This window comes from Pseudomonas entomophila (genome assembly GCF_029478665.1).
GTDB classification, from domain to species: domain Bacteria; phylum Pseudomonadota; class Gammaproteobacteria; order Pseudomonadales; family Pseudomonadaceae; genus Aquipseudomonas; species Aquipseudomonas entomophila_F.
The window spans coordinates 171,762-229,432 of record NZ_JARPQB010000004.1; the positions used below are offsets into that span (position 1 = coordinate 171,762).

At 64.0% G+C, this 57,671-nt stretch carries 43 protein-coding genes (1 of these 43 only partly in view); 25 read left to right on the plus strand and 18 right to left on the minus strand.

Going from position 1 to position 57,671, the window contains the following annotated elements; all coding sequences use genetic code 11:
- Positions 1-164 precede the first annotated feature (164 nt).
- A complete protein-coding gene (gene acs / locus P5705_RS03455) occupies positions 165-2,126 on the minus strand; it encodes an acetate--CoA ligase (RefSeq protein WP_277459573.1) in 1,962 nt (653 codons plus the stop codon).
- Between the two features lie 406 nt (positions 2,127-2,532).
- Here acs and P5705_RS03460 point away from each other — a divergent pair, with 406 nt between their 5' ends.
- Complete coding sequence (locus P5705_RS03460) at positions 2,533-2,787, plus strand: DUF2790 domain-containing protein (RefSeq protein WP_277459574.1); 255 nt, start codon at positions 2,533-2,535, stop codon at positions 2,785-2,787.
- A 251-nt stretch (positions 2,788-3,038) separates the two neighbouring features.
- Here P5705_RS03460 and P5705_RS03465 read toward each other — a convergent pair whose 3' ends face one another.
- Complete coding sequence (locus tag P5705_RS03465) at positions 3,039-4,598, minus strand: sigma-54-dependent transcriptional regulator (protein WP_277459575.1); 1,560 nt, start codon at positions 4,596-4,598, stop codon at positions 3,039-3,041.
- Between the two features lie 256 nt (positions 4,599-4,854).
- On the opposite strand from P5705_RS03465, the gene phhA reads away from it, so the two are divergent.
- The 6 genes from phhA to P5705_RS03495 all read left to right on the plus strand — a co-directional run bounded on the left by phhA (position 4,855) and on the right by P5705_RS03495 (position 14,543).
- Positions 4,855-5,643, plus strand: a complete 789-nt coding sequence (gene phhA, locus P5705_RS03470) for a phenylalanine 4-monooxygenase (RefSeq protein WP_277459576.1) — start codon at positions 4,855-4,857, stop codon at positions 5,641-5,643.
- Between the two features lie 38 nt (positions 5,644-5,681).
- Positions 5,682-6,038, plus strand: coding sequence for a 4a-hydroxytetrahydrobiopterin dehydratase (locus tag P5705_RS03475; RefSeq protein WP_011534975.1), 357 nt, complete (start codon positions 5,682-5,684; stop codon positions 6,036-6,038).
- The gene (locus P5705_RS03480; protein ID WP_277459577.1) at positions 6,035-7,231 is read left to right on the plus strand and encodes an amino acid aminotransferase; all 1,197 of its coding nucleotides are present in this window, start codon (positions 6,035-6,037) and stop codon (positions 7,229-7,231) included. The genes P5705_RS03475 and P5705_RS03480 overlap by 4 nt, the downstream gene beginning before the upstream one ends.
- Before the next feature lie 270 nt (positions 7,232-7,501).
- A complete protein-coding gene (locus tag P5705_RS03485) occupies positions 7,502-7,630 on the plus strand; it encodes a hypothetical protein (RefSeq protein WP_256582346.1) in 129 nt (42 codons plus the stop codon).
- 158 nt (positions 7,631-7,788) lie between these two features.
- Positions 7,789-13,230: a deaminase domain-containing protein gene (locus P5705_RS03490; protein ID WP_277459578.1), complete on the plus strand. Its 5,442-nt coding sequence runs from the start codon at positions 7,789-7,791 to the stop codon at positions 13,228-13,230.
- A gap of 122 nt (positions 13,231-13,352) precedes the next feature.
- Complete coding sequence (locus tag P5705_RS03495; protein WP_277459579.1) at positions 13,353-14,543, plus strand: MFS transporter; 1,191 nt, start codon at positions 13,353-13,355, stop codon at positions 14,541-14,543.
- A gap of 116 nt (positions 14,544-14,659) precedes the next feature.
- Here the strand turns inward: P5705_RS03495 and ydiJ are convergent, their stop codons facing one another.
- Entirely contained in the window at positions 14,660-17,677 is a 3,018-nt protein-coding gene (ydiJ, locus tag P5705_RS03500; RefSeq protein WP_277459580.1) for a D-2-hydroxyglutarate dehydrogenase YdiJ, read from the minus strand.
- Between the two features lie 151 nt (positions 17,678-17,828).
- On the opposite strand from ydiJ, the gene P5705_RS03505 reads away from it, so the two are divergent.
- Positions 17,829-18,713, plus strand: coding sequence for a LysR substrate-binding domain-containing protein (locus P5705_RS03505; RefSeq protein WP_277459581.1), 885 nt, complete (start codon positions 17,829-17,831; stop codon positions 18,711-18,713).
- Positions 18,714-18,853: 140 nt separating this feature from the next.
- Here P5705_RS03505 and P5705_RS03510 read toward each other — a convergent pair whose 3' ends face one another.
- The 6 genes from P5705_RS03510 to P5705_RS03535 all read right to left on the minus strand — a co-directional run bounded on the left by P5705_RS03510 (position 18,854) and on the right by P5705_RS03535 (position 25,293).
- Positions 18,854-20,272, minus strand: coding sequence for an amino acid permease (locus tag P5705_RS03510; protein ID WP_277459582.1), 1,419 nt, complete (start codon positions 20,270-20,272; stop codon positions 18,854-18,856).
- A gap of 668 nt (positions 20,273-20,940) precedes the next feature.
- Entirely contained in the window at positions 20,941-22,002 is a 1,062-nt protein-coding gene (gene rluB, locus P5705_RS03515) for a 23S rRNA pseudouridine(2605) synthase RluB (protein WP_277459583.1), read from the minus strand.
- A 178-nt stretch (positions 22,003-22,180) separates the two neighbouring features.
- Positions 22,181-22,951, minus strand: coding sequence for an SMC-Scp complex subunit ScpB (gene scpB / locus P5705_RS03520; RefSeq protein ID WP_277459584.1), 771 nt, complete (start codon positions 22,949-22,951; stop codon positions 22,181-22,183).
- Between the two features lie 14 nt (positions 22,952-22,965).
- Entirely contained in the window at positions 22,966-23,664 is a 699-nt protein-coding gene (locus tag P5705_RS03525; RefSeq protein WP_277459638.1) for a segregation and condensation protein A, read from the minus strand.
- A gap of 125 nt (positions 23,665-23,789) precedes the next feature.
- Positions 23,790-24,419 (minus strand): L-threonylcarbamoyladenylate synthase, encoded by a 630-nt coding sequence (locus tag P5705_RS03530; RefSeq protein ID WP_277459585.1) that lies wholly within the window; start codon positions 24,417-24,419, stop codon positions 23,790-23,792.
- A gap of 13 nt (positions 24,420-24,432) precedes the next feature.
- On the minus strand, positions 24,433-25,293 hold the full coding sequence (locus tag P5705_RS03535; protein WP_240064351.1) for a PHP domain-containing protein: 861 nt from the start codon (positions 25,291-25,293) through the stop codon (positions 24,433-24,435).
- Between the two features lie 67 nt (positions 25,294-25,360).
- Between P5705_RS03535 and P5705_RS03540 the strand changes: the two genes are divergently transcribed.
- The 6 genes from P5705_RS03540 (at position 25,361) to P5705_RS03565 (ending at position 29,515) form a co-directional block, all read left to right on the plus strand.
- Positions 25,361-25,957, plus strand: coding sequence for a septation protein A (locus tag P5705_RS03540; protein ID WP_277459586.1), 597 nt, complete (start codon positions 25,361-25,363; stop codon positions 25,955-25,957).
- Between the two features lies 1 nt (position 25,958).
- Complete coding sequence (locus P5705_RS03545; protein WP_011534988.1) at positions 25,959-26,258, plus strand: YciI family protein; 300 nt, start codon at positions 25,959-25,961, stop codon at positions 26,256-26,258.
- Between the two features lie 175 nt (positions 26,259-26,433).
- Positions 26,434-26,826, plus strand: coding sequence for a translation initiation factor 2 (locus P5705_RS03550; RefSeq protein ID WP_277459587.1), 393 nt, complete (start codon positions 26,434-26,436; stop codon positions 26,824-26,826).
- Between the two features lie 7 nt (positions 26,827-26,833).
- Positions 26,834-27,511, plus strand: coding sequence for a response regulator transcription factor (locus P5705_RS03555; protein ID WP_011534990.1), 678 nt, complete (start codon positions 26,834-26,836; stop codon positions 27,509-27,511).
- Between the two features lie 186 nt (positions 27,512-27,697).
- Positions 27,698-28,114 (plus strand): Spy/CpxP family protein refolding chaperone, encoded by a 417-nt coding sequence (locus P5705_RS03560; protein ID WP_277459588.1) that lies wholly within the window; start codon positions 27,698-27,700, stop codon positions 28,112-28,114.
- A gap of 54 nt (positions 28,115-28,168) precedes the next feature.
- A complete protein-coding gene (locus P5705_RS03565; protein WP_277459589.1) occupies positions 28,169-29,515 on the plus strand; it encodes a sensor histidine kinase in 1,347 nt (448 codons plus the stop codon).
- A 92-nt stretch (positions 29,516-29,607) separates the two neighbouring features.
- Here the strand turns inward: P5705_RS03565 and P5705_RS03570 are convergent, their stop codons facing one another.
- Positions 29,608-30,165 carry a nitroreductase family protein gene (locus tag P5705_RS03570; RefSeq protein WP_277459590.1) on the minus strand — a complete coding sequence of 186 codons (558 nt, stop codon included), beginning with the start codon at positions 30,163-30,165 and terminating at the stop codon, positions 29,608-29,610.
- Positions 30,166-30,307: 142 nt separating this feature from the next.
- On the opposite strand from P5705_RS03570, the gene P5705_RS03575 reads away from it, so the two are divergent.
- A complete protein-coding gene (locus P5705_RS03575) occupies positions 30,308-31,762 on the plus strand; it encodes a TrkH family potassium uptake protein (RefSeq protein ID WP_277459591.1) in 1,455 nt (484 codons plus the stop codon).
- Here P5705_RS03575 and P5705_RS03580 read toward each other — a convergent pair.
- Positions 31,719-32,765, minus strand: coding sequence for an AraC family transcriptional regulator (locus P5705_RS03580; protein ID WP_277459592.1), 1,047 nt, complete (start codon positions 32,763-32,765; stop codon positions 31,719-31,721). The genes P5705_RS03575 and P5705_RS03580 overlap by 44 nt on opposite strands.
- Positions 32,766-32,918: 153 nt before the next feature.
- On the opposite strand from P5705_RS03580, the gene P5705_RS03585 reads away from it, so the two are divergent.
- Positions 32,919-33,230 (plus strand): DUF962 domain-containing protein, encoded by a 312-nt coding sequence (locus P5705_RS03585; protein WP_277459593.1) that lies wholly within the window; start codon positions 32,919-32,921, stop codon positions 33,228-33,230.
- Positions 33,231-33,329: 99 nt separating this feature from the next.
- Positions 33,330-33,902: an HD domain-containing protein gene (locus P5705_RS03590; protein ID WP_277459594.1), complete on the plus strand. Its 573-nt coding sequence runs from the start codon at positions 33,330-33,332 to the stop codon at positions 33,900-33,902.
- Positions 33,903-33,986: 84 nt separating this feature from the next.
- Here the strand turns inward: P5705_RS03590 and P5705_RS03595 are convergent, their stop codons facing one another.
- Entirely contained in the window at positions 33,987-34,787 is an 801-nt protein-coding gene (locus P5705_RS03595) for a UDP-2,3-diacylglucosamine diphosphatase (RefSeq protein ID WP_277459595.1), read from the minus strand.
- A 130-nt stretch (positions 34,788-34,917) separates the two neighbouring features.
- Between P5705_RS03595 and P5705_RS03600 the strand changes: the two genes are divergently transcribed.
- Positions 34,918-35,685 (plus strand): AraC family transcriptional regulator, encoded by a 768-nt coding sequence (locus tag P5705_RS03600; protein WP_277459639.1) that lies wholly within the window; start codon positions 34,918-34,920, stop codon positions 35,683-35,685.
- Between the two features lie 138 nt (positions 35,686-35,823).
- Positions 35,824-36,714, plus strand: a complete 891-nt coding sequence (locus tag P5705_RS03605; RefSeq protein WP_277459596.1) for a DMT family transporter — start codon at positions 35,824-35,826, stop codon at positions 36,712-36,714.
- On the opposite strand, the gene P5705_RS03610 is transcribed toward P5705_RS03605, so the two are convergent.
- On the minus strand, positions 36,715-36,996 hold the full coding sequence (locus P5705_RS03610; protein ID WP_011535001.1) for a SelT/SelW/SelH family protein: 282 nt from the start codon (positions 36,994-36,996) through the stop codon (positions 36,715-36,717).
- 66 nt (positions 36,997-37,062) lie between these two features.
- On the opposite strand from P5705_RS03610, the gene P5705_RS03615 reads away from it, so the two are divergent.
- On the plus strand, positions 37,063-39,249 hold the full coding sequence (locus P5705_RS03615; RefSeq protein WP_277459597.1) for a patatin-like phospholipase family protein: 2,187 nt from the start codon (positions 37,063-37,065) through the stop codon (positions 39,247-39,249).
- Between the two features lie 242 nt (positions 39,250-39,491).
- Here P5705_RS03615 and P5705_RS03620 read toward each other — a convergent pair whose 3' ends face one another.
- Both P5705_RS03620 and recQ read right to left on the minus strand, forming a co-directional pair.
- Positions 39,492-39,929, minus strand: a complete 438-nt coding sequence (locus P5705_RS03620) for a MarR family transcriptional regulator (protein ID WP_213657807.1) — start codon at positions 39,927-39,929, stop codon at positions 39,492-39,494.
- A 138-nt stretch (positions 39,930-40,067) separates the two neighbouring features.
- On the minus strand, positions 40,068-42,215 hold the full coding sequence (recQ, locus tag P5705_RS03625; protein WP_277459598.1) for a DNA helicase RecQ: 2,148 nt from the start codon (positions 42,213-42,215) through the stop codon (positions 40,068-40,070).
- Between the two features lie 244 nt (positions 42,216-42,459).
- Here recQ and P5705_RS03630 point away from each other — a divergent pair, with 244 nt between their 5' ends.
- On the plus strand, positions 42,460-43,047 hold the full coding sequence (locus P5705_RS03630; RefSeq protein WP_011535005.1) for a YecA family protein: 588 nt from the start codon (positions 42,460-42,462) through the stop codon (positions 43,045-43,047).
- Positions 43,048-43,055: 8 nt separating this feature from the next.
- Entirely contained in the window at positions 43,056-43,421 is a 366-nt protein-coding gene (locus tag P5705_RS03635) for a YbaN family protein (RefSeq protein ID WP_277459599.1), read from the plus strand.
- A gap of 71 nt (positions 43,422-43,492) precedes the next feature.
- Here the strand turns inward: P5705_RS03635 and P5705_RS03640 are convergent, their stop codons facing one another.
- A complete protein-coding gene (locus P5705_RS03640) occupies positions 43,493-50,545 on the minus strand; it encodes a retention module-containing protein (protein WP_277459600.1) in 7,053 nt (2,350 codons plus the stop codon).
- Between the two features lie 485 nt (positions 50,546-51,030).
- Here P5705_RS03640 and P5705_RS03645 point away from each other — a divergent pair, with 485 nt between their 5' ends.
- The 3 genes from P5705_RS03645 to P5705_RS03655 all read left to right on the plus strand — a co-directional run bounded on the left by P5705_RS03645 (position 51,031) and on the right by P5705_RS03655 (position 56,087).
- Positions 51,031-52,404: a TolC family outer membrane protein gene (locus P5705_RS03645; RefSeq protein WP_277459601.1), complete on the plus strand. Its 1,374-nt coding sequence runs from the start codon at positions 51,031-51,033 to the stop codon at positions 52,402-52,404.
- A gap of 63 nt (positions 52,405-52,467) precedes the next feature.
- Complete coding sequence (locus tag P5705_RS03650) at positions 52,468-54,603, plus strand: type I secretion system permease/ATPase (protein ID WP_277459640.1); 2,136 nt, start codon at positions 52,468-52,470, stop codon at positions 54,601-54,603.
- 128 nt (positions 54,604-54,731) lie between these two features.
- On the plus strand, positions 54,732-56,087 hold the full coding sequence (locus P5705_RS03655) for an HlyD family type I secretion periplasmic adaptor subunit (RefSeq protein ID WP_277459602.1): 1,356 nt from the start codon (positions 54,732-54,734) through the stop codon (positions 56,085-56,087).
- A 154-nt stretch (positions 56,088-56,241) separates the two neighbouring features.
- Here the strand turns inward: P5705_RS03655 and P5705_RS03660 are convergent, their stop codons facing one another.
- Together P5705_RS03660 and P5705_RS03665 are read right to left on the minus strand one after the other, a co-directional pair.
- Positions 56,242-56,841, minus strand: coding sequence for a tRNA-uridine aminocarboxypropyltransferase (locus P5705_RS03660; RefSeq protein ID WP_277459603.1), 600 nt, complete (start codon positions 56,839-56,841; stop codon positions 56,242-56,244).
- 126 nt (positions 56,842-56,967) lie between these two features.
- On the minus strand, positions 56,968-57,671 hold the 3' portion of the coding sequence (locus P5705_RS03665) for a methyl-accepting chemotaxis protein (protein ID WP_431196918.1). The gene runs 325 nt beyond the window's last position; only the last 704 of its 1,029 coding nucleotides appear in the window; its start codon lies beyond the right edge, outside the window; its stop codon occupies positions 56,968-56,970.

Below are 57,671 nucleotides of genomic sequence, written 5' to 3' on the forward strand. Positions count from 1 at the left end.
CATGAATGTTTCCGCAAGCCCCGCTTTCGTGCGCAGACGGTGACAACCATGGTTACCGATGAATGTCGGAGTAACAGCCTGTTCAGTAAAGCAAAAACCCCGCCGATTGCTCGGCGGGGCTTTATATCGAACTTGTAGGAGCCGGCCTTGCCGGCGAACCACCTTCAGGCCGACGCCAGGTTCATCGCCTTGTGGGTATCGATCAGGTGCTGCACCACACCCGGGTCGGCCAGCGTCGAGATATCACCCAGCGCGTCGTATTCGGCCGTGGCGATCTTGCGCAGGATGCGGCGCATGATCTTGCCCGAGCGGGTCTTCGGCAAACCGGGCGCCCACTGGATCACGTCCGGCGAGGCGATCGGACCGATCTCCTTGCGCACCCAGTTCTTCAGCTCCAGGCGCAGCTGCTCGCTCGGCTCCTCACCGGCATTGAGGGTGACGTAGACATAGATGCCCTGCCCCTTGATGTCGTGCGGCACGCCCACCACCGCCGCCTCGGCGACTTTCGCGTGCGCCACCATGGCGCTTTCGATCTCGGCGGTCCCCATGCGGTGCCCGGACACGTTGAGCACGTCGTCCACGCGGCCGGTGATCCAGTAGTAGCCGTCTTCGTCGCGACGGGCGCCATCACCGGTGAAGTACATGCCACGGAAGGTCTTGAAGTAGGTGTCGACGAAACGGTCGTGGTCGCCGTACAGCGAACGCGACTGGCCCGGCCAGGAGTCGAGGATCACCAGGTTGCCCTCGGCGGCACCCTCGATCAGGTTGCCCAGGTTGTCCACCAGCGCCGGCACCACACCGAAGAACGGACGGGTCGCCGAGCCCGGCTTCAGCGCAGTGGCCCCCGGCAGCGGGCTGATCAGCACACCACCGGTCTCGGTCTGCCACCAGGTATCGACGATCGGGCAGCGCGCCTTGCCAACGGTCTTGTAGTACCAGTTCCAGGCCTCGGGGTTGATCGGCTCGCCCACCGAACCCAGCAGGCGCAGGCTGGAGCCATCGGCACCGGCCACCGCCGCCTCGCCTTCGGCCATCATGGCGCGGATGGCGGTTGGGGCGGTATAGAGGATGTTGACCTTGTGCTTGTCGACGATCTTCGACACGCGGGTGATATCCGGATAGTTCGGCACACCTTCGAACAGCAGCGTGGTGGCGCCATTGGCCAGCGGGCCGTAGACGATATAGCTGTGCCCGGTGACCCAGCCCACGTCGGCGGTGCACCAGTAGACCTCGCCCGGGCGGTAGTCGAACACCCGCTCGTGGGTCAGCGCGGCATAGACCAGGTAGCCACCGGTGGTGTGCAGCACACCCTTCGGCTTGCCGGTCGAGCCGGAGGTATAAAGGATGAACAGCGCTTCCTCGGCGCCCATCTCTTTCGGCGCGCAGTGGCTGGAGGCGACCTTCATCAGGTCTTCGTACCAGATGTCGCGGTGCTGGTGCCAGGCGATGTCGCCACCGGTGCGCTTGCACACGATGATCTTCTGCACACTGCTGGTTTCAGGGTTGGTCAGGGCCAGGTCGACGTTGGCCTTGAGCGGGGTGCGACGACCACCACGCACGCCTTCGTCGGCAGTGATCACCACTTTCGACTTGCAGTCGATGATGCGCCCGGCAAGCGCTTCCGGCGAGAAGCCACCGAACACCACCGAATGGATCGCACCAATACGGGCACAAGCCAGCATGGCGACCACCGCCTCGGGGATCATCGGCATATAGATAGTCACCACATCGCCACGGTGCACGTCCTGGCCACGCAGGGCGTTGGCGAACTTGCAGACCTGTTCGTGGAGCTCGCGGTAGGTGATATTGCGGTGTTCGGAAGGGTCGTCGCCTTCCCAGATGATGGCGACCTGGTCACCGCGCTCGGCAAGGTGGCGGTCCAGGCAGTTGTAGGAAACGTTCAGAGTGCCGTCGGCGAACCACTTGATGTCGACATGGTGGTCGTCGAACGAGGTCTGCTTGACCTTGGTGAAGGGCTTGATCCAGTCCAGACGCTGGGCCTGCTCGCGCCAGAAGCCGTCCGGGTTGATCACCGATTGCTGGTACATGGCCTTGTAGGTGGCCTCGTCGGTCAGGGTACTGGCCGCAACCTCGGGACGAACGGGATACAGTGGAGCCGCACTCATCTGTGTTACCTCGGTGTAATAGTTGTTTTTGTATGGAATCGTTTGTAACTGTACCAGAGCGGCAAAGACCATTCGACGTTGGTAGTAACGTGACAGACGGAAAACCCACCCTCCTGGCGCGACCGCTCTAATCCGCGGTACTGCGTCATCCAGGCTGTGGCACCAGGCAGTTTTCCACGGGATTGTTACAGATTCTGTCAAAAGACTTTATCAAAACCCCCTCTGTTTCAGCCCAGGGCACGCTCCTAGAATTCACCTCGCCAGCAACGGCAACGCGATTAACTTGGTAACAGCCCCCACGAAGGCAACGTTAATCCGCACCTCATCCTGATAGTTGAAACTTGTTGTACTCGCGGCGCCACAAGCGCCGCGTGCCCCCTCACGACCTTAGACAGGTAAATAGAAAATGAAAGCTTTACTGGTATTGGCACTTGGCGGTTTTTGCGGCGCGGCGTTGGCCGGCGAAGCAAAAGATGCCGAGCAGATTCCGGTTGAACAGTACAGTTACTCGCAGCACCTGGACATCGCCCGTGTTCTTTCCATGAGCGAAGTGCCAAACGTCTGCGAAGTGGTGCCCGCCCGCATGACCTATGAAGATTCCAAGGGCCAGAAGCACATTCTCGAATACCGCGTGATGGGGAACGGCTGCTCCAACGGCTGAGCCTTGATACCCATCGCGGCACAAGCCCGCTCCCACCCCGACCGCGCCAACCTCAAGCCTTGCGCGATCCCTGTAGGAGCGGCCTTGCGCCGCGAAAGGGCTGCGTAGCGGCCCCAGAGTTTCAGTAGTAAACAAAGATCGCCGGGGCCGCCTTGCAGCCCTTTCGCGGCACAAGGCCGCCCCTACAGCGGGCAGGTACAGCTGGAAGACAGCCCCCACGATTGCTATTGGACGCTAAAGCTTTTAAAAACTCACTCAGCCGACTTGCTCAACGAATAATCCCGCAACTTGTTGGCAATCGTCGTGTGCGAAACTCCCAATCTTTTCCCCAGCGCCCGGCTACTTGGAAACTCGCTCATCAAACTTTCCAACACCGCCTTTTCAAACCGCCCGACAATCTGCGAAAGATCGCCATCCAGGGAGAATTCCCCCAGCGGCTGGCGCGCACCATAGTCCGGCAAACGGATATGTTCGCTTTTCACCACACCGCCTTCGCACAATGAAACCGCCTGGAACAACACGTTCTCCAATTGCCGCACATTACCCGGCCAGTGGTACTGGCTGAGTTTGTCCATCGCCGACGACGCCAAATGCGGCATCGGGCAGCCGATCTGCCGGCTGGCCTGGTCGAGGAAATGCTGCACCAGCCCTTCCAGGCCATCCATGCATTCGCGCAACGGTGGAATGTGCAGCGACAGCACGTTGAGGCGATGGTAGAGGTCCTGGCGAAACTCGCCACGGGCGCACAGCTCGGACAAATCGACCTGGGTCGCGCAGATCACCCGTACATCCAGGTACACCTCTTCGTCGCTACCCACCCTTCGGAAACAACCATCCTGCAGGAAGCGCAGCAACTTGACCTGCAACCGCGGGCTCATCTCCCCCACCCCATCGAGGAACAGCGTGCCACCCGCCGTCAGCTCCAGCAGCCCAAGCTTGCCCTCCGCCCGCGCCCCTTCGAATGCCCCCGGCCCATAGCCGAACAGCTCGGTCTCGGCCATCGACTCCGGCAGGCCCGCGCAGTTGAGCGCCATCAGCGGCGCCTGGCCACGGGGGCTGGCCAGGTGGCAGGCACGCGCCAGCAATTCCTTGCCGGTCCCCGTCTCCCCTTCGATCAGCAATGGCGCATCCAGCGGCGCCATGCGCCGCGCCTCGCGCACCACCGCAGCCATTACCCGCGAACTCTGGAAGATGCTGTCGAACCCGCGCAGCTCTTGCTTGCGCACGTTGTAGATGCGCTCACCGATGCGGTCGGCGCGATGCAAGGTGAGCACGGCGCCAGCCAAGGCCTCGCTTTCGTCATGCTCGGACTGCAGCGGCGCGATATCGGCCAGGAATACATCGCCCTTGACCTTGATGCGCAAGCCGTTGATTCGCGACTTGTTGGCCCGCACCAGCTCAGGCAGGTCGAAATCCTCGACATAGCGCGACAGCGGAATACCCGGCACCTCGTCCACCCGCACCCCGAGCAACTGCGCCGCGCCACGGTTGGCGGCGACGATGCTGCCACCCATGTCGATCGACAGCACCGGGAAGTCCAGCGCCCCCAGCAACGCATTGAGTTCCATGTGCCGCCGTTCGCTGGGCATCAACCCCACGCGCTTGACCCCGAACACCCCGGCGATCGACTCGAACTTCGGCCGCAACGCCTGGAACTGCAGGTTGATCAGGTTCGGGCAGTGCAGATAGATGGCGTTGCCATGATCACCCCCCACCTCGCCGCGCAACACGTTGATGCCGTACTCCACCAGCAGGTTGAGGATGTCTCGCAGGATGCCGATGCGGTTCTGGCAATGCACTTTGATACGCATGAAAGCTCTCGAAGCGGCCAGGTTTTTCCTTGGCACGCAGAAAATTCGTAAAGATAAGCTGACAAAAACAGCGGAAAGGCCAGCTCGATGCCCGTGATTTTCCGGCACCACGGTGATTTTGTAAAATTATCGTTACAAAACCAGGATGAGCGGCGGACGAAAACCACCTTGCCACCCCGTGCAAAGCGGCGAATGTAGGGATATCTCTAAAGGTATGTCCTGCACATAACAAGAAAGCCCTCACCAGGAGAGCCACATGAAACAGACGCAATACGTGGCACGCGAGCCCGATGCGCACGGTTTTATCGACTACCCGCAGCAAGAGCATGCGGTGTGGAACACCCTGATCACCCGCCAGCTGAAAGTGATCGAAGGCCGGGCGTGCCAGGAGTACCTGGACGGCATCGAGCAGCTCAAGCTGCCCCATGACCGCATCCCCCAGCTCGGCGAAGTCAACAAGGTGCTCAGCGCCACCACCGGTTGGCAGGTCGCCCGCGTGCCGGCACTGATCCCCTTCCAGACCTTCTTCGAACTGCTGGCCAGCAAACGCTTCCCGGTCGCCACCTTCATCCGCACCCCGGAAGAGCTGGACTACCTGCAGGAGCCCGACATCTTCCACGAGATTTTCGGCCACTGCCCGCTGCTGACCAACCCCTTCTTTGCCGAGTTCACCCACACCTACGGCAAGCTGGGCCTGGCGGCGACCAAGGAACAGCGCGTCTACCTCGCACGCCTGTACTGGATGACCATCGAGTTCGGCCTGATGGAAACCGCGCAAGGTCGCAAGATCTACGGCGGCGGCATCCTCTCCTCGCCGAAGGAGACCGTCTACAGCCTGTCCAACGAGCCTGAGCACCAGGCCTTCGACCCGATCGAAGCCATGCGCACGCCGTACCGCATCGATATCCTGCAGCCCCTGTACTTCGTCCTGCCGAACATGAAGCGTCTGTTCGACCTGGCCCACGAAGACATCATGGCCATGGTCCACCAGGCCATGCAGCTGGGCCTGCACGCCCCGAAGTTTCCACCCAAGGTCGCTGCCTGAGCGCCCCTGTCGATAACAACTCAAATCGGAAAAAAAACATGAATGCCTTGAACCAAGCCCACTGCGAAGCCTGCCGCGCGGACGCACCGAAAGTCTCCGACGACGAACTGGCGGAACTGATCCTGCAGATCCCGGACTGGAACATCGAAGTCCGCGACGGCCACATGGAGCTCGAGCGCGTGTTCCTGTTCAAGAACTTCAAGCACGCCCTGGCCTTCACCAATGCCATCGGCGAAATCGCCGAAGCCGAAGGCCACCACCCAGGCCTGCTGACCGAGTGGGGCAAGGTCACCGTGACCTGGTGGAGCCACTCGATCAAGGGCCTGCATCGCAACGATTTCATCATGTGCGCCCGCACCGACGAGGTCGCCAAAACCGCCGAAGGGCGCAAGTGATGCACTTCGCGGCCATCGGTCGGGTCCCCGGCGACCCGATCCTGGGGCTGATGGAGGCCTACGCCCGCGACGCCAATCCAGCGAAGTTCGACCTGGGCGTTGGCGTGTTCAAGGATGCCCAGGGCCTGACGCCGATCCCTGCCGCAGTCAAGCAGGCCGAGCAGCGCCTGGTCGAGCGACAGGCCACCAAGAGCTATGTCGGTGGCCATGGTGACGCGGCGTTCGGGCGCCTGGTCAGCGAACTGGTGCTGGGCAGCGCTTCGCCGCTGCTGGCCAGCCAGCGCGCCGGCGCCACCCAGACCCCTGGCGGCACCGGCGCCCTGCGCCTGGCGGCGGAATTCATCGCCCACTGCCTGCCCGGCCGCGGGGTCTGGCTGAGCGACCCGACCTGGCCAATCCACGAGACGATCTTCGCCGGTGCCGGGCTCGAGGTGTCCCACTACCCCTATGTGGGCAAGGACAACCGCCTGAACGTCGACGGCATGCTCGCCGCACTGGAGCAGGCAGCGGAAGGCGACGTGGTGCTGCTGCACGCCTGCTGCCACAACCCGACCGGCTTCGACCTGGGCCAGGACGACTGGCGCGCGGTGCTCGACATCGTCAAGCGGCGCAACCTGCTGCCATTGATCGACTTCGCCTACCAGGGCTTCGGTGACGGCCTGGAAGAAGACGCCTGGGCAGTGCGCCTGTTTGCCAGCGAACTGCCGGAACTGCTGATCACCAGCTCGTGCTCGAAGAATTTCGGCCTGTACCGCGACCGCACCGGCGCCCTGCTGGTATGCAGCCACGACGCGGAAAAGCTGCTGGATGTGCGCAGCCAACTGGCATTCCTTGCGCGCAACCTGTGGTCGACGCCGCCAGATCATGGCGCAGCGGTGGTCGCCGAGATTCTCGGCGACCCGGCGCTCAAAGCACTGTGGGTCGAAGAAGTTAACGCCATGCGTCAGCGCATCGCCGAGCTTCGCGAAGGGCTGGTGCAGGCACTGGCCCCCCATGGCCTGGCCGAGCGCTTCGCACACATCGCCGCGCAACGCGGGATGTTCTCCTACACCGGGCTCAACCCCGAGCAAGTGCGCCTGTTGCGCGAGAAACACAGCGTGTACATGGTTGGCACGGGCCGGGCGAACATCGCCGGGGCCGACGCGCAACGCCTGGAGCAGTTGGCAGCGGCCATCGCCGACGTCTGCCGCTGATACCGCGGTACCTGTAGGAGCGGCTTCAGCCGCGAAGCGAGCAACGCGGGCCAGCCCCGGCGTTGCCGGGGTTCGCGGCTAAAGCCGCTCCTACAGGGGTTTGCGCTGACCACATCAACGCTGGCGGTGCGCTGATCGCCCACAAAAACCGACCAACGCCCGGCAAAAATCCCAAACTGTCATCCAGACTGCTGTATCCTGCCCCAGCTTTTCGAAGCCACACACGCGCACTGGCGCCGCCTTTCACTCACACTTGCGAGGAACGACGAGATGCATGAAATCCCGAATCTTCCCTTCCCAAGCCTGAACCCCGAAGAGCAATCCGTTGCCGCCCACGCTGAGCCGACACCTGCCGTCGACCAGGACGGTGACGATCAATCCAGCGCCGACCAGGAATAATCGCGCACCCCACCCGACTGTGTGAAAACGGCTGACCTGCGGGACATCCCCGTCATGGCGTTTTCACACCGTCAAGAGCCCTCTTGGTGCAATACACCCGTACCGCCCGGCCTCATTTTGAATCAACAGACTGATACCTCCCATAAACAGGAGGCAACATGTCTTTTGATTCCCCTCTCACGCCTGCTACCACTCTACACAACGGGCAATCCACCGATCAGCGCCTTGCCCGCCCCACACTATCCCAAAACCAGATAGCAACCATTGGCAGCACGTCAGCAGTTGGCCACAACGCCATCAGTGCGCAATTCACCCCATCACAACTGCTGGAAAGAATCCGGGCACATGTGACGACCAGGCCCTCGACGAATGAAGACCTGAACAACAACATCCTGTCACCAGCCCGCGCGCTTGTCGCTGACGATCTGGATATCCCCCTGAGCGCCCCCCTCGACGCGTACGACCCTATCCGGGCAGTTCACCTCACCCTCAACTACCTGCTGAACGGCAACACGCGATTCCCTGAAGACCCTCGCTTCATCTTTGTGAACCTGATGGACCTGTACGGCGACACGAAGACCTACGCATTGGTTGCCGCGGCCCTGGACGTCGAGCCGGACACCCTGACACCCCGCCAGATCCACGATTTTTTTGCTCGTATCGCCTGGGTCAATGAAGCCTCGATCAACACGCCGACCGCAAGAAATCAGCTCGATGAATTGCTGTTTGGCGAAAAGCCATTGAGTGCCGAAGCCGCTCGACTTGGAAAGGATGAGTTTTCCGAACTGGGCGAACTGCTGACCGGGGTGCCTGACACCTTGCAGATATGGATGTTGCAGTTCAAACGCGGCGAACGCCGAGACACCGCCAGCGATTGGCTTGCGCATTGCCCGGCTGAAAACCTGCTTAAAGAGTTGACGGCATACGAATTGAATCCAGCCCAATCGGCCCTGATGGCCTTGAGCATTACCCTGGAGAAACTGCTGCCCACCTCGGGAGAGTATGAGGACAACGCGCTGATACTTTCGCGAAACCTGCATCTGACCCAGCCATTGATGAACCTTCGTATCAGGGTACTTCCTGCTGCTGCGCAGGTCCCGACCTGGGTGGATGAAGATCGTTCTCACAATGACAGCCCACCTGTGGAATGGAGCCAGGCCCAGACTCAGGACCTGGGAGCCCGCCTGCTACGGAAAGTGGTACTGCATGCGCTGGACGCAAGCACTGAAGCCTGGGTGCCGCTGACCATCGAGAATACTCAGCGCGCCCAGGGCATGCAGGCCCTTTCCTTTGCGAACAAACTGAAGCAGGTGCACCCGGCATTAAGCACGACAGGGTGCCTGCGCCTAGCCTCGTTGCTACTGCCACCAACGCCTGCAGCGGCAGCCCCTTCCCCCCTCGACCCCTTGCCTGACAGCCGATCCCTGGTTGAAACACTCCCCGCCTTCAGCGACTGGTGCACGTACTCTCTCATTGATGACCTGTTCACGAACGCGGGCTGCGAACTGCTCTGCGAGCTCAGGCAGGGCAAACGCCACTTGCTGATACCCGCCTCGCAGACCTGGCAATTAATGATGCGTTCATCACAGTTCGCAGAGGTTTTCCGCCCTTTGCTTGCCCTGGCAGGCTGGTATGGCGCCTCCCCTGGCGAATCCGCGTCTCCCCGTGCAACACAAGCACTGGCAAGCAGGGCAATCGTCGATCACTTCCTCGGACCTCGCACACCAACAGATCGATCAGTGACCCAGGATTTCCACGATCACTGGGTCACCGAGCACAGCCATCTGGAACTGCGTGCGAAAGTAAGCGACAACATTCGTGCTCGTAATCCCAATGTATCCCCGGCAGCGCTGAGCCTGCTCGAATATTTGCTGCTCAGGGAGCTCGCACCTGAACTGCTGATCACCGACACACCCGACTGGCTCTACTATGGCCGCTCCCTGCAAAGCCTCGCCCTTATGCACGGCGCCAGATTGCTTGAAGCCATCTTGCCTGGCGCCTGCAGCAGGGCAACCTATGACAAAGTCATCACCCTGGCGAGTGATTTGAGCAGCGTCGACGAGCAACAGTTACAGCGTCAATGGAGCAGCACCCTGATCTTGCCAGCCTTGCGCTATGCCAAAGCCCATGGCGCCTTACCCGACTTCACGGGCAACGACATCAGGCAAGCCACCCTGCAGCAGATGAACAGTGCCGTGCAATTTGTCACTAGCGAGCAGCAGGCATTTGCGCAAGATGCACAACAAATCGCCCTGACGCCTCCGGACCGAAAGACCTTGGCGGAGCAGCAATTGGCCGAAACGGGCGTCGACAAGCAATACTGGGACAAGTCCATTGACGACCCATGGACCTGGAGCCACCTGAGCGGCCTTGGCCTTGCCAAATCGAGCAGCTACAACTGGCATCACACCATCGCCACACCTGGGTTCACGAGTGACGTTGGCGCGCCAAGCCAGAAACCTGTCATCGAAAATCTCACGCAACTGATCATGACAGGGGATATTTATCGCGATGGCAAAAGCACCGTGCCACAGCTGTATGACCAGGCCTTCGAAACGTTCAAGAGCGTGTGGCAGGCCGCCCACGCTCGGCTGATCAAGCGCTTGTTCCTGGAACTGCCGCAAGCCTTGCGCAATAAGCTCTACACCTCTACCTGCGAAGTGAGCCTGATAACGTTTGAAGGACCGCCGAATAGCAAGGAACAGGCAGGAACTCAGGGCCTATTCATTCGTTGCCAGCCTGGCGACCACCGCGACGACTTCGACACTCACGAAGCCAGCACCGAGTATTTCTTTGAGCTCACTCCCGGCGCTGGTGCACTTCGCCCTTGCAGCCAACAGTTCAATTACAAGGTTGTGCTGAACACCGGTTTTAGCGGCAATATTGTCGAGACAGTGGCCAAGCGCTGGGAGAACAACGACCGCAAGCTCCAGGCCCGCGTGACCCCGTTGCAACCATTGGACAGTGACGCCTACCTCAATGGCACTCCTTCGCGCTTAGCCGATAAGCTCCAGACTCCACGCAAGGGCAAACTGATTGCAGCAACGGAACGCGTATACGCCCAGCAGGACAGCGAGGCCGATTTCTTCCAAAAATTGGCCACCACCGCGACAACGCACCTCTACGCTTCCACACTAGCCCAATTCAAGGCCGATCACACCCACACCACCCCCTGGGAAGAACTAGTTGACCTGGAAAAACAATTTGCAGACTTCCTTGGCCGTACGCTCCTGCCGTTCTATGGCTGCATTGCCGACCTGGTCAAGGGCGATCACTCCGCTGGCGTGATCATTGGCTGTGTGCTGGATGCCGTTGGCGTCCTGATACCCGCAGGCAAGTTCATCGCGTCGAGCCTGACGCTGATTCGCGATGCCGCCAACCTTACCCTACGGGCGGCATGCGAAGTCATGAGCAGCGCCGTCGGCGAACTGTTCAGCCACTTGGCACAACAAAGCCCGATTCTCATCTACCGCGACATGGGCCGCGGTATCCGCTGGCTCTCCGTGAAATCCTGGGAAAAACTGGCACAACCTGCGCTGCGCTGGCTGCATGACCTGCGCGGCGCCCCACAGCTGCTGCACATGACCGAGGAAGGCACCTACGCCATTACCCGGGAAGCGTTGAGCGCGTCGGGGCATGCTTTCGAGCAGGGCGAACTGGCACGGGTGGGCAACAGCGAAAACACATTGGTGCGCAATCTGGGCAGCGCCGATGAATCCAGCTTCAAACTGCTCGACCCGCACGACAACCTGCCCTACGGGCCGCGACTCATCACCGAAGGAACACCGCAGGAACCCAAGCTCACGCCACTGAAAAGCCTGGGATCAATCAGCCCTGGCCACTACCCTTCCCGAATCGCCGGCATCGTGGGCGAGGACGAGAAGCTGGGTCTGGCCATCGACGACGCCTGTAGCTTGCGGGTCCGTGCCAAGGGTGAAGGGCACTACGACATCCATGTCGATGAGCAGCACTATCATCTCGACGCCAGGGCTCACGACCTCTCCCTGACTGAGCTGTCAAACACCCCTACCAGCACGTTGGACGAGATCACCCCCGAGGAGATGCTCTGCCGTCTGAAGCGTGACCTGGAGGAGTCCAGTTGCACCCCCTTCACCAAGCTGATCAGCCTGCCGGCCGAACGCCTTCGCGCAAGCCAGCCCAACCCACTCACTCGTGGGCAGGAAATCAGCCAGGCGTTCGAAGCCAGGGAGTTTCACCTGGAGCGGCGCAGCACCGTTGCCTACCAACAAACCCCTGCCCGATCATTCGACCTGCTGGTGCACGAAGGTAAATTCTGCAAATGGGACCATGCCCCGATTAAAGGGACGCGCCCTGTCAAGTTCACCACGAACAAGCAACTACTGGCGCTAAGCGCGGATGAACGCACACTGCTGGGGCTACCCGAGACGCCCACCTACCAACCACAGGTCATCGGGCGCATGTCCAGCGATCGACACTTCGGGTTGCTGCCTGACACCAGCGGCGCGCAAGCCAAGACCATCACCCCCCATGTACCGGTCGTTGCACTGGAGCAGGTCTGCGAGCAGGTGGTGGACAAGCGCATGCTGCGTGGGATCAAGATGGAATGGAACGCGCAACCGCAGATCTATGTAGAGGTAGACAATGGGAAGTTCTACAAGACCCGGCAAGGCCCGGGCGAGCTGACCTTTACCCCGGTAACCGATGCCGCCGAGATCGGCGAGTACCTGCGTCTTTCCAATCAATACCGCTTCGTGGCCGAACGACCCTATGCCGCCATCGACCGAGACAATATCGCCCAGCTGCTCTACGCCACGCTCGTGGAAAAACGCGAACCAGGACTGCAGGCCTGGCTTGCGAGCGCCCCCGCCAACAAGGACTACGCAACCTATGCACAATGGTGTGTCGACAACAATGAACGCAATGAAATGCTGCATTATGCCGAGAACATCCTCTCGGGGGAGCGTCCGCAGACCGGCCTGGTAGAGGAAACCAGAAGCCTGATTTCCGACTGGAAAGTGATTGGCCAGCGCAACCTCGCCGACAAGCGCTCCACTGTCCAGGTCCTGACCGAACTGCTCCCGATCCAAGGCAAGGACGCCAGCTGGGTGCCGCTGAGCACCGTCAACATCGACCAGCAGGATGTCGCCAGGATGATCTCGGCGCAGATGAACAACAGCAACCTGGCGTTTGCCTCGGTGCTCACCAAGGATGGAAGAAAATTCGTCTACTACGCATTGGCAGGTGGAGAGCGGGCAAAGAATCTACACCTCAAACCCTATCGGCCGGGACAACCCACCCAGCGGATCGGCGACACCACCTATGTCGATGCCAGGTCCTTGATGAGTGGCCGGGCCCCCGACCCGGGCATCACCAGCCTACCGGTCATCAGGCATGCGGGCAGGGTGTCGATCCGCCCCTTCGATCGCTACCTGGACTCCGAACGGCTGATCGCGACCATTCTCAAGGAGCAGCACCCGCGTAACAGCATTTACTCCATTCACATGTTTACCCGAATGGACACCTGCCGATCCTGCGGGGGCGTGGTGCTGCCTCAACTGACCCTCAACTACACCGATGCCGACTTCTGGGTAACCTACCTGGAAGAATACCGCCACTGATCCCCCTGACGGTCAGGTGACGACATCTGCCCAACGCGCCATCCCGGTTCACGCTTCACCCACAGCCTGGATCGAGATGGCTATGATGGCGCAACGCTCGCTTCACCCAGACCGGACCCCGCATGCCCGAACACACCCAATCGTCACTTGCGATCACCCTCCAGGTGGTCTCGATCGTCCTTTTCACCTTCATTGGCTACTTGAATATCGGCATCCCGCTGGCGGTGCTGCCCGGCTATGTGCACAACAACTTGGGCTTCAGTGCCGTAATCGCCGGCCTGGTGATCAGCGTGCAGTACCTGGCCACCCTGCTCAGCCGCCCCACCGCCAGCCGCATCATCGACAACCTCGGCAGCAAGAAGGCGGTCATGTACGGCCTGTTCGGTTGCGGCCTGAGCGGCGTGTTCATGCTGGCCTGCAGCTTCCTCACCCACCTGCCCTGGCTGAGCTTGAGCTGCCTGTTCATTGGCCGCCTGGTGCTGGGCAGCGCCGAGAGCCTGGTGGGGTCGGGCTCGATCGGCTGGGGGATCGGCCGGGTCGGCTCGCAGAACACTGCCAAGGTGATTTCCTGGAACGGCATCGCCAGCTATGGCGCGCTGGCCATCGGCGCACCGCTGGGCGTGCTGATGGTCAAGCACCTTGGGCTGTGGAGCATGGGCGCGAGCATCATCCTGCTGGGCATGGTCGGCCTGCTGCTGGCCTGGCCCAAACGTGCCGCACCGGTGGTCACCGGCGTGCGCCTGCCGTTCCTGCGAGTGCTGGGCAAGGTGTTCCCCCATGGCTCGGGGCTGGCCCTGGGCTCGATCGGCTTCGGCACCATCGCCACCTTCATCACGCTGTACTACGCCAGCCGCGACTGGCCCAACGCCGCGCTCACCCTGAGCCTGTTCGGCGCCAGCTTCATCTTTGCGCGCCTGCTGTTCGGTAATTTGATCAACCGCATCGGTGGCTTCCGCGTAGCGATTGCCTGCCTGTCCGTCGAGACACTGGGATTGCTGATGCTGTGGCTCGCACCCAGCGCCGAAATGGCCCTGGCCGGCGCGGCATTGAGCGGGTTCGGTTTCTCGCTGGTGTTCCCGGCACTGGGCGTGGAAGCCGTCAACCAGGTATCAGCAGCCAACCGCGGCGCGGCGGTCGGGGCCTATTCGCTGTTCATCGACCTGTCGCTGGGGATCACCGGGCCGCTGGTGGGCGCGGTGGCGGCAGGGTTCGGGTTCGCCTCGATGTTTTTGTTCGCGGCAGCAGCAGCGGGATGCGGGTTGGTGCTGAGCTGTTATCTGTACCGACGAGCTCGGCTGCAACGGGGACGCTAGAAGCCAGGGGCGCTTGGCGCCCCTTTCGCGGCACAAGGCCGCTCCTACAGGAGATTGCGTTCCTCTGTAGGAGCGGCCTTGTGCCGCGAAAGGGCTGCAAAGCAGCCCCCCTGAGGTCAGCGCTGCGCGTACTGCAGCACCACCTCCAGCGGATGGCGCAGCTGCTTCTCGGTCATGCGCTTGACCTGGCTGCGACACGAGTACCCGGTGGCCAATGCCTCACCCTGCTTGTCCAGCTTGGTCGCCCAGGACTGCTCGAAGATGGTCCTCGAGGTTTCCTGGTTACGCGCTTCGTGCCCATAGGTACCCGACATGCCGCAGCAACCGGTGGCCTCGGTGACCAGCTTCAGGCCAAGGCGGGCGAATACCTGCTCCCACTGCTTGGTGCTGGCCGGCACATTGGTCTTCTCGGTGCAGTGGGCCATCAGGCGGAAACTGTCAGCCTTGGCCGGCGCCTGCTCAGGCAGCACGTTCATCAGCCACTCCTGAGGCAGCAGCACGGTCGGGCACTCCACACCCTCGACCTTCTGGTACTCCTGGCGATAGACCAGGGTCATCGCCGGGTCCAGCCCCACCAGCGGCACGCCACAGTCGGCCAGGGCCTTGAGCTGGGTGGCGTTGCGCACCGCCGCCTTGGCGAAAGCACCGAGGAAGCCTTGCACGTGCAGCGGCTTGCCGTTGGCGCTGTAGGGTGCCAGGAACACCTTGTGCCCCAGGCGATGGGCCAGTTCGATGAACGAGGCCAGCAACGGCGTCTCGAAGTAACGAGTGAAGGCATCCTGCACCAGCACGATACTGCGCTCGCGCTGGGCCGGGGTCAGCTCGCGCAGGGCCGGCACGCTGGCCACCTGGACACGGCAACGGGTCAGGGTGGACTGGAAGTTGAAGCGGCTGATCAGCGGGCTGTCGACCATGCCGACCTTGTCCGCCAGCAGTTTGTCCACCCATTTCGAGCCCATCACGGCGTTGTACAGCCCCGGTGCATGGGCCAGGTACGGGATGGTGAACTCCAGCGAGCCGATCAGGTAGTCGCGCAGCGGGCGCTGGTAGCGGCCGTGGTACAGCTCGAGGAAGCGCGAGCGGAAGTCCGGCACGTTGACCTTGATCGGGCATTGCCCGGCGCAGGATTTGCACGCCAGGCAGCCGGCCATGGCGTCATAGACTTCATGGGAGAAGTCCGCTTGCCCCTGCTGGCGCGCGCGGCTGTTGCGCAGCCGCGCCGGCAGCCCCTTGAACCAGGACGCCTTGCGCTGGGCTGCGGCGAGCACGTCGATGTTCGCCTCACCCTGCAGGCGCAGCCATTCGCGGATCAGCGAGGCACGCCCCTTGGGCGAGTGCTGACGCTCGCGGGTGGCCTTCCATGAAGGGCACATGGCGTCGTTGGGGTCGTAGTTGTAGCAGGCGCCGTTGCCGTTGCAGTGCACCGCGCTGCCGAAGCTCTGCCAGACACGCTCGTCGATCGTGCGATCCAGGTCGCCACGCAGGGGCGCGCCATCCACCGGCGTCAGGCCTTCGGCACTGTCCGGCGGGGTGCAGATCTTGCCCGGGTTGAGCTGGTTGTGCGGGTCGAACGCGCCTTTCAGACGCTGCAATGCCGGATACAGCTCGCCGAAATACGCCGGCACATACTCGGAGCGCAGGCCCTTGCCGTGCTCGCCCCAGAGCAGGCCACCGTAGCGCTGGGTCAGCGCCGCCACGGCATCGGAGATCGGCTTGACCAGCGCGGCCTGGGCCGGGTCCTTCATGTCCAGGGCCGGGCGCACATGCAGCACGCCCGCGTCGACGTGACCGAACATGCCGTACGCCAGGCCATGACCGTCGAGCAGGGCGCGGAAATCGGCGATGTAGTCGGCCAGTTGCTCAGGTGGCACCGCAGTATCCTCGACGAACGGCTGCGGGCGCACCTCACCCTCGACGTTGCCGAGCAGGCCTACCGAACGCTTGCGCATGGTGTAGACCTTGGTCACCGCTTCCGCACCTTCAGCCAAGGTATGCCCCAGGCGCTCGACACTGGTGTCGCGCTGCAGGTGCTCGACGAACGCTTCGACCCGCGCATTGACCTCGGCCGGGTCGTCGCCGCAGAACTCCACCAGGTTGATACCCAGGGTCGGGCGCTCGGCGTCTGCCGGGAAATACTCGGCGACGCTGTGCCAGACGATGTCTTTCATCGCCAGCATCAACACCTTGGAGTCGACCGTCTCGATCGACAACGGCTTGTGCGCCATCAACGCATTGGCGTCGCGCAGGGCGTCCATGAAGCTGCTGTAGCGCACGTTGACCAGCACCGCGTACTTCGGAATCGGCAGCACATTGAGCTTGGCCTCGACCACGTAGCCCAGTGAGCCCTCGGCACCACACAGCACACTGTTGAGGTTGAAGCGGCCCTGCTCGTCGCGCAGGTGCGCCAGGTCGTAGCCGGTCAGGCAGCGATTGAGCTTGGGGAAGGTGCTTTCGATCAACTCCGCCTGGGTTTCCTGGATTTCACGGGCCATGCGGTACACCTCGCCGACCCGACCGGGCACGGCACAGGCCCGTTCCAGCGCCGCGTCGTCGATCGGCAGGCTGTGCAGGCGCTCGCCACCGAGCAGCACGCTGTGCAGCTCGAGCACGTGGTCGCGGGTCTTGCCGTAGGTGCAGCTGCCCTGGCCACTGGCATCGGTGTTGATCATGCCGCCGACCGTGGCGCGGTTTGACGTGGACAGCTCCGGGGCGAAGAACAGACCGTGGGGCTTGAGCGCGGCATTGAGCTGGTCCTTGACCACGCCCGCCTGGACCCGCACCCAACGCTCCTCGACATTGATTTCGAGGATGGTATTCATGTGCCGCGACAAGTCGACGACGATGCCGTCGGTCAGCGACTGGCCGTTGGTGCCGGTACCGCCGCCACGCGGGGTCAGCTTGATGTCGCGAAAACGTGCCTCGGCCATCAACGTGGCGACCCGCGCCACATCGTCGGCATCCTGCGGGAACACCGCCGCCTGGGGCAGGCGCTGGTAGATGGAGTTGTCAGTGGCCAGCACGGTGCGGGTGCCGTAGTCGGCGCTGATCTGGCCACGGAAGCCACTGTTTTTCAGGGCTTCGAGGAATTCGGGGTAGTGGACGGCAGGCGCGCGGGGCGGCAGCTGGGCGATCATCGAAGGATGCCTCTTTGATATCGGCTAATTCACGGAAATCTTGTCACTCCGGCATGAATGAATCATGGGAGGATTTCGAATGCGCCAATGTTCCTGTAGTTTCGCGCCAGGGGCAAACGGATATTCCTGCCGCTATCGATGAGCTTTATGAATGAATTACCGCCACCTCACCCCTTCGATGTCGCTGCTGCTGGCCTTCGAGGCCGCTGCCCGGCATGAAAGCTATACCCGCGCCGCCGCCGAACTGTCGCTGACCCAGAGCGCGGTAAGCCGCCAGGTACAGGCGTTGGAGCAACAGCTGGGGCTCACGCTGTTCCGCCGCGAAGGGCGCCAGGTGCAACTGACCGATGTCGGCCGCCTGTACCAGCGCGAACTGAGTGAGGCGCTGGGGCGCATCCGCAGTGCCACCCTCCAGGCCCTGGCCTATCAGTCCGGCGTCGGCACCCTGCGCCTGGCGACCCTGCCGACCTTCGGCTCGAAATGGCTGCTGCCACGCCTGCATGCCTTCTACAGCGCCCATCCGGGGATGCTGGTGCACATTCATTCACGTATCGAAGCAATCAATTTCGACACCAGCGAGATCGACGCGGCCATCGGCGTGGCCACCCATGACCTGCCCGGGCTGATCTGCCATCGCCTGCACGCCGAAGAATTGGTGGTGATCCTGCCGCCGGACAGCGCGCGCGATGGGCAATGCTGGAGCCCGGCGCGAATCAGTGAAGAGGTACTGCTCAATGTCGCCAACAACCCGCACGCCTGGGGCGAATGGTTTTCCCATCACGCCCTGCCCCATCGCTCGATGCGCCTGGGGCCGAGCTTCGAGCTGACCTCGCACCTGATCCAGGCGGTGCGCGCGGGGATCGGCATCGGGCTGGTGCCGCGAATCCTGGTAGAAGACGAACTGGCCAGTGGCGAGCTGTTCAGCCCGGGGGCGCCGTTTGCCAGCCAGCGCAGTTACTACCTGATCTATCCACCGAGAAACGAAGCACTACCTTCGTTGCGGGCGTTTCGCGGCTGGCTGCTCCAGCAGATCTGACCATTCGCCAGCAAGGCTGGCTCCTACAAGTGCACACAACACCCGTAGGAGCCAGCCTTGCTGGCGAAAAGGCCGCCACAGGCAACAAAAAACCCGACACCAGTCGCCCGGCATCGGGTTTTCTCGAAGCACCTCAGCGCTTACTTGGCCACGCTACCCGCAGCACCGTTGGCCTGCGCCCCACGCTTGCTCTTGAGCACGTAGAACACATACATCACCACCAGCCATACCGGCATCGCGTACACCGATACCTGGATGCCAGGAATCAGCAGCATGATGCCCAGAATCAGCACCACAAACGCCAGCACCAGGTAGTTGCCATACGGGTACCACAGCGCCTTGAACAGCGGCTTCTGGCCAGTGCGGTCGAGGTGCTGGCGGAACTTCAGGTGCGAGTAGCTGATCATCGCCCAGTTGATCACCAGGGTCGCCACCACCAGCGACATCAGCAGCTCCAGGGCATTCTGCGGCATCAGGTAGTTGAGCAGCACCGCGATCAGCGTCACCGCCGCTGACACCAGGATCGACCGCACCGGCACGCCACGACGGTCGACCTTGGCCAGGGCTGCCGGGGCATCACCCTGTTCAGCCATGCCCAGCAGCATGCGGGCGTTGCAGTAGGTGCCGCTGTTGTACACCGACAGCGCCGCGGTCAGGACCACGAAGTTCAGCAGGTGCGCGGCCACGTCGCTACCCAGCAGCGAGAACACCTGGACGAACGGGCTGCTGCCATAGCTGCCACCGGAAGCATCGATGCTGGCCACCAGGCTGTCCCAAGGGGTCAGCGACAGCAGCACCACCAGGGCGCCCACATAGAAGATCAGGATGCGGTAGATGACCTGGTTGATCGCCTTGGGGATCACGGTCTTCGGCTTGTCGGCCTCGGCGGCGGTGAAACCGAGCATTTCCAGGCCACCGAAGGAGAACATGATGAAGGCCAAGGCCATGACCAGCCCACTCACTCCATGCGGGAAGAAGCCACCATGGGCCCACAGGTTGGTCACCGAGGCTTCGGGGCCACCATTGCCACTGGTCAGCAGGTAGGCGCCCAGGCCGATCATGCCGACGATGGCGGCGACCTTGATGATCGCGAACCAGAACTCGGCCTCGCCGAAGATCTTCACGTTCATCAGGTTGATGGCGTTGATCAGCAGGAAGAACGCTGCCGCGGTCACCCAGGTCGGGATCTCCGGCCACCAGTAGTGGACGTACTTGCCGACCGCCGACAGCTCCGACATGCCCACCAGGATGTACAGCACCCAGCAGTTCCAGCCCGACAGGAAGCCGGCGAAACCGCCCCAGTACTTGTGTGCGAAGTGGCTGAAGGAGCCGGCCACCGGCTCCTCGACGATCATCTCGCCGAGCTGGCGCATGATCATGAAGGCAATGAAGCCGCAGATGGCGTAGCCGAGGATCATCGACGGGCCGGCGGACTTCATCACGCCGGCCGAGCCCAGGAACAATCCGGTGCCAATGGCGCCGCCCAGGGCGATCAGTTGGATATGGCGGTTCTTCAAGCCACGCTTGAGTTCGCCGGACTGTGAGTTATGTCCACTCATGAACGAAGTCACCTGCTTGTTTTTATCTGTGACGGAATCGGACCCACCGCACTCGTGGCGCAGCGGAATGGGCAAGGTGGTTACCTTGGTTTCTTGGACAGGTCGATCGCTAAAGCGCGGATCAACCGGGTGTCAGCAAGAGTGCGCGGTACGCAAGGGAGTCACAGGTAAAACGCGGCGCATTGTATACCCCTGCAAACGCGCAGGCGTCAACGCGTTGCGTCGTTTCCTGATGAAAAAACGCACCGGTCCTGGGGTGAAGGCCTGAAAAGGCGGAGTGATCGGCGTACATGGCGCCTCCGTTTTGTTGTTTTGGTGCCTGGCGGTCCTGCCTGGCTTTGCACACGGCAATGGCGCTATCTCAGCGGTTGGGCGGGGGATTTGGAAGGGGGCGAATGGAGCGCGGGAGGCTCTGCGGCGAGGATCGTGGAAAATTTTTGTTACGCAGAGCGGAAATAATCGGGCCGGCTGGGTTATGCGGCCATTTTTGTATAAATTTCTTTACGCACTGGTTTGAAAACTTTCCACTCGCCAGGAAATTTTTAGTGCATTCAGGAACTTGGGCCGCTCTGCGGCCTTCACCGGCAAACCGGCTCCTACAGGCGAAGCGGTTTCAACAGGCACAAAAAAGCCAGCGCGAAGGCTGGCTCTTTCGTTACCAGGCGGAATCAGCCACGTGGCTTGCCACGACCACGGCCGGCAGGCTTGTCGCCCTCAGGGCGGGCCGGACGCTTGCGCATCTCGCTCGGGCGCTCGGCCACCGTGCTGCCACGGCTGCTCTTGCGCGGCGCTTCCTCACGCGCGGGACGTGCCGGGCGCTCGCCCTGGCCTTCCTGGGCGGGACGCAGGGTGCGCACACGCTCACCACGCCCCAGCGGACGGGTCGACTTGCGTTGCAGGCGCTCGAGCTTGTCCTTGGCCTTGAGCTTCATCTCCGGCAGCGCGATTGGCTGCAGGCCGACTTCGGCGGCCAGGATGTCGATCTCGCCCTGGCTCATTTCGCGCCAGCGGCCCATCGGCAGGTCGGAGTTGAGGAACACCGGGCCGAAACGCACGCGTTTCAGGCGGCTGACCACCACGCCCTGGGATTCCCACAGGCGACGCACTTCGCGGTTGCGGCCTTCCATCACCACGCAGTGGTACCAGTGGTTGAAACCTTCACCACCCGGTGCCTTCTGGATATCGGTGAACTTGGCCGGGCCGTCTTCGAGCATCACGCCGGCCTTGAGGCGATCGACCATGTCGTCGTCGACCTCACCGCGCACGCGCACGGCGTACTCGCGATCCATTTCGTAGGACGGGTGCATCAGGCGGTTGGCCAGCTCACCGTCGGTGGTGAACAGCAGCAGGCCGGTGGTGTTGATGTCCAGGCGGCCGATGTTGATCCAGCGGCCCTCTTTCGGGCGCGGCAGGCGGTCGAACACGGTCGGGCGGCCTTCCGGGTCGTCACGGGTGCAGATCTCGCCGTCGGGCTTGTTGTACATGATCACGCGGCGGGTCGCTTCGGCGGCCTCGACACGCTTGATCAGCTTGCCGTCGACGGTGATGGCGTCGTGCAGGTCGACGCGCAGGCCAAGGGTGGCTTCAACGCCGTTGACCTTGATGCGGCCCTGGCTGATCCAGGCCTCGACGTCACGACGCGAGCCGACACCGATGCGGGCCAGCACTTTCTGCAGTTTTTCGCCGGACGGCGGGGTGGGTTGTTGGTCTTGCAGGTCTTTGTCACTCATCTGGGCACCTCCCGGTGTAGTAGTGAAAGCGGGCGCGCATCATACGCGGTTCGGCGGGGGAACGCACTGGAGGGTAGAAGGTTTTTCCGGATGACTTGTGGGTTTCCGCCCAAAGGCGTTCACCGCCCCCGTAGGAGCCGGCTTGCCGGCGAACGCGTCAGCCCTGGCAACACGGGGCTCAATCCTTGACCTCGCCCTCAGACTCATCCGCCTCTTCCGACATCTCGTCCCGCAAATCATCGAAATCTGTCTTGAGCCCCTCTTCCATCGCGTCCAGCTCTACCAACAGCGAACGGAAACTGGTCTCTTCCTTCGGCTCTACGGTTTCACCTTCCTCGCCCAGGCTGGCATCGGCCAGGGCCTGCAGGTGCGCCGGCACCGGCGCCTCGTCCGGGTCGAGCACCGGCTCGGGCTCCAACTCGCGCAGTTCGGCCAACGCCGGCAGCTCGTCGAGACTCTTGAGGTTGAAGTGATCCAGGAACGCCTTGGTGGTGGCGAACATCGCCGGGCGCCCCGGCACCTCACGATAGCCGACGATGCGGATCCACTCGCGCTCCATGAGGGTCTTGATGATGTTGCTGTTCACCGCCACGCCCCGCACGTCCTCGATCTCGCCACGGGTGATGGGCTGGCGGTAGGCGATCAGGGCCATGGTTTCGAGCAGCGCGCGGGAATAACGCTGCGGGCGCTCCTCCCACAAGCGGCCAACCCAGGGGGCGTAATCCTCACGAATCTGCAGGCGATAGCCGCTGGCCACCTCCTTGAGCTCGAAGGCGCGGCCATTGCACGATTTGCCCAACACCTCCAGGGCCTTCTTGAAGACAGCCGGCGCCGGGCGCTCAGCCTCCTCGAACAGCTCGTACAGGCGCTCGAGGGATTGTGGCTTGCCCGAGGCGAGCAGGAAGGCCTCGATCAGCGACGCCAGTTCGCGGGGTTCATTCAGGTTCATCGGTAGTCGTCAGGTTACTCTGCCCGGGCACGGACGTGGATCGGGGCGAAAGGCTCATTCTGCACCAGTTCGATCAAGGATTCCTTCACCAGCTCGAGAATCGCCATGAAGGTGACCACCACGCCGAGCTTGCCCTCCTCGCGGGTGAACAGCTCGACGAACGGCACGAAGGCGCCGCCCTTGAGACGCTCGAGCACTTCGCTCATGCGCTCGCGGGTAGACAGGGTCTCGCGGGTGATCTGGTGGCTTTCGAACAGGTCGTTGCGGCGCATGACCTCGGCCATGGACAGCAGGATCTCCTCCAGGGCGACCTCGGGCAGCAGCTTGCGCACCTTGGCCTGAGGGGCCTCCAGGCGCGGAACCACCACCTCGCGGCCGACCCGCGGCAACTCGTCGATGCCTTCGGCGGCAGCCTTGAAGCGTTCGTATTCCTGCAGGCGGCGGATCAGCTCAGCGCGCGGATCGCCCTCCTCTTCCTCCACCTCGCTGGAGCGAGGCAGCAGCATGCGCGACTTGATCTCGGCGAGCATGGCAGCCATCACCAGGTACTCGGCGGCCAGTTCCAGGCGCACGTTTTTCATCAGCTCGACATAGCTCATGTACTGCCGGGTGATTTCCGCCACCGGGATGTCGAGGATGTCGACGTTCTGCTTGCGGATCAGGTACAGCAGCAGGTCCAGCGGGCCTTCGAAGGCTTCGAGGAAGACTTCCAGGGCGTCCGGCGGGATGTACAGGTCGACCGGCATCTCGGTCAGGGCTTCGCCGTAGACCAGGGCCAGTTGCAACTGGAACGGCGCTTCAGCCTCGATGGCCGGCGCCTCGGGCGCTTCCACCTGGTTCACGCTTCGACCTGGAAGGGTTCCGGGTCACCACACCCTACACGTACCACTTCCGGCTCATCACCGGTCAGGTCGACCACGGTGGAAGCCTTAAGGTCACCGAAACCTCCATCAATGATCAAGTCGACGTGGTGTTCCAGGCGCTGGCGGATCTCGTAAGGATCGGTCATTGGCTCATCGTCGCCCGGCAGGATGAGGCTGACACTCATCAGCGGTTCGCCGAGCCCCTCAAGCAGGGCCAGGACGATGGGGTTGGACGGCACGCGCAGGCCGATGGTGCGGCGCTTGTCGTGCAACAGCAGACGCGGCACTTCACGGGTGGCGTTGAGGATGAAGGTGTAGGGACCTGGGATATGGGCCTTGAGCAAGCGGAACGTCGCCGTGTCGATCTTGGCAAAGGTGCCCATCTGGGACAGGTCGCAGCACAGCAGGGTGAAATTGTGGTTCTTGTCCAGCTGGCGCAGGCGACGTACCTGCTCGATGGCACCCTTGTCGCCGATCTGGCAGCCCATCGCATAGGCCGAGTCGGTCGGGTAGACCACCACCCCACCCTTGCGGATGATCTCGACCGCCTGCTTGATCAGGCGCGCCTGCGGGTTTTCCGCATGAATCTGGAAAAATTGGCTCACGAAGTCGTCCTGTTCATACCGCCATAGGCTGTTCATGTCGGAATCGGCGCCACAGGGGTGGCAGGTCCTCGGGCAAGGGCCGGTAGGCACCGATCTCGCCCCAGGTGCCAGGGCCGTGGAAATCGCTGCCGGCACTCGCCAGCAGGCCGAACTCACGGGTGAGGATGGACATCGTCCCCACCTGCTCGGGCGGCATCATCCCATTGACCACTTCCAGTGCCTGCCCGCCTGCCTGAATATAGTCGGCAATCAGCCGTCTGCGCTTGCTGCGTGTCAGTTCGTAGTGCATGGGATGGGCCAGGCTCACCCAGGCATTGGACTGGCGCAGCGTGGCGACGGTTTCCTCCAGCGTCGGCCAATGCAGCTTGACGTCGCCCAGCTTGCCGGCGCCCAGCCACTTGCGGAAGGCCTCGCCACGGTCCTTGACGAAGCCGGCACGCACCATGAACTCGGCGAAATGCGGGCGCGCCGGGGCGTTGCCGCTGTCGCCCAGCTCCTGCTGCACGGCCCGCGCGCCGTCAAGCGCGCCAGGCATGCCCTTGGCTGCCAGCTTGCGATCAATCTCCTCGGCGCGCAGCCAGCGGCCACGGTGCAGGTTGTCGATGGCTTCGAGCAAGGGTGGCGCATCCAACGGGAAATCATAGCCCAGCACATGAATGGTCGCGCCGCCCCAGGTGCATGACAGCTCGACACCGCTGACCCACTGCATGCCTTGCTCGGCGCACGCCTGGCGCGCCTCGGGCAGGCCTTCGAGGGTGTCGTGGTCGGTGAGCGAGAGTGTCCGCACCCCATGCTCGTGGGCCCGGGCGACCAGCGCCGTGGGCGACAGGGCGCCGTCGGAGGCCGTGCTGTGACAGTGCAGATCAACATTCATGGAGGAGCGCTTTCGCCGGAATCGATGTTTGTTATTATGCCGTCACATCCCGCTTCTGGCTGCCACTGTGAAACAATTCATCGATTTCATCCCGCTGCTGCTGTTCTTCATCGTCTACAAACTGGACCCGCGCCCGGTCGAGTTCGCCGGCCACGGCTTCGAGTTCGGCGGGATCTACAGCGCCACCGCCATGCTGATCGTCAGCTCCGTGGTGGTCTACGGCGCGCTGTTCCTGCGCCATGGCAAGCTGGAAAAGGGCCAGTTGCTCACCCTGGTCGCCTGCCTGGTGTTCGGCGGCCTCACGCTGGCCTTCCATAGCGAAACCTTCCTCAAGTGGAAGGCGCCGGTGGTCAACTGGCTGTTCGCCCTGGCCTTCACCGGCAGCCACTTCATCGGCGACCGGGTGCTGATCAAACGCATCATGGGCCACGCCCTGACACTTCCCGAAACAGTCTGGAACCGCCTGAACGTGGCGTGGATCGGCTTCTTCCTGGTGTGCGGCGCCGCCAACCTGTTCGTCGCCTTCACCTTCCAGGACTTCTGGGTCGACTTCAAGGTGTTCGGCAGCCTGGGCATGACCGTGATCTTCCTGGTGGCCCAGGGTGTCTACCTGTCGCGCCACCTGCACGACACCGACCCATCCACCTCCAAAACCAAGGACTGACATGCTCTACGCCATCATCGCCAGCGACGTCGAAAACTCCCTGGAAAAACGCCTGGCCGCCCGCCCCGCCCACATTGAACGCCTGCAACAGCTCAAAGCCGAAGGCCGTGTGGTGCTGGCTGGGCCACACCCGGCAATCGACAGCAACGACCCGGGCGCTGCCGGCTTCAGCGGCAGCCTGATCGTCGCCGAGTTCGACTCGCTGGCCGCCGCCCAGGCCTGGGCCGACCAGGACCCGTACATCGCCGCAGGTGTCTACGACAAGGTCGTGGTCAAGCCGTTCAAGCAAGTCCTGCCTTAAGCGCCAGCGCCGTAGGAGCCGGCTATGCCGGCGAACACCGGCGTAGCCGGTGCCAGCCAGCGCAGTGCCCGGTTCGCCAGCAAGGCTGGCTCCTACGGTTTACGCAGTGCGCCCTATTCAAAATTTCCGACCTACGGCCGACAACCTCCTGAACCGATACGAATCAGGAGTTCCAATGCGTCAAGGTCCGATGTCCCTGCTGCTTTGCCTGTCACTGCTGTCCCCTCTCGCCGTGGCCGAGCAGCCGCTGTCGCTGGAAGCCGGGGCGCGGATCACCGAGCTGCAGCAGCGCCTGGAAGAAAGCGAACAGCAACGCAATGCGTTGAACCAACAGTTGCAGAACCAGGACAGCACGCGCGAAAGCGCCCAACTGGCCCGCCTGCGCCAGGACAACCAGCGCCTGAAGCAGGCCATCAAGGAACTGCAGGCCGGCGCCAACCTGCCCCAGCGCCTGCTCACCGAGCAGCAGCAATGGTTCCTGGTCGGTTCGGTCGTTGCACTGTTGTCGGCAGTCTGCGGTATCTTAGCCAGCGGCGGACACAGAAGACGCCGTCAATGGTTGAATTGAGTGAAACATGAGCGAGCTGTTACTGATTGATGATGACCAGGAACTGTGCGAGCTGCTCGGCAGCTGGCTGACCCAGGAAGGGTTTGCGGTACGTGCCTGCCACGATGGCCAGAGCGCGCGCCAGGCCCTGGCCACCCAAGCCCCGGCGGCGGTGGTGCTGGATGTCATGCTGCCTGATGGCAGCGGCCTGGAACTGCTCAAGCAGCTGCGCAGCGAACATACCGACTTGCCGGTGCTGATGCTTTCGGCCCGCGGCGAGCCGCTGGACCGCATCCTGGGCCTGGAACTGGGCGCCGACGACTACCTGGCCAAACCCTGCGACCCACGCGAGCTCACCGCACGCCTGCGCGCGGTACTGCGCCGCAGCCACCCCAGCGCCCCCAGCAGCCAGGTCGAGGTCGGTGACCTGGCCTTCAGCCCGGTGCGCGGCGTGGTCAGCATCGACGGCCGCGAGATGACCCTCACGCTCTCCGAGAGCCGCATTCTCGAAGCCCTGCTGCGCCAGCCCGGCGAGCCGCTGGACAAGCAGGAGCTGGCGCAGATCGGCCTGGGCCGCAAGCTGACCCTCTACGACCGCAGCCTGGACATGCACGTCAGCAACCTGCGCAAGAAGATCGGCCCGCACCCCGACGGCCGTCCACGTATCGTTGCCCTGCGCAGCCGCGGCTACTACTACAGCCTCTGATCCCTGTAGGAGCGGCTTCAGCCGCGATCACCCGCTAACACCGTGGTGCCTGCATCGCGGCTAAAGCTGCTCCTACACCCGCCCCGCATCTTTACCCAGCCTTTACCCTCGCCTGACCGCCCTTGACCTTGATCTCCCTAGACTGGGCTCATCCGGTAACCACCGGCCCCTGACAGGAGAGACACCATGCGCAAGACCCTTATCGCCCTGATGTTCGCCGCCGCCCTGCCGACCGTGGCCATGGCCATGCCTGAAGGCGGCCCGCGTCACGACGGCCCGCATCATCGCGGTGACGCGCCTTTCGCCCAACTGGACCTGAGCCGCGAGCAACGCCAGCAGATCGGCAAGCTGATGGGCGAGCAGATGCAACAGCGCCGCGACATCACCGAGCGCTACATGAACAAGCTGCCCGCCGCCGACCAGAAGGCCATGAAGGACGAGATCAAGGCCAGCCACGACAAGACCGAAGGCCAGATCCGCGCCTTGCTCAAACCCGACCAGCAGAAGAAGTTCGACGAACTGCAGAAGGAACGCGCCGCGCGCAAGGCCGAATGGCAGGAGTTCCAGGCCTGGAAAGCTGAAAAAGCCACCAAGGCCCAGTAAGCTGTCCACCCGCAGCCCGGCCCGCAACAGTGCAGGCCGGGCTTTGCTCGCTTCATGGAGGTGCTTGTCTTGCGTTCACTGTTCTGGCGCATCCTGGCCAGCTTCTGGCTGGCCATCACCCTGGTCGCCGGCCTGTCGATCCTGCTCGGCCATATGCTCAACCAGGATGCCTGGATCCTCAGCCGCCACCCGGGCCTGAACAACCTGGCAAGCCACTGGGCCCAGCACTATGAACAGGAAGGCCTGGAGTCATCCCAGCGCTTCCTGGAACGGCGCAAGCAACGTTACCGTATCGACGTCCAGGTGCTCGACGACAGCGGAGACGCCGTGGTGCCCGGCACCTTCCCGCGCCGCGCCGCCGCCTTCGAGGCGCGCCAGCACAACGACGAACGCCGCCTGCCCTGGCGCCGCCTGACCGAGGAATACACCAGCCCCACCAGCGGCGAAACCTACCTGCTGATCTACCGCATCCCCCATCCGGAACTGGCCGCCTGGCATCGCGAGAGCCTGATCTGGCCACTCAGCGCCCTGGGGATAGCCCTGGTGGTGCTGACCCTGTTCAGCCTGCTGGTCACCCTGTCGATCACCCGCCCGCTCAGCCGCTTGCGCGGCGCCGTGCACGACCTAGGGCAGGCCAGCTACCAACAGAACAGCCTGGCCCGCCTGGCCGTGCGCCGTGACGAGTTTGGCGTGCTGGCCAACGACTTCAACAAGATGGGCGCCCGCCTGCAGAGCCTGATCGGCAGCCAGCGCCAGCTGTTGCGCGATGTCTCCCACGAGTTGCGCTCACCGCTGGCGCGCCTGCGTATCGCCCTGGCCCTGGCCGAACGCGCCGAACCCGAGCAGCGCCAGGCTCTGTGGCCACGCCTGACCCGTGAATGCGATCGCCTGGAGGACCTGATCAGCGAAATCCTCGTGCTGGCCCGGGTCGATGCCGAGCAGGCCCACGCTGAACGCGTGGACCTCAACGCCCTGCTGGGCAGCGTGCGCAAGGACGCCCAGCTCAGCGCGCCAGAGCAGGAGGTGAAGCTGGAGGCACAGCCGGGCCTGGTGCTGCAGGGATGGCCGACCTTGATCGAGCGGGCGGTGGATAACCTGTTGCGCAATGCCTTGCGGTTCAATCCGGCAGGGCAGCCTATCGAGATTCGCGCGAACCGCGAGCAGGAACGGATCGTGTTGAGCGTGCGTGATCATGGGCCAGGGGTGGCGGCGGAGCACCTCGCGCAATTGGGGGAGCCGTTCTTCCGCGCGCCGGGACAGGATGCGCCAGGGCATGGGTTGGGGCTGGCGATTGCACGCAAGGCGGCGGAGCGACATGGTGGAACGCTGACGTTGAGCAACCACCCGCAGGGTGGGTTTGCCGCAACACTGGAGTTGCCCTGTGACGTCAGCGTGGGTTGAAAGATCCTGGCCCGGCCATGCCGGGCATCGCCAGCAAGGCTGGCTCCTACAGGCCTGCGGTGAGGCCGTTTACCCGCGATGCCCCTGCTGCCTCACTGGCCCCAGGCGCTGACGTACTGGGCGGTCTCCAGGATCGGCGCCGTGCGCGGCTCACCCATCGGCGTACCGACATACAGGTAGCCGATCACTTCCTCGTTCGCCTCCAACCCCAGCCCTTTGTGCACATGGGCATCGAAGGCCATGTCGCCGGTGCGCCACACCGCACCGATGCCTTGGGCATGAGCAGCGATGAGAATGCCATGGGCAGCGCAGCCGGCGGCCAGGCGCTGTTCGATCTTCGGCACCTTGAAATGCTCCTGCAACCGGGCGACCACCACGATCAGCAACGGCGCGCGCAGCGGCATCGCCCGGGCCTTGTCCAGCGCGGCCGGGGTGGCATCGCCCTTGGCCTGCAGCGCTTCGGCGAACAGCTCGCCGAGTTTCTCCCGGCCCTGGCCTTCGATGGTCAGGAAGCGCCAGGGACGCAGCTGGCCATGGTCCGGTGCGCGCAACGCGGCCTGGAACAGCGCCTCACGCTGGGCTGCATTGGGCGCGGGGTCGGTCAGGCGTGGCACGGAAACACGGTTGAGCAATGCGTCGAGAGCCTCCATCGGCTACCCTCCTGGCAAGTTGAAAGTGCGGCCATTCTGCACTATTGCGCAGTCATCGTGGGAGCGGGCTCGATCACGCGTTTACATCACCTCCCCCGCAGGTAGAATGGCGCCCTTTCCGTTGCGAGTCAGGGCAGATCACATGGCATTGCCGACCTTAAGGATCATTGGCTTCATCATCGGCATCTTCCTGATCACCCTGGCGGTGAGCATGGTCGTGCCCATGACGACCCTGGTGATCTTCGAACGCACCGGCGACATGCCGTCGTTCCTCTGGTCGAGCCTGATCACCTTCATCGCCGGGCTCGGCCTGGTCATGCCCGGGCGCCCCGAGCATGTGCACCTGCGCCCCCGCGACATGTACCTGCTGACCGTCAGCAGCTGGCTGGTGGTGTGCGTGTTCGCCGCCCTGCCGTTCCTGCTGACGCAACACATCAGCTATACCGACGCCTTCTTCGAAAGCATGTCCGGCATCACCGCCACCGGCGCCACCGTGCTCAGCGGCCTGGACACCATGTCACCCGGCATCCTGATGTGGCGCTCGATGCTGCACTGGCTGGGCGGCATCGGCTTCATCGGCATGGCGGTGGCGATCCTGCCGTTGCTGCGCATCGGTGGCATGCGCCTGTTCCAGACCGAGTCCTCCGACCGTTCGGAGAAGGTCATGCCGCGCTCGCACATGGTCGCCAAGTCGATCGTGGGGGTATACGTCGGCATCACCGTGTTCGGCAGCCTGGCCTTCTGGTGGGCGGGCATGAGCCCGTTCGACGCGATCAACCATGCCATGTCGGCGATCTCCACTGGCGGTTTCTCGACTTCCGACCAGTCCCTGGCCAAGTGGGATATCCCGGCAGTGCACTGGGTCGCGGTGGTGGTGATGATCCTGGGCAGCCTGCCGTTCACCCTGTACGTGGCCACCCTGCGCGGCCACCGCAAGGCACTGATCAAGGACCAGCAGGTTCAGGGCCTGCTCGCCATGCTGGTGGCCACCTGGCTGGTACTGGGCACCTGGTACTGGGCCACCACCGACCTGCACTGGCTCGACGCCCTGCGCCACGTGGCGCTGAACGTCACCTCGGTGGTCACCACCACCGGCTTTGCCCTGGGCGACTACAGCATGTGGGGCAACTTCTCGCTGATGCTGTTCTTCTATCTCGGATTTGTCGGCGGCTGCTCCGGCTCCACGGCGGGCGGCATCAAGATCTTCCGTTTCCAGGTCGCCTACATCCTGCTCAAGGCCAACCTCAACCAATTGATCCATCCGCGCGCGGTGATCAAGCAGAAGTACAACGGCCACCGCCTCGACGAAGAGATCGTGCGTTCGATCCTGACCTTCTCGTTCTTCTTCGCCATCACCATCTGCATCATCGCCCTGCTGTTGTCGCTGCTGGGGGTGGACTGGATGACCGCGCTGACCGGTGCCGCCGGCACGGTATCGGGCGTGGGGCCTGGCCTGGGCGAGGTGATCGGCCCGGCCGGCAACTACGCCAGCCTGCCGGACGCCGCCAAGTGGATCCTCTCCGCGGGCATGCTGCTCGGCCGCCTGGAGATCATCACGGTGCTGGTGTTGTGCATGCCGGCGTTCTGGCGTCACTGATCACCAGGCGCGCGCGGTACTCGCTCGGGGTGGCGTCGAACCAGCGGCGGAACGCTCGGTAGAAATTGCTCGGGTCGGCGAAACCCAACAGGTAGGCGGTTTCCAGCAAGGTCGTGCCCGGCTGGGCGAGGTACTGCTCGGCCAGCTCCCGACGGGTGTCGTCCAGCAGGGTCTGGAAACTGGTGCCCTCGTCCTGCAGACGACGCTGCAACGTGCGCTGCGACAGGTGCAGCGCCTGCGCCACGGTTTCACGCTTGGGTTCGCCCTGGGGCAGGATACGGCACAACACCTGGCGCACCCGATGTGTCACGCGGCTCTCCGAGAAGCGCGCCAGGTACTCGCCGGCAAACCGGTCATGCAGCACCGCCATCGCCTCGTTGGCCGTGGGCAGCGGCGCCTCCATGTCGGCGCGCTCGAACACCAGCGCATCGTGGGGCGCGCCGAATACCAGCGGCGCATGGAACGCCACCCTGTACGGTTCGACATTGTGCGGTTGCGCACCTTGGATCAATACACGCCGCGGCTGGATTGGTCGGCCGCTCAACCAAGTACTGAGCGACAGTGCACAGGCCAGTGAAGCTTCGGCGCTATGGCGGGTTGGTGGCAGGTGATCGCCATGTACCGTGAGCACCAGGGCGTAGCCTTCGGGGCCAAGGCGAAAACTCAGGTCGGAGCTTTCCGCGATGATCCGCTGATACCGCACCAGGCGTTCGAAGCCTTCGGCCAGGGTGCGGCTGGACATGAGTGCATAGCCCACCACATGAAAGGAGGCCGGCCGCACCACCCTGGCCATGTTCAGGCCGATGGCCTCGTTGCCGGACAACTCGACCGCCAACTGCCACAGGCGCGTCATGGCATCTTGGGGGAAACGCGCATCCGGGTCGTCCAGCGCACTGAAGTCCAACCCCAATTGCTTGAACATGGCCCGGCAGTCGAGCCCTTCGAGCTCGAGCGCCTTGACGATCCCTGATGCCCAGCTGGCTGACGTGGTTCTCTCACTCATGACAGGCTTCTTGTGCTGACCGCTCCTGCGGTGAACCGAAAGGATACTCAATTGGCGCTCATTGTCACTGGCCGGGGCCATCAGTGACTCTAGACTCGATTCAGGCTCCACGCCGTGTATGCTGTAGGCACCCGCGACTTCCGGAGCACCGCCATGACCCGCACCGCGCAGTTCCGCAGTTTTGCCGAGTTCTACCCCTACTACCTCGGTGAGCACAGCAACGCCGCCTGCCGCCGCCTGCACTTCGTCGGTACCAGCCTGGTGATCGCCCTGCTCGCCTACACGTTCGCCAGCGGCAAATGGCTGTTGCTGCTGGCCGTGCCGCTGGCCGGCTACGGCTTTGCCTGGGTCGGGCACTTTTTCTTCGAGAAGAACCGCCCGGCCACCTTCACCCACCCCTGGTACAGCCTGGTTGGCGACTTCGCCATGTTTCGCGACATCCTGCTGGGGCGCATCAGCCTCTGATCGGCCCGCTGGGCCAGGTTCGCGTCCCGCCTGGCCACTGTCAAAGCCTGGGGCTTGGCCAACACTGGCGGCATACTCGGCAGCAGTGGCGCCCAGGTAATGAACAAACAAGCGAGCTTCAACCACATGCGCGACGGCACGGCCCAGGACTGGGCGATCATCGCCGACGACTTTCGCGCCTATTCCCGCCAGCTACCGCAACGCATCCTGGCCCACTTGCGTTTGCTGGACGGTGATTTCGGCGGCTTCCCCATCGATCGCCTGAGCCACTCGCTGCAGACCGCCACCCGCGCCTACCGTGACGGGCGCGACGAGGAGTACGTGGTGTGCGCCCTGCTCCACGACATCGGCGACACCCTGGGCAGCTACAACCATCCGGACATCGCCGCGGCGATCCTCAAGCCCTTCGTCAGTGCCGAGAACCTGTGGATGGTCGAGAAGCACGGGATCTTCCAGGGCTACTACTTTTTCCATCACCTGGGCATGGATCGGCATCTGCGTGAGCAGTTCAGCGAGCACCCGCAGTACCAGCGGACCATTGAATTCTGTGCCCGCTATGACGCGGCGGCATTCGACCCGGACTACGAGAGCCTGCCGCTTGCGTTCTTCGAACCGATGCTGGAACGGGTGTTCGCCCAGCCACGGCAGTCGGTCTACAAGGCCGCCCTGTAGGAGCGGCTTTAGCCGCGATGGAGGCATCACATGGCACCCGCTTCGCGGGTGATCGCGGCTGAAGCCGCTCCTACAGCGGCAGGGTCAGGCCGGCTCGCTCAGCGACGCCAACTGCGCCTGGGCCTCGGCAAACCGATACAGCTCGATCTGCCCGTCCCAGTGCTCGATCAACGCCGTGCAGGACTCCACCCAATCGCCGCAGTTGAGATACTCCACCGCCCCCACACGGCGAATCTCGGCATGGTGGATATGCCCGCACACCACCCCCTGGAAGCCTCGCCGGGTGCACTCATGGGCAATCGCATCCTCGAAATCGCTGATGAAGTTCACCGCGCCCTTGACCTTGTGCTTGAGGTAGGCCGACAGCGACCAGTAGCCATAGCCGTAGCGAGCCCGCCAATGATTGAGCCAGCGATTGAGCACCAGAGTGGACTCATAGGCCCGGTCACCGAGGAACGCCAACCAGCGGTGGTAACGGGTGATCACATCGAACTGGTCGCCATGCACCACCAGCAGGCGCCGGCCATCCGCGGTCAGGTGCTCGGCCTCGTCCACCAGCTGGATATTGCCGAGGATCAGCTTGGAGTAGCGCCGCAGGAACTCGTCATGGTTGCCGGTGACATAGATCACCTCGGTGCCGCGCTTGCTCATGGTCAGCAGCCGGCGAATGACGTTGGTGTGGGCTTGCGGCCAGTAGATGCCGCCGCGCAGCTTCCAGCCATCGATGATGTCGCCGACCAGATAGATGCGGTCGGCCTGGTAGCCCTTGAGGAAGCTCGACAAGTGCTCGGCCTGGCAATCCCGGGTGCCCAGGTGCACATCGGAGATCCACAGGGTGCGCACACGCTGCTTGCGTGACGGGCGGGCGAGTTCGGCATGGGTCATGGGCAGGCTCCGGCACTGTTTGCTGGAGACTGGCAGGCACGCATGACAGGCCGGTGGCAGTCCCATGACCATCCTGCGTGGGGCCTGGCACTGGGTGTACACTGCCGACCTGCCCTCGAGGAAATCCCCCATGAGCACCGGCTCGCTGCTTTCGCTGCGCCATTACCGCCACGACCTGATCGCCCACAGTCACGACCACCCGCAGTTGGTGTTCAGCCTGGCCGGGCGCCTGGACTTCGAGGTGCAGGGCCGTGGCGCGCAGCTGGAGCGCCAGGACCTGATGGTGGTACCGGCCGGCGCGCATCACGCCTGCGGCAGCCCCGGCGGCAGCCATTGCCTGGTGCTGGACGTGCCGGATGAGCACTGGCTCGGTGAACACCTGGGCAGCCACGCCGACAACAGTCGCCGCCTGCTCGATCGTCCCGGCGCCCTGACCCTGGACAACCGTCAGCAACAACTGGTGGATTGGCTGGCGAGCAGCCCGGTGGATGATCCACTGATCGCTCGCCAGGGCGCCGTCCTGCTGCTGGCCAGCTTGACGCCGCAGGCCTGTGCGCCAGTGATCGCCAGCAAGCGCCTGCCCTACGCCGCCTTCGACGCGCATATCGAGCGCCATGCCGCCCACCCGCTGCAGGTTGCGGACCTGGCACGGCTGGCCGGGCTGTCCAGCGCGCGGCTGCATGCGCGGTTCGCCAGCGAGTGCGGCATGACCCCGATGGACTACATTCGCCAGCGGCGGTTGCTCATGGCCCGACGGTTGCTGTGCGAAACGGTGCTGCCGGTGGGCGAGATCGCGGCGCGGGTGGGGTATGGCTCGCAGAGCGCGTTCAGCGCGGCAATGCTGCGTGCCTTCGGCAGCTCGCCGCTGGCCTTGCGGCGAGAGTCTGGCGACAACTGACGCGAGGTGCGCGACAGACAGCGCTGACTGCGCCTTTTAGACTGCTGCCAACATCTTCGCCGGCCGGCGTCATACCTGTAGGAGCCGGCGTGCCGGCGAAAGGGCCTTCGCAAGTCACCTCGAATCCAAAGGACCACCATGAACCACCGCACCGCCCTCGGCGCCCTGCACATCGGCGCGCTGTTCTTCGGCCTGACCGGCGTCTTCGGCAAGCTGGCCGCCAGCGCCAGCCCCTCGATCATCGTCTTCGGTCGCGCCGCTTTCGCCGTGCTCGCCCTGGGCCTGTTCGCCGGCCTCGCCCGCCAGGCCTGGCAACCGCTCAGGGCGCGCGACCTGCGCCGCCTGCTGCTCGGCGGCATGCTGCTGGCGGGGCACTGGGTGAGTTTCTTCATCGCGGTCAAGGTCGGCGGCGTGGCCATCGCCACGCTCGGTTTCGCCAGCTTCCCGGCCTTCACCGTCATCCTCGAAGGCCTGTTGTTCCGCGAGCGCATCCGTCGCAACGAAGCGGTGCTGGTGCTGCTGGTGAGCATTGGCCTGGTGCTGGTCACGCCCGCGTTCGACCTGGCCAGCGAAGCCACTGGCGGGTTGCTCTGGGCATTGCTCTCGGGCCTGCTGTTCTCGCTGCTGTCACTCACCAACCGGGCGGGTTCCGGGCGCCTGCCCGCCGTGCAGGCGGCGCTGTGGCAGAACCTGGTGGTGACCCTGTGCCTGCTGCCCGTGGCCGCCCCTGGCCTTGCGGCCGTGGCGCCCATGGACTGGCTGTGGATCGCCCTGCTGGGCATCTTCTGCACGGGGGTGGCCCACAGCCTGTTCGTCGCCAGCCTGGCGGTGATCAAGGCGCGCACGGCAGCGGTGGTGTTCGGCATGGAGCCGGTCTACGGCATCGCCGTGGCCTGGGCGGTGTTCGCCGAGACGCCAACCCCGAGCATGCTCGCCGGTGGCGCGCTGATCATCTTCGCCATCGTGCTGTCCAGCCGCCTGAGTGCCGAACAGCCGGTGAAACAGCGACCGCTCACCGAAGGCGCCTGATCAGCGATCGTTATGGCCCAGGTCGCGTTGCGGGTCGATCTGGTCCCGTACCCGCTGCTTGAGCACCTTGGCCTCGGGGAAACCACCATCGGCCTTGCGTTCCCAGATCTGCACGCCGTCGCAGGTGATGCGGAAGATCCCGCCGGTACCAGGCTCAAGCGCTACCCGCCCGAGATCATCGCTGAAGGTGCTGAGCAGTTCCTGGGCCAGCCAGGCGGCACGCAGCAGCCATTGGCACTGGGTGCAGTAAGTGATGACAATTTCCGGCTTGGCAGTAGCCATGTGACATATCTCCAGGGAGGGGGCCGCTTATACTAGCGGTCTTTACCCCCTGGTTTGAGACTCACGATGCGCCGCCTGCTGTTCTGCCTTTTGCTGACGCTCACCTCCCTCACCGTGCTGGCCGCCGAACCGGCCCGGCCGAAAATCGGCCTGGTGCTGTCTGGCGGCGCTGCCCGCGGCATCGCCCACATCGGCGTGCTCAAGGCCCTGGAAGAACAAGGGGTGCGCATCGATGCCATCGCCGGTACCAGCATGGGCGCGGTGGTCGGCGGGCTGTACGCCTCCGGCTACAGTGTCGAGGAGCTGGAAAAGCTGGCGACCACCCTGGACTGGCAACAGGCACTGTCGGACGCGCCACCGCGCAAGGACGTGCCCTTTCGCCGCAAGCAGGACGACCGCGACTTTCTCGTGAAGCAGAAGCTGAGCTTTCGCGACGACGGCAGCCTGGGCCTGCCGCTGGGCGTGATCCAGGGCCAGAACCTGGCGCTGCTGCTGGAAAGCAAGCTGGCCCATACGGCCGACATCCGCGACTTCGACAAGCTGCCCATCCCCTTCCGCGCGGTGGCCACCGACATCGCCAGCGGCGAGAAGGTGGTGTTCCGCCGTGGCCACCTGCCGCGGGTGATACGCGCCAGCATGTCGATCCCCGCGGTGTTCGCCCCGGTGGAACTCGACGGGCGTCTGCTGGTAGATGGCGGCATGACCGACAACATCCCACTGGACGTGGTGCGCGAAATGGGCGTGGACCTGGCCATCGTCGTCGATATCGGCACCCCTCTGCGCAACCGCAAGCAGCTGGCCACGGTGGTCGATGTGCTCAACCAGTCGATCACCCTGATGACCCGGCGCAACTCCGAGGAACAACTGGCCAGCCTGCGCCGCGAAGACATCCTGGTGCAACCGTCACTGGCGAGCTTCGGCGTCACCGATTTCGGCCGTGCCCATGACATGATCGATGCCGGCTACCGCGCCACGATAGCCCTCACCCCGCGCCTGGCCTCACTGCGCCAACCCGAGGCCGACAGCAACCTGGCGGTGGCCCGTTCACCCCGCCAGCGCACCCCGGTCATCACTGCGATCAAGGTGGAGAACGATTCCAAGGTCAGCGATGACGTGATCCGCTACTACATCCGCCAGCCTATCGGCGAGCCGCTGGAGCTCGACCGCCTGCAGACCGACATGGGCACCCTGTACGGGCTGGACTACTTCGACCAGGTGCAGTACCGCGTGGTGCACAAGGGCGACGACAACACCCTGGTGATCAACGCCCGTGGCCGACGCGGCGGTACCGACTACCTGCGCCTGGGCCTGAACCTGTCCGACGACCTGCGTGGCGACAGCGCCTTCAACCTGGGCGCCAGCTACCGGGTCAACGGTATCAACCGCCTTGGCGCCGAGTGGCTGACCCGCGCCCAGATCGGAGACCAGCAGGAGTTGTACACCGAGTTCTATCAGCCGCTGGATGTCGGTTCGCGCTACTTCATTGCGCCTTACCTCGACTTCGGCTCGCAGAACGTCGAGGCCACCCTCGACAACGACCCGGTCGCCGAGTACCGCCTGGAGCGCTATGGATTCGGCCTCAATGTCGGGCGGCAGATCGGCACCTATGGCGAGGTACGCCTGGGCGTGGGCAAGGCCTGGGGCGAGGCCGACGTGCGCATCGGCGACCAGGACTTGCCCAAGGTCAGCTTCGACGAGGGGTTCTACGAGCTCAAGTACTCTTTCGACACCTTCGACAACGTCTACTTCCCCCACAGCGGCGAGGACATTGGCCTGACGGTGCGCAAGTACGACAAGTCGCTGGACTCGGACCAGAGCTACCGGCAATGGTTGTTCAACCTGGACAAGGCGTTTAGCAGCGGGCCGAACACCCTGGTGCTGGGCGGCAAGTACGGGCGCACGCTGGATGAAGCCGAGGTGGTCACCTCGAGCTTTGTGTTCGGTGGGGCACGGCAGCTGTCGGGCTTTCGCCAGGACTCGGTCTCCGGGCAGAACATGAGCCTGCTGCGCATGGTCTACTACCGCCGCCTGACGCCGCGCGCCTACCTGCCACTGGACTTCCCGCTGTATATCGGCGGGTCACTGGAACGCGGACGGGCGTGGAACAACGATAACGAATTCGACAGCGGCTATATCAATGCGGCGAGTGTTTTCCTGGGTCTGGAAACACCATTGGGGCCGTTGAACCTGAGCTATGGGGCCAACAATGCCCATGAGCGGGCGGTGTACCTGAACCTGGGGCATACCTTCTGAATTCATCGCCGGACGAGCTCGCTCCCACGACAGGTGGGAGCAGCTGTCTTGCAAGGTGTTCGAATGACACCACGCCCTGTAGGAGCGGCCTTGTGCCGCGAAAGGGCTGCGTAGCGGCCCCAGGATTTCAGTATTGAGCAAAGATCGCTGGGGCCGCTCTGCGGCCCTTTCGCGGCACAAGGCCGCTCCTACAGGGACCGCGCAAGGCTTGAGGTGGGCGTGCCCCGCGATGGGCTCAAGGGTCAGGACTTCTCGAGGTTACCGAGGATCTTCGCATGCACCCGCATGCACACTTCCAGGTCAGCCTCGTCGACCCCGGTGAACAGCTCGGCGCGCAAGGCATTGGCGATGGTCTCGATCTGGTCGATCAGCGGCTTGGCCGGCGGGCACAGCAGGATCTTCTTGGCACGGCGGTCTTCCATCACCGCTTGGCGGCGCACCAGGCCCTGGCCTTCCAGGCTGTCGAGCAGGCGCGCCAGGGTCGGGCCTTCGACGCCGACACTCTGGGCCAGCTCACGCTGGGTGGGGGCCTCGTCGAAACGCGCCAGGTGCAACAGCACCAGCCAACGCGCCTGGGAGAGGTTGAGCCCGGCCAGGCGGCGGTCCAGTTCGGCGCGCCAACCCCGGGACATCTGGGCCAGCTGCATGCCGAAGCGGTGTTGGTTGTCGGTCAGGGGCATAAGCAACTCATTGAATAGAACTAATTATTAGTCAGCTAATCATGCCCCGGCTGATCAGGCAACATTCAGCCGAGTGGAAACGTCGGATAATCCGGCCGGGGCATGACAAAGGTCAGCAAATGGCACAAATGCCGGCTATCAGAGGCCGAACTCCACTGCCAGCGCCGCCCTGACGCAATACAAGACACCTTCCGGCACCCGCGGGCCGAACAATGGCGCCACAGCGGAGACCGGCGGCAGTTCGCCCTCGCCATCGAGGAAGGCGTCCTGCACCTCCATCATCAGGTCTTCCGGCAGGTCCAGCGCCTGTTCCAGGCCCAGCTCCTGACGGCCGATGGCTTCGGCGAGCAGGCTGTAGACGTTCTTCTCGCTGCAATTGAGCTGCCCGGCGATCTGGGCCGGGGTCATGCCGGCACGGGCCAGGCTGACCAGTTCGTGGCGCAGGTCCAGCACCACCTTGGGCGCCTCCTCCGTGCCACCGCTACCATTGAGCACTTCGAGAAACGCCTGGCCGTAACGCTCCAGCTTGCGCGCGCCGACGCCGCTGACCTGGGCCATGTCGCTGAGGCTGGTGGGCATGCTGCGCAGCATTTCCAGCAGCGTCGAGTCGGGGAAGATGACGTAGGGCGGCACGCTGTGTTCCTCGGCCAGCTTGCGCCGCAGGGTGCGCAACGCCTCCCACAGCTCGCGCTCCTCGGCACGCACCAACTGGCTGGCCGGGCTGCCGCCACTGCCGCCGGAGGCCTTGGCCACCGTCTGCGGCTTGAGGTCGCGGCGCAACTGCAGCGTCACTTCGCCACGCAGCAGCGGCCGGCAGCTGTCGGACAGGCGCAGGCCACCGTAGCCCTCCAGGTCGATATCCACCAGGCCGCGCGCCACCAGTTGGCGGAACAGCGAACGCCATTCCGCCTCGGCCAGCGGCTTGCCGACACCGAATACCGACAACTTCTCGTGACCGAAATTGCGCACCTTCTCGGTGTCCTTGCCCAGCAGCACATCGACCAGGTGGCCCACGCCATAGCGCTGGCCGGTGCGGAACACGGTCGACAAGGCCTGGCGCGCAGGCTCGGTGGCGTCCCAGGTCTGTACCTGGTCGACGCAGTTGTCGCAATGGCCGCACGGCTGCTCCAGCACTTCATCGAAGTAGGCCAGCAGCGACTGGCGACGGCAGCGGGTCTCCTCGCACAGGGCCAGCATGGCGTCGAGCTTGTGCTGCTCGATGCGCTTGTGGCGCTCGTCACCCTCGGAGTTCTGCAGCATCTGCTTGAGCATCACCATGTCCTGCAGGCCGTAAGCCATCCAGGCGTCCGACGGCAGGCCGTCACGGCCGGCACGGCCGGTTTCCTGGTAGTAGGCCTCGAGCGACTTGGGCAGGTCGAGGTGGGCGACAAAGCGCACGTTGGGTTTGTCGATGCCCATGCCGAAGGCGATGGTGGCGACCATGATCAAGCCTTCCTCGTTGAGGAAGCGATGCTGGTTGGCCGCGCGGGTCTCGGCGGCCAGGCCCGCGTGATACGGCAGCGCCGGGAAGCCCTGCTCGCAAAGGAAGGCGGCGGTCTCGTCGACCTTCTTGCGCGACAGGCAGTAGACGATGCCGGCGTTGCCGCGGCGTTCGCCGAGGAACGCCATCAACTGCTTGCGCGGCGACTCCTTGGGCACGATGCGGTAGAAGATGTTCGGCCGGTCGAAGCTCGACAGGAAGCGCTCCGCGCCCTGCAGGTGCAGGCGCTGGACGATCTCCTCGCGGGTACGCATGTCGGCGGTGGCGGTCAGGGCGATGCGCGGCACGTGGGGGAACAGCTCGGCGAGCTGGCCCAATTGCAGGTATTCCGGGCGGAAGTCGTGGCCCCATTGCGAAACACAATGGGCTTCGTCGATGGCGAACAGGGCGATGTCGAGGCCACGCAGGAACTCCAGCATGCGTGGCTGCACCAGGCGCTCCGGCGCCAGGTAGAGCATTTTCACCTCGCCACGGCGCAGGCGCCCGGCCAGGTCGCGCTGCTGCTCGGCGCTGAGGGTGGAGTTCAGCGCGGCGGCGGCCACGCCCAGCTCGTCGAGGGTGGCGACCTGGTCGTCCATCAGCGCGATCAGCGGCGACACCACCACCGTCAGGCCCGGGCGCAGCAACCCCGGTACCTGGAAGCACAGCGACTTGCCGCCGCCGGTGGGCATCAGCACCAGGGCGTCGCCGCCCCCTGCCACACATTCGATGATCGCAGCCTGGCGCCCGCGGAAACTGTCGTAACCGAAGACATCCTTGAGGACGCGCTGAGCCTGTTCGAGCATTTGCCACTCCAAAATCGCCGTACCAACCCCGACTCAGGCTGGACGATAAATCCGCCGCGCGCGCAGCGAATGCGTAAGCGGTTTTTGCCGACTGGCGCGAAAACGCCGGCCGACACGAAAAAGCGCGAAGTATACCCGACTGCCGCGCCACCCGGCATGCCCCGGTGACAGACGTTCCCTTTGCCCCCCAAGCGCCGCAAGGTGCTAGAATTCACCATCGTTTATTCCCCAAGGTAGCCCTGTAATGTCCTTCGCCGAGCAACTGACCCGCCTGCAAGCCTTCCTCGACGCCGATGAGCTGCACGAAGAAGCGCTGGACTACGTCGCCGCACACGGCTACCTGACCGCGCTGTCGATCTGCTCGGAGGAAGTTCCCGAACGCGAATGGATCGACGCGCTGTTCGCCGAAGAGCCGCACTACACTAGCGATGCCCAGCGCACCGAAATCGAAGCCACCCTGGTCGCGCTCAAGGGCCACATCGCCCGCCAGCTGGCCAGCGACGAGGAATTCGACCTGCCCTGCGACCTGGACCTGACCGACGAGCCGGACGACTCCGACCTGCGCGGCTGGTGCATCGGCTTCATGGAGGGCGTGTTCCTGCGGGAAGAGGCCTGGTTCGAGAACGCCGAGGAAGAAGTCAGCGAGATGCTGCTCCCCATTATGGTCGGCTCGGGCCTGTTCGATGAGCAACCGGAGTTCGAAGACATCGCCAAGAACGCCAACCTGCAGGACGACATGATCGTGCAGATCCCCGAGGCGCTGAGTGCGCTGTTCCTGCTGCTGCACGCCCCGGACGAAAAACCTGCCCTGCTCAAGCCGCGTCACCACTGATCGACGTGGTGCGCTACCTGCTGCTGGCCGTCGGCTGGCTCAGTGTCGCGCTGGGGGTGGCGGGTATCTTCCTGCCGGTGTTGCCCACCACCCCGTTTCTCCTGCTCGCCGCGGCCTGCTTTGCCCGCAGCTCGCCACGCTTCCATGATTGGCTGGTCAACCACCCCAGGCTTGGCCCGTGGATTCGCGACTACCTCAGTGGCGAAGGGATTCCGCTCAAGGGCAAGGTGTACGCCATCGGCCTGATGTGGGCGAGCATCGGCCTTTCGTGCTACCTGGTGCCGCTGTTCTGGGCGCGGGTGTTCATGCTCACCAGCGCAGTGCTGGTCAGCGCTTACATCCTCAAGCAGAAAACCTTGCACCGGCCGGGTTGATCACCTTTCGATGTAGGAGCCAGCCTTGCTGGCGAACCGCTGTTCGCCAGCAAGGCTGGCTCCTACAGGCCTCACACGGTATCCACCTTCAGCGAATGATCGTTGAGCATGCCGTTGATGATGGTCGCCGTGTCATGCCCCGCCGCAATCACCCCACCCGCTCCGGCCGTCACCCCGTAATGCTGCGCAAGATCGACACCGGCCAGGTCGATGGTCTGGGTCGGCGCCGCGCCGGCGACGCTGCTGACCTCGATGGTCGATACCACATTGCTGCCGGTGCCGCTGACCTTGAAGTGCAGGTAGTCGTCCAGTGAAGCACTGCTGGCGTTCTCGCCCTGCAGCAGCTGTGACAGATCAAGCCGGTCGCTGCCCGGGGTGAAATCGGTCACGGTATCGTGGCCGCTGTCCCCCTTCTGCCAGACGAAGGTATCGTTGCCGCCGCCACCGGTCAGGGTATCGTCACCCGCACCACCATTGAGCACATTGTCGCCACCGTTGCCGATGAGCGTGTCGTTGTACTCCGAACCAATCAGGTTCTCGATGCTGGTCAGGGTGTCCACGCCCGCACCCACCGTGTTCTGCGGACCGGCATGGCCCAGGTCCACCACCACGCCGCCCCCCGCCTTGGCGAAGCTGACCGTGTCGCTGCCCGGGCCTCCGTCCAGCAGGTCGTTGCCTGGCCCGGCGATCAGCAGGTCGTTACCCTCGCCACCGTACAGGTGATCGTTGCCGGTTCCCGCCACCAGCACATCATTGCCGGCGCCACCGTTCAAGGTGTTGTCACCGTTCCCTGCCAGCAGCACATCATCACCTGCCGTACCGTCGAGCACATGACCGGGCTGGTAGGTGATATCGACGTTACCGGTAGCCGTGCCGCCGTGACCATCGCTGACGGTGTAGGTGTCATGCACCCCATCGTTGACCGCGTTGCTGTAGTCCACCACCAGGCTCAGCTTGTAGTTCTCGGCGGCCTTGCTGTTGCCCGAGGCGTTGTCGGTATTGACCACGTGGATGCTGTACACCCCGTCATGGGCGGCGGTGAAGCTGCCGCCATCGGCGATGCCCTGGTAGCTGCCACCGGCCTCCTTCCACTCCATCATCAGGTTGCCGGCGGGGCGGTCATGGTCGAGGGTGAGGGTTTCACCCTTGCGCAAGGTGACGGTCAGCGTGTCCTCGTCATTGGCATTGCTGTTGCTGATCATGCCGAGGTAGCCCGCCACCACCAGCGCTGCAGTCATGGTCCCGGACAGGCTGGTGAACTCGCTGCGCGCCAGGTCGCGGAACTGGTTCTCGGCCTTGTTGGGCGTGCCGTCGAACTGAAGGGTCTGGGCCTGGGTACCAGCGCTGAAGCCTGCGCCCTTGTCGGCAAAACCGGTGTTGAAGGTGGTTGGCGCGGCGTTCAGCCGATCGTGGTCGGCATCGCTGTCGTTGGCCAGCAATGCTTCAACCGGCACGCTGAGCGTGGCGCCACTGATGTTGGTGATGATGTGGTCGGGGCCGGCCACGGGTGCGGCGTTGCCGTTGATGTTCACGGTCAGCGTGGCGCTGCTGGTGTCCCCGTCGTTGTCACTGGCGGTGAAGGTGAACTTCTCCACCTGGCCGGCGCCGCCGTCCTTCGGCGGCGTGTAGGTGAATTCGCCGGTATCCATGTTCACCAGCAAGGTGCCACCCAGGCTGGTCTTGATGCCGAGGCTGTTGCTGACCGTGTCGAACACCGCCTTGTCCACGCCGCCGCTGGCGGCATAGCCCCCCTGCCCGGCATTGGCCTTTGGATCGTAGGTGTAGGTGGTGCCATCCACCACCAGTGCCTTGATGAAACCGCCATCGGCGCCGAAGTCGCCAGCGCTCATGAGGCTGCCGGTGATGGGTGCCCCCTGCACGGTACCGGAGAGCACCGCGCCCAGTTGGTTGAGGTCGGTGACCACCACCGCATTGGTGTCGGTGTGGCTGCTGCCGTCATAGGCCAGCGGGTCGAGGTTGCCGGCATTGACGCCACTGCCCATGCCGATGGCGAAGGACTTGATGCCGTTGTCGTCGAGGAAGGTTTCCCAGGTGGTTTCGCGAACCGCGGTGATCGAGTGACCACCGCTGGGCTCGCCGTCCGAGAAGAAGTAGCTGACATTCTGCGCACCCACCAGCTTGCCCGAACTGACGAACGCTTCCTGGGCCTTGGCTGCAGCCGAGTCGTAGTAGGTCGACCCACCAGCCGTGAGCCCGGCAATCAGGCTCTTGGCCTCGCCGATCGAAACCCACACCGGGGTCTGCATCGTCGCGCCAGTGGAGAAAGTGACGATCTGTACCTTGATGTCCCCCATGTCATCGTACTTGTCGAGCAAGGTGTTGATGGCCTGCTTGGCCAGCTCCAGGCGTGTCAGGCCGGGTACGCCAGACCCCGAGTTCATGCTGCTGGAGACGTCGACCACCAGCAGGATGTTGGAGTCCACCTGGCCCGGGGTGATGCTGCGCACCGCGCTTTCGACCTTTGGCACGTCGTCGACGATGTTGATGGCGATCGTGCTGGTGACGCTGTTGCCCAGCGCATCGGTAGCCTTGTAGGTGAACTGTTCGATGACCGTATTGGCACCGTCGTTCGTGCCGCCCGGCGTTTTCGGCGCCGAGGTCAGGGTATAGGTGTAGGAGCCGTCGGCATTCAACTGGATCTGGCCATATTGACCCGCGGCGTTACCCACCAGGCTGTAAGTCAGGGCGCCGAATCCTCCGCTGACCGAGCCGACCAGGCTGCCGGAAGCGGTTTCGCCGGTAGAACCCGGCTCGCTGCCGGTCACGCTGCCAGCCGCCAGGTCGTTGCCATCCTTGTGCAGGTCCAGTGCTTTTTCGTAGACCGTGACGTCGCTGTCCTGGCTGGCGGTCAGCTGGCTGTTCTGCACGCTGATACGGATGACGGCGGTGCTCTCGTCACCATCGGCATCACGGAGGGTGTAGACGAAACTGTCGGCGGCAAACGGTGGCAACACGCTGTCGGGGTTGGCGTGGTAGGTGGCATTGCCCTGTGCATCGAGGGTCAGGTAGCCGTACAGCCCGGTGATCGGCTCGCCCAGATGGCCACTGGCCGAGGTCGAAGTGTCGTGGCCGAAACGCACACCTACCACGTAATGGCCATCGCCACGCACATCGGCGCCGATCACATCGTTGGCCAGTACATTGCCGCTGATGTTGCCGCCCTGCTGCACACCGGCGAAATCGTTCTGCGCCCTGGGCACATCGTCGACGATGCTGATGACGATGGTGCTGGTGGAGGTATTGCCCAACGAGTCCTTCACCTGGTAGGTGAAGCTTTCAGTCACGCTGTTCGGGCCATCGCTCACGTGATTGGGCGAGTTCGGTGCCGACGTCAGGGTGTAGGTGTAGGAGCCGTCCGCATTCAACTGGATCTGACCGTACTGGCCCAGGGCATTGCCCACCAGGCTGTAGGTCAGGCCGCCCACGCCGCCGCTGACCGACCCCACCAGCGAACCGGAAGCGGTTTCCGCAGTGGAACCCGGCTCGCTGCCGGTGATATGGCCTGCCGCCAGGTCGTTGCCATCCTTGTTCAGGTCGAGGGCCTTCTCGAAGACCTTGACCTCGTCGTCGACCGTGGCCAGCAACTTGCTGTCCTGCACGTTGATGGTGATGGTGGTGGTGCTTTCATCGCCATCGGCATCGCGAATGGTGTAGACGAAGTGGTCGGTGGCCCACGGTGGCAACACGCTGTTGGGGTTGGCGTGGTAGGTGCCATTGCCCTGGGCGTCGAGGGTCAGGTAGCCATACAGGCCCTGGATCGGGTCGCCGACATGGCCGACGGCGGAGCTCGAGGTGTCGTGGCCGAAGCGCACACCGACCACATACTGGCCGTCACTGCGGCCGTCGGCGCCGATCACATCGTTGGCCAGTACATTGCCGCTGACGCTGCCGCCCTGGCTGACGTTGGCGAAGTCGCAGTGGGCCTTGGGCACATCGTCGACGATGCTGATGACGATGGTGCTGGTGGTGGCGTTGCCGAGCGGATCCTTCACCTGATAGGTAAAGCTCTCGGTCACGATGTTCGGGCCATCGTTCGCATGAATGGGCGAATTCGGCGCCGATGTCAGGGTGTAGGTGTAGGAGCCGTCCGTATTCAACTGGAGCTGACCGTATTGCCCTACCGCGTTGCCGACCAGGCTGTAGGTCAAGGTGCCCACGCCACCGCTGACCGAGCCGGCCAGGGAGCCGGATGCGGTTTCTGCGGTTGAACCGGGATTGCTGCCGATGACCGTGCCCGCCGCCAGGTCATTGCCATCTTTGTTCAGGTCGAGCGCTTTCTCGAAAACCTTCACCTCGTCGTCGACGCCCGCCAGCAACTTGCTGTCTTGCACGTTGATGGTGATGGTGGCGGTGCTCTCGTCACCGTCGGCGTCGCGAATGGTGTAGACGAAGGTGTCGCTGGCCCACTGCGGCAGATCCTGATTGGCGTAGGCGTGGTAGGTGCCCATGCCCTGGGCATCAAGCACCAGGTAACCGTACAGGCCCTGGATCTGCTCGCCCACGTGCCCGCTGGCCGAAGTCGAGGTGTCATGCCCGGCGCGCACGCCGACCACGTACTGGCCATCACTGCGACCATCGGCGCCGATCACATCGTTGGCCAGCACATTGCCGCTGACACTGCCGCCTTCGGTGACATCGGCGAAGTCGCAATGCGCCCTGGGCACATCGTCGACGATGCTCACGTCGAGGGTGCCGCTGGCGCTGCTGCCATCGGTGTCCACGGCACTGACGGTGAACTGCTCGACCAGGCTGTTGGCGCCCTGGCCCGTGGCATGGCCCTCGTTGTCCAGCAACTGGTAGGTGTAGCTCACCACGCCGGTCGCCGGATCATAGCCGGTGATGGTCAGGGTGTTGCCCAAGAGTGTGGTGATCGACTGGGGAAAACCTGCGGGAGCGCCGCCACTCACCACTGTGATGCCCGCCACGGTCAGGGTCTGCAGGCCGTCAAGGGCGGTCACGCTGAACGTGCCGCCCTGGGTCAGCGCGCCTGGGTTGGGGGCACTGCCGTCGGTGAGGTTTTTCTCGTAGACCTTCAGCTCGCCGCCTTCCACACCAAGGCCACCCAGGGTTACTGGGTCATTGAGGTTGCTGACGTTCAGGGTCAGGGTCGCCGTGCTGGTATCGCCATCCGCATCCTTCAGCGTGTAGGTGAATTGCTCCACGCCATTGCCGCCGCCGTGCAGGTTCTTGAAATCGGTGTCGTCAGGGTTGAGGGTGTAGGTGTAGGAACCGTCCACCGCCAGTACCAGGGTGCCGTAGGTGCCTACGAAGGTGCCGGCCACGACCGGGCCGCTGGGGATGCGGTCGGCGCCCTGGATATCATTGCCCAGCACGCTCCCACTCAGTTCCAGATGCTGCTCGGTGGCGGTCACCGGGTTGCCGTCATTCACCGCCTTGGGTGCATCGTCGACGATGTTCACGTCCAGAGTGGCGTTGGCGCTGCTGCCGTCGGTGTCCGTGGCCTTGACCGTGAAATGTTCGCTGAGCCCATTGGCGTCCGAGGCTGCGAGCAAGGTGTAGCTGTAGCTGACCACACCGGTCGCCGGGTTGTAGCCGGTGATGGTCAGGGTGTTGCCCAGCGCCGTGGTGATCGACTGCGGGAAGCCCGCCGCCACACCACCACTGACCACATCGATGCCGCCCACGCTGAGGCTCTGCAAGCCGTCCGGCGCGGTGAGGGTGAAGGTGCCGCTCTGGGTCAGCGCGCCAGGGTTCGGTGCGCTGCCATCGGCCAGGTGCTTCTCGAACACTGTCAGCTCGCCACCCTCCGCACCCAGCCCCCCCAGAGTCACGGAGTCATTGAGATTGGTGATGTTGAGGGTCAGGGTCGCCGTGCTGGTATCGCCGTCGGCGTCCTTCAGCGTGTAGGTGAAGTGCTCCACACCATTGCCGCCGCCGTGCAGGTGCTTGAAGTCGGTGTCGTCGGGGTTGAGGGTGTAGGTGTAGGAGCCGTCGGCAGCCAGTACCAGGGTGCCATAGGTGCCGACGAAGGTGCCGGCCACGATCGGGCCACTGGGGATGCGGTCGGCGCCTTGTATATCGTTGCCCAGCACGTTGCCGCTAAGCTCCAGGTGCTGCTCGGTGGCGGTCACCGGGTTGCTGTCGTCCACTGCCTTTGGGGCGTCGTCACGAATGATCACATCCAGGGAGCCGCTGGCGACATCGCCGTCGGTATCGCTGGCCAGCACGGGGAAGTGCTCACCAACCGTGGCATCGCCATTCGGGGGCTGTTCGGCACCTGTCAGAGTGTAGCTGTAGCTGACCACACCGGTCGCCGGGTTGTAGCCGGTGATGGTGAGCAGGTTGCCGAGCCCGGTCACGATCGAGTGGCCCACACCGGTCACGGTGCCTGCCGTGACCACATTGATGCCGCCGACACTGAGGTTGAACACGCCATCCGGCGCCACGACGGTGAAACTGCCGGACTGGGTCAGCGCCGCCGGATTGCTCGCCGAGCCTTGGGGCAGGCTGGCTTCGGACAGGGACAGCTCACCTGGCTGAGCATTCAAGCCACTGAGCGTGACGGGGTTGTCCAGCACCTCGGGAACGGGCGCAGGTGGCGGAGGGACTACCGGCGCCCCCTCATCATTGTGCGGGTCCAGTTCGCCAAGGTAACGGTTGTCCAGCTCGGGGATGCCATTGAAACCCGCTGTCGGAAAACCGATGGAGGGATCGACGCGCGCGGCCACTTCGGTCAGCAGCACGAAACTGTGCCCGCCCCCCAGTTCGCCATTGAAGGCACCATGGTGCCCACCCGCCGCTGGCGCTTCGCCTTCCTTGGTCGGGTCGGCCCCTGCGGCAATGGCCCGTTGCATCCGCTCGACATCACTGAGCAGGGCATCGCTGGGCGCCGTATTCGGTGCATGGGCCGGTTGCGAGTGGCCGGCCAACAGTTCCGGGTTCAGGGCCAGGCTGCTGTCGCGTCCGAGGGTCAACAAACCGCCGTTCTGCAAACGCACGGCCACCGCGCCGGCGGCCCCCGTTTCCAGTTGTTCGCCAGCGAACAGGCGATCGCCCTCCACCACCAGTCGACGATGGCCATCACCCTCCACTGCGAATACCTGGCCGACAACCTTGCTGACCACACCGAGTAACTTAGCCATGAGCGCACGCCTCCCCTGCCGATGGGTTTCTCGCAGTCCAAGGCTGGCGGGTCATGCATGCAACGCCCGACGCACGTGGCAGCCGGATCGTTGCTGTCACGTGCGTGGGCAATCACGCTCCCTGTGACGACTTCCGCGATAGCGGTACTGGACAATGGCCATCATTCGATGCCAAATTTTTGTCGCCAAATTCCGCTTTCGCCTTCCTCCCCTGCTTCCTTAGCTGCAAAAAATATGGATCTTTCTCCGAGGCCCGAAAAACGCCTGTCCCAGCCGGTTCCCGTAACCACTTGAATGAAACAATGTCGCGGATTCCTTAGACCGCATAAGTTTTTTTTCGCATATACCTTATGAAAATTTCTTCTTAGCTCGCCTTATAAATGTTCTTAGCTCTGTTGTTACAAACCTGAAACGGTTTGATTCTTATATTTCGTCATTTTATTGGCGATCGCAGGACATTTTTTGAGACCAGGGAGAAGTACCCCATGCGCGTTTTAACCCCCATCACCAGTGCGATTTTGTTGGCCATGGCGTGTGCCAACACTCAGGCGATGTCGATTACCGAGGCCGTTCAGAGCGCCGTGGACCAGCATCCTGAAATCAGTGCCAGCCGCAACAGCCGGCTGTCCGCCGACGAGGATGTGAAATTCGCCCGCGGGGGGTATTACCCGACCGTCGACCTGGTGGCCGGGTATGGCCGGCAGCGTTCGGACAACACCAATACCCGCGGTTTCAATGCCGACGGCACGCGCAACCACAACAAAGAAACACTCAGCTACACCCAGTCCGAACTGCGCCTGCGGCAGATGCTGTTCGACGGTTTCAACACCGCCAACGAAGTCGGCCGCACCGAGGCGGTCGCCACTTCGCGCGCCTACTACACCCAGGCCACCGCCGAGACCGTGGCGCTGCGCGCCATCGAGGTCTACCTCGAAGTGCTCAAGCGCCGCGAACTGGTGACCCTGGCCAAGAACAACCTGCAGGCGCACCTGCGGGTCAACGACCAGATCGGCCTGCGCAGCGAGCGCGGCGTGGGCAGCACCGCCGACCTCGACCAGTCCCGCGCCCGTCGCGCCCTGGCCGAGAACAACCTGGACACCGCCGAGGTCGACCTGGCCGACGCCGAGGCCAACTTCTTCAGCGTGATCGGGCGCCTGCCCGATGAGCTCGACGCCCCGGCCACCATCAAAGGTGAGGTGCCAACCGACCTGCAGGGCGCCCGCCAAGGCATGCTGGAGAACAACCCCTACCTCAAGTCGGCCCAGGCCGATGTGCAGTCGGCCGAGCAACAATACGAAGTGGCCAAGTCGCCCTTCTACCCGCGCCTGGACGCCGTGCTGGCCACCGGCGCCAACAACAACATCGGCGGCCAGAAAGGCCACGACAACAACGACTGGCAGGCCGGCGTCGAGCTCAGCTACAACCTGTTCCGCGGCGGCAGCGACAAGGCCCGCCTGCAATCCGACGCACACAAGATCAACCAGGCCATGGACATCCGCAACAACGCCCTGCGCGAGCTGAACGAGAACCTCAGCCTGGCCTGGAACGCCATGAACAATGCCCGCAAGCAACTGCCAAGCGCCCGCGAATACGCCGAGACCACCCAACGCGTGCGCGCCGCCTACCAGGACCAGTTCGGCCTGGGCCAGCGCACCCTGCTCGATGTGCTCGACAGCGAGAACGAGCTGTACAACGCCAACCGGCGCTACACCGAAGTGCGCTACACCGAAGAGTTCTCCATGTACCGCCTGCTGGCCAACATGGGTGAGTTGCTGAGCAAGCAGCGCATCTCGTTGCCGCCGGAAGCCATTGCCAAGACCGAAGTGCGCAACGAGGCGAGGTTGCCCGACATGCGTTGAGGTTCGCCGCAACAGGCTGCCCACCAGCGTCCAACGCGACAGGAGTAGGCCATCGTGACCAGTATGCAAAGCGCGCAACCGCGCCTGGATGTGGATGATCCGTTGCTCGATGGCCTGCTGATCCTGTGCAAGCTGCACGGCTGCCCCGCCAGCCGTGCCAGCCTGTGCAGTGGCCTGCCGCTGGCCGACCAACGCCTGGGCCTGGCCCTGCTGCCGCGCGCGGCCGCCAAGGCCGGGTTGCAGGCACGGGTGCTGCACCGCGAACTGGGCGCCATCTCGGCACTCAACCTGCCGGTCCTGCTGATTTTCAACGACGGCCGCAGTGCGGTGTTGCAACGCTGGGGCGACGATGGCCGCGCGCTGCTGTTGCCCTGCGAGGCCGACGGCGGCGAGCAGTGGGTCGAGCGCGAGGCGCTGGCCGAGGCCTACAGCGGCCAGGTTCTGTTCGCTCGTCCCCGTCACTCTTTGGAGGAGGTGCGCGCCCCGCTGCTACCGCGGGTCAACGCCTGGTTCTGTGACACCCTGCGCCACTCCCGCTGGCTGTATGGCGATGCCCTGCTGGCCAGCCTGCTGATCAACCTGCTGGGGCTGATGGTGCCCCTGTTCGTCATGCAGACCTACGACCGCGTGGTGCCCAACCAGGCACTGTCGACCCTGTGGGTGCTGGTCGCCGGGCTGTTCATCGGTACCGCCTTCGAACTGGTGCTGCGCATGGTCCGCGCCCACCTGCTCGACCAGGCCGGCAAGAAGACCGACCTGATCCTTTCCGCCACCCTGTTCGAACGCATCACCGGCATGAGCATGAAGGCCCGCCCCGCCACCATCGGCGGCTTCGCGCAAAGCATTCATGACTTCCAGGGCCTGCGTGAATTCCTCACGGCGGTCACCCTGACCAGCATCATCGACCTGCCCTTCGTCGCCCTGATGCTGCTGGTGATCGGCCTGCTCGGTGGCTGGCTGGTATTGATCCCGCTGATCGCCTTCCCGCTGGCCATGGGCCTGGCGCTGTTCATCCAGGTGCGCCTGCGCGACACCGTGCAGAAGAGCCTGAGCCTGGGCGCCGTGCGCCAGGCCCTGCTGATCGAGACCCTTGGTGGCCTGGAAACCCTCAAGGCCTGCGGCGCCGAAAGCGAGCGCCAGTACCAGTGGGAGCACACCAACGGCGCCATCGCCCGTCTAGACGCCCACGCCCGCAACCTGTCAGCCCTGGCCAGCAATGGCACGCTGTTCATCCAGCAGTTCTGCGGCATGGCCACCATCGTCGCCGGGGTGTACAGCATCATTGCCGGCAACCTGAGTGTCGGCGCCCTGGTCGCCAGCTACATGCTCGGCAGCCGCGTGCTCGCGCCGCTGGGGCAGATCGCCGGGCTGATCACCCGCTACCAGCAGGCGCAACTGACCATGCGCAGCACCGACGCGCTGATGAGCCTGCCCCAGGAACGCCAGGCCGAGCACCAGGCGCTGGACCACACCACGCTGCAGGGCGGCGTGAGCATCAGCCACGCCACCTTCCGCTATGCCGGGCAGACCGCCCCGGCGCTCAATGACGTCAATTGCGTGCTCAAGCCTGGCGAGCGCATCGGCATCATCGGCCGCAGCGGCTCGGGCAAGAGCACCCTGGCGCGGCTGCTGATGGGCTTCCACCACCCCGACGAAGGCCAGGTGCTGCTGGACAACCTCGACCTGCGCCAGCTGGACATTGCCGACCTGCGCAACCAGCTGGGCTACGTGGCCCACGACCTGCCGCTGCTGGCCGGCAGCCTGCGCGACAACCTCACCCTGGGCGCGCGCCATGTCAGCGATGCGCGCATGCTCGAAGTGGCCGAGCTGACCGGCGTCAGCGAGCTGGCCCGCCAGCACCCGCAAGGTTTCGACCGCCCGGTGGGCGAACGTGGCCAACTGCTTTCCGGCGGCCAGCGCCAGGCCGTGCTGCTGGCCCGGGCACTGCTGCTGGAGCCGCCGATCCTGATCCTCGACGAACCCACCAGCCACATGGACAACAGCAGCGAAGAACAACTGCGCCAGCGCCTGCTCGCCTGGGTGCCGGGCAAGACCCTGCTGCTGGTCACCCACCGCACCTCGATGCTCAGCCTGGTGGATCGGTTGCTGGTGCTGGACAACGGCAAGATCGTTGCCGATGGGCCGAAGGACGCGGTGATCGATGCGTTGCGCAAGGGCCGTATCGGTGCCGCGCTGTGACACGACAACCCTCCCTGTAGGAGCGGGCTTGTCCCGCGAAGAAGACACCGCGGCGTCTGGCACGGGCAGCGCCCGTGATCGCGGGACAAGCCCGCTCCTACAAGGGCCAATTTTCCTGGAGGTGAGACATGCCCCTCGGCCACAGCATCCGCAGCTACCTCCACGGCACCGACAAGCGCGCCGAACGCGACTACATGCCAGAGCTGGCTGGCGCCACCTTGCAGGACTCGCCGAGCCTGTCACGCCTGACCGTGTGGCTGACCGCGACCCTGCTGCTGGTAGCGCTGGCCTGGGCCAACTTCGCGGTGCTCGACGAAGTCACCGTCGGCGAGGGCAAAGCCATCCCCTCCAGCAAGGTGCAGGTGATACAGAACCTCGAGGGCGGCATCGTCACCGAGATCTTCGTGCGCGAAGGGCAGATGGTGGACAAGGGCGCGACGCTGCTGCGCCTGGACGACACGCGCTTCAAATCCAACAAAGGCGAAAGCGAGGCCGACCGCTACGCCCTCACCGCCCAGGTCGAGCGCCTGTCGGCGGAGTCCGAAGGCCGCCCCTTCGCGCTGTCGGATGAGGTGCGTGCCAAGGCACCGCAAGTGGCCGAGGACGAAGCCGCCCTGTACGACTCGCGCCAGCGCCGCCTGGCCAGCGAGAAACAAACGCTCAATGAACAGCTGCGGCAGAAGACCCAGGAACTCGCCGAGTTCCGCTCCAAGGTCGATCAATACCGGTCAGCCTTGGGGCTGCTGCAGCAGGAGCTGGACATGTCCTCGCCGCTGGTGGGCAAGGGCGCCATCTCACCGGTGGAGATCCTGCGCCTCAAGCAACGCACCGTCGAGGCCCGCGGTCAGCTCAACGCCACCAGCCTGGCGATCCCCCGCGCCGAAGCCGCGGTGGCGGAGATCAGGAGCAAGATCCAGGAAGCCGACGCCGGCTTTCGCTCCGACGCCGCCAAGGAGCTCAACGACAAGCGCACGGAGCTGTCGAAGATCACCGCCACCAGTATCGCCATCGACGACCGGGTCAACCGCACCACGGTGGTGTCACCGGTGCGCGGCATCGTCAAGCTGCTCAAGGTCAATACCATCGGTGGCGTGGTGCAGCCCGGCAGCGACCTGGTGGAGATCGTGCCGATCGAGGACAACCTGCTGATCGAGGCCAAGGTGCGACCACAGGATGTGGCGTTCCTGCATCCGGGGCAGACGGCGATGGTCAAGTTCAGTGCCTATGACTACACCATCTACGGCGGGTTGAAAGCCAAGCTGGAACTGATCGGCGCCGACACGGTGACCGATGACAAGGGCAATGCGTTCTACCTGATCCAGGTGCGCACGGAGAAAAACCATCTGGGTGGGGATAACAAGCCGCTGCTGATCATTCCGGGGATGGTGGCCACGGTGGATATCATCACCGGGCAGAAGAGCGTGCTGGATTATCTGTTGAAGCCGGTGCTGAAAGCACGAACGGAGGCATTGCGGGAGCGGTAGTTGCCTGTGGTGGCCCTGCCACCGGACACAACATTTGGCACAACCTCTGTAGGAGCGGCTTCAGCCGCGATCACCCGCAAAGCGGGTACCAAGACACCGCGTCGCCGGGATCGCGGCTGAAGCCGCTCCTACAGGTCATGCGCGGGCGGCGAGCTCAGTCCTGCCCATGGTTACGCTGGAAAGTCTCGGCCCCCATGGCTTCGATCTGCCCCTCGATCAACGCCTCGAACGGCTGGAGCAAGGCCTCGAACGACACAGGCGACTCCAGCACATTCAACGCCTGCTCCACCGCCTCCAGCGTCGACAGGGCGCCCGGTTCCGGCGCCTTGCGCAGCCGGTAGCGCGATGGCGGAACATCGCCCAATATCACCCGTGGCAGCGCCTCGAGCAGCGGGTTCAGGTACAGCATCTTGCGCGCCTTGCGCCAGGTGCCATCGGGGACGATCAAGAGCAGCGGCAAGTTGTCATCGTGTCCATAAGCCTGCAGGACTTCGGCCCCCTCTCCAGGGAACAGTAGCGCCGGCCGGTAACCCGGCGTAGCCAGCAGATCCTGCAGGTCGTCGAACACCTCACCGATCCGCAGTTCGGCGTTGACCAGACCAAGGGCCGCCAGCCGCGCGGTATTCAGGGCGTGCGAGGTTTCACTGGGGTGCTGAAGCACGACCACCCGGGTGCGGCTGTCGAGGTGCGGGATCAGTGGGCAAAGGCAATGGGCGAGCGGGCGCTGGCAGCGGCCGCAGCGAGGTCTGGACATGGAGGGCTCCTTCGGGCGCGTAGTTTGCCACAGGGTTGCGGTGAAGCTGCAATCCTGGGGCTGCGGCGCAGCCCATCGCCGGCAAGCCGGCTCCTCGGTAGGAGCCGGCTTGCCGGCGAACAGGCCTCAACGATTGAACCGCTCCGCCAGGCTGTGCAGGTACTCCGCCATGCGCTCCAGGTCCTGGCTGATCTCGGCGCCCTGCTTGGCCTGCCCGGCACTCTCATCACACAGGTGGGCGATGCGCACGATCTGCTGGTTGATATCCTCGGCCACATGACTTTGCTGCTCGGACGCCGTGGCCATCTGCTGGCTCATGCCGGTGATGCGGCTGACCGCCTGGGCAATGCCGGCCAGCGCCTCCTGCACGGCCTCGACACTGTGCACGCTGTCCTGGGAGATCTGCTGGCCACGGCTGGCGCTGGCCACCGCGCGGTCGGCACCGCTGCGCAGGCTGGCGATGATGTGATGGATCTCCTCGGTCGAGGTACGAGTGCGCTGAGCCAGCGAGCGGACCTCATCGGCGACCACCGCGAAGCCCCGGCCCTGCTCACCGGCCCGCGCCGCCTCGATGGCGGCATTGAGCGCCAGCAGGTTGGTCTGCTCGGCAATCGAGGTGATGACATCCACCACGCCGCCGATCGACTGGGTCTGCTCGGCCAGCGCATTGACCGCCTGGCCGATATCGCCGACCGCCTCGCGCATGCTGCCCATCGCCCGCAGGCTCTGCTCGGCCAGCTCGCTACCGTGCTGGGCGAGGTGGTCGGCGTCGCTGGCGGCATGGGCCGTGCTCTGCACGTTGTGGGTGACCTGCTGGATGGTCGCGGCCA

Coding starts and splice junctions, on each gene's coding strand:
- acs (WP_277459573.1), bottom strand. CDS start 2,126: ATGAGTGCGGCTCCACTGTATCCCGTTCGTCCCGAGGTTGCGGCCAGT.
- P5705_RS03605 (WP_277459596.1), top strand. CDS start 35,824: ATGAACCACCGCACCGCCCTCGGCGCCCTGCACATCGGCGCGCTGTTC.
- P5705_RS03545 (WP_011534988.1), top strand. CDS start 25,959: ATGCTCTACGCCATCATCGCCAGCGACGTCGAAAACTCCCTGGAAAAA.
- P5705_RS03590 (WP_277459594.1), top strand. CDS start 33,330: ATGAACAAACAAGCGAGCTTCAACCACATGCGCGACGGCACGGCCCAG.
- P5705_RS03595 (WP_277459595.1), bottom strand. CDS start 34,787: ATGACCCATGCCGAACTCGCCCGCCCGTCACGCAAGCAGCGTGTGCGC.
- P5705_RS03510 (WP_277459582.1), bottom strand. CDS start 20,272: ATGAGTGGACATAACTCACAGTCCGGCGAACTCAAGCGTGGCTTGAAG.
- P5705_RS03620 (WP_213657807.1), bottom strand. CDS start 39,929: ATGCCCCTGACCGACAACCAACACCGCTTCGGCATGCAGCTGGCCCAG.
- P5705_RS03485 (WP_256582346.1), top strand. CDS start 7,502: ATGCATGAAATCCCGAATCTTCCCTTCCCAAGCCTGAACCCCGAAGAG.
- recQ (WP_277459598.1), bottom strand. CDS start 42,215: ATGCTCGAACAGGCTCAGCGCGTCCTCAAGGATGTCTTCGGTTACGAC.
- P5705_RS03585 (WP_277459593.1), top strand. CDS start 32,919: ATGACCCGCACCGCGCAGTTCCGCAGTTTTGCCGAGTTCTACCCCTAC.
- P5705_RS03610 (WP_011535001.1), bottom strand. CDS start 36,996: ATGGCTACTGCCAAGCCGGAAATTGTCATCACTTACTGCACCCAGTGC.
- P5705_RS03490 (WP_277459578.1), top strand. CDS start 7,789: ATGTCTTTTGATTCCCCTCTCACGCCTGCTACCACTCTACACAACGGG.
- P5705_RS03475 (WP_011534975.1), top strand. CDS start 5,682: ATGAATGCCTTGAACCAAGCCCACTGCGAAGCCTGCCGCGCGGACGCA.
- phhA (WP_277459576.1), top strand. CDS start 4,855: ATGAAACAGACGCAATACGTGGCACGCGAGCCCGATGCGCACGGTTTT.
- P5705_RS03580 (WP_277459592.1), bottom strand. CDS start 32,765: ATGAGTGAGAGAACCACGTCAGCCAGCTGGGCATCAGGGATCGTCAAG.
- P5705_RS03570 (WP_277459590.1), bottom strand. CDS start 30,165: ATGGAGGCTCTCGACGCATTGCTCAACCGTGTTTCCGTGCCACGCCTG.
- P5705_RS03615 (WP_277459597.1), top strand. CDS start 37,063: ATGCGCCGCCTGCTGTTCTGCCTTTTGCTGACGCTCACCTCCCTCACC.
- P5705_RS03575 (WP_277459591.1), top strand. CDS start 30,308: ATGGCATTGCCGACCTTAAGGATCATTGGCTTCATCATCGGCATCTTC.
- P5705_RS03505 (WP_277459581.1), top strand. CDS start 17,829: ATGAATTACCGCCACCTCACCCCTTCGATGTCGCTGCTGCTGGCCTTC.
- P5705_RS03640 (WP_277459600.1), bottom strand. CDS start 50,545: ATGGCTAAGTTACTCGGTGTGGTCAGCAAGGTTGTCGGCCAGGTATTC.
- ydiJ (WP_277459580.1), bottom strand. CDS start 17,677: ATGATCGCCCAGCTGCCGCCCCGCGCGCCTGCCGTCCACTACCCCGAA.
- P5705_RS03560 (WP_277459588.1), top strand. CDS start 27,698: ATGCGCAAGACCCTTATCGCCCTGATGTTCGCCGCCGCCCTGCCGACC.
- P5705_RS03645 (WP_277459601.1), top strand. CDS start 51,031: ATGCGCGTTTTAACCCCCATCACCAGTGCGATTTTGTTGGCCATGGCG.
- P5705_RS03650 (WP_277459640.1), top strand. CDS start 52,468: ATGCAAAGCGCGCAACCGCGCCTGGATGTGGATGATCCGTTGCTCGAT.
- P5705_RS03660 (WP_277459603.1), bottom strand. CDS start 56,841: ATGTCCAGACCTCGCTGCGGCCGCTGCCAGCGCCCGCTCGCCCATTGC.
- P5705_RS03535 (WP_240064351.1), bottom strand. CDS start 25,293: ATGAATGTTGATCTGCACTGTCACAGCACGGCCTCCGACGGCGCCCTG.
- P5705_RS03565 (WP_277459589.1), top strand. CDS start 28,169: ATGGAGGTGCTTGTCTTGCGTTCACTGTTCTGGCGCATCCTGGCCAGC.
- P5705_RS03555 (WP_011534990.1), top strand. CDS start 26,834: ATGAGCGAGCTGTTACTGATTGATGATGACCAGGAACTGTGCGAGCTG.
- P5705_RS03460 (WP_277459574.1), top strand. CDS start 2,533: ATGAAAGCTTTACTGGTATTGGCACTTGGCGGTTTTTGCGGCGCGGCG.
- P5705_RS03495 (WP_277459579.1), top strand. CDS start 13,353: ATGCCCGAACACACCCAATCGTCACTTGCGATCACCCTCCAGGTGGTC.
- P5705_RS03655 (WP_277459602.1), top strand. CDS start 54,732: ATGCCCCTCGGCCACAGCATCCGCAGCTACCTCCACGGCACCGACAAG.
- P5705_RS03630 (WP_011535005.1), top strand. CDS start 42,460: ATGTCCTTCGCCGAGCAACTGACCCGCCTGCAAGCCTTCCTCGACGCC.
- rluB (WP_277459583.1), bottom strand. CDS start 22,002: ATGAGTGACAAAGACCTGCAAGACCAACAACCCACCCCGCCGTCCGGC.
- P5705_RS03465 (WP_277459575.1), bottom strand. CDS start 4,598: ATGCGTATCAAAGTGCATTGCCAGAACCGCATCGGCATCCTGCGAGAC.
- P5705_RS03600 (WP_277459639.1), top strand. CDS start 34,918: ATGAGCACCGGCTCGCTGCTTTCGCTGCGCCATTACCGCCACGACCTG.
- scpB (WP_277459584.1), bottom strand. CDS start 22,951: ATGAACCTGAATGAACCCCGCGAACTGGCGTCGCTGATCGAGGCCTTC.
- P5705_RS03550 (WP_277459587.1), top strand. CDS start 26,434: ATGCGTCAAGGTCCGATGTCCCTGCTGCTTTGCCTGTCACTGCTGTCC.